The following is a 46,709-nucleotide window of genomic DNA, read 5'->3' on the forward strand; positions in this document are numbered from 1 at the left end:
AAGACAAGCAAGATAAACAAGACAAGCAAGATAAACAAGACAAGCAAGATAAACAAGACAAGCAAGATAAACAGGACAAGCAAGATAAACAGGACGAGGATGAAGACGATAAGCAATTACAATCGGAAAATGTAATAATAGTACCCACAGATTCGCACAGCTTAGATGTATGGGATGAAATTTCGCTAAAAGAAATACAAGCTGGCGAACATACAAGTTTATTTGAAGAAAAAAGCAATTATCAAAACATTAATTTACTCCAAGTAAGCGATATTCGTCTATATTTGGATAAACAGCTACAATTTAGTTCCGTCGATGAGCAAATATATCATGAAGCACTTGTTCACCCGATTATGTCAAAGGTAATAGACCCAAAACGTGTTCTCATATTAGGCGGTGGCGATGGTCTTGCTTTAAGAGAGGTTTTAAAATATGAAACGGTTACCCATGTAGACCTCGTCGACTTAGACGAAGAAATGATTAAGATGGCTCGCAATGTTCCAGAATTAGTTTCTTTAAATCAACAGGCATTTTTTGATGATCGTGCAAATGTACATGTATGTGACGCGAAAGAATTTTTGAAATCTCCTTCCTCTTTATATGATGTAATTATTATTGATTTTCCTGATCCAGCGACAGAAGTATTAAGCACTTTATATACAAGCGAACTCTTTGCCCTTATAGCTACGTTCCTAACAGAGGATGGTGCATTTGTTTGCCAATCTAATTCACCCGCTGATGCACCCCTTGTATATTGGAGTATTGGTAACACAATTGAAAATGCCGGATTAATTGTAAAAAGCTATCATACAATTGTTCCTTCTTTCGGAACTGACTGGGGATTTCATATTGCTGCTAACTCTTCGTATGTACTCGATCAAATTGAACAATTATACGTAGTACCATCCCCTCGAACATTACCTTCTCTTCTTGCTCCTTTATTTCAATTTAAAGAAGAACATTTAGAGCAACGTAACAATGCCGTTTTAAATTCAGAATCGGACCTTACCCTACATCATTGCTATCAACAAGAAATGAAATTTTGATGATATTTTAACAAAGGAGGTACAAGTAGATGGACTATTCTACATTTGGTCGGCATATAATAGTAGATTTATGGGGCGTAGACTTTTCTCTATTAAATGATATTCATTTTTTAGAGCATCATTTAATTGCTGCTGCGAATCGCTCCGGTGCTCATGTTTTAAATGTAAGTAACAAAGAATTCCACCCATATGGAGTGACGGTATTAATTTTATTATCAGAAAGCCATCTCTCTATTCACACTTATCCTGAAAAGGAATTTGCAGCTATTGATTGTTATACTTGTGGCACATCTGTAGATCCTCAAAAAGCTATTGATTCTATAATAAGCGTGTTAAAACCAGACCGTATGCATATAAAAAAATTAATTCGTGGTGTAGGAGAATTCGTTACTATCGATTAGTTATCATCGCTATCCATGAAGAAGGAGGCTTGTTAATGTAAAAATACCATCAGTGGAGCTCCTAACACTCCACTGATGGTACGTACACATACATAGTTTATTCATCTTAATTGATGATTTAATTTTGCTATTTTTCGTTTCCAATATAAAGTCATCATAAACCATATAATGAAGCTCACTTTACCCTTTCATTTTTACATAAACCTGGAAATAACACATGCAATCCTGCGTAAGTGGCCCTCTTATTGTCATAACTGTCTCTTTTAAAAACATAAAAAAACCTTGCATAAGCAAGGTTCATTCAGCTACTGACATCTTCCTATATAATTCTACAAACTCACTCGCCAATTCCTTCACCGTAATTGCGTTCATTAAATGATCTTGTGCATGCACCATCAGCAGGGTAACTTCGGTTTTTCCCCCGGCAGCCTCTTTCTGTATGAGCTCTGTTTGTAAGCGGTGCGCCTCTTGCAATTCATTTAAAGCTTCTTGTAGTTTCGCTTCTGCTTCCTGAAATTCACCGCGCTTTGCGCAATCAATTGCTTCCATTGAACAACTTCTCGCATTACCACCATGCAAAATTAAGTGAAAAGCTTTCGTCTCTATCGTATCCATTTTAGTTCTTTACTCCCCCTTTTCTTCCGCTACTTTTTGTTTATCCCATATCTTTAAGAATGGAAAATAAATAAGAAATGCAAGTGCAAAGTTAACGAGCTGCAAAACAACCCCTGAAATTTTCCCGCCCGATCCTAAATATCCACTAAAAAGAATAGGTGTAGTCCAAGGTACAGCAGCTCCGCTCGGACGTGCAACCCATCCCCATTCCATTGCAAAATAAGAAACAACCGTTAACACGACTGGCACCAATATAAATGGAATAAGTAAAAGTGGGTTCATTACAATCGGCATACCGAAAGTCACCATTTCATTAATATTAAAAATACCTGGCGCAATTGATAATCGTCCGATACTTTTTAATTGCTGACTTCGTGCAAATAATAACATTCCTACAACTAAAGCAAGTGTTGCACCAGAACCGCCCATATAAATCCATAAGTCAAAGAACTGTGCAGTAATCGTATTCGGTACGTCTTGCCCAGCCTGAAAAGCAATTCGATTTTGATCCATTAACGACAACCAAATCGGACTCATTACACCACCAACAATTGCAGCTCCATGAATTCCGCACGCCCAAAGTACATGGACAATGATAACTGCGATTACCGCACCCCAAAGGCTAGCCCCAAGTACACTAAGGGGCTCCTGTAAAAGCTTTCCTATAACATTATGGATGCTACCGAAAGTCGTATGTTCAAAAATTAATCTAATGATCCAAACAACCGTCACAACAATAAAGCCTGGAATAAGCGCAGCAAATGAACGCGTTACTGCTGGCGGAACTGTCTCTGGCATCTTTATAATCATCTTTTTCTGTACAATAAATCGATAAATTTCAGTAGATATAATTGCAATAATCATCGCTACAAACAACCCTTGACTTCCCATTAACGCAGCTGGTATTGCTCCATCTATCAGTATACTTTCTTTCGTACTTGGTACGATATATGCAACTTGAAATGGTGTTGCAAGTAAAAATGTCACAAGTGATAATGCACCAGATGCTAACGAATCTACTTTATAGTATTCACCCAATCTGTAAGCGATTCCAAAAACAGCTATTAAAGACATTATATTAAAAGTAGCCCCCACTGGGTACCCTAATGCTACATTCCAATTCTTTCCGAAGATTCCTGCCATAAAATCATTATACCCGGGTATCGGAAGAGCACTAATGATTAGAAAAAAAGAACCAATAATCAAGAAAGGCATCGTTAAAACAATTCCATCACGAATCGCTTGCAAATGTCTCTGTTCTGCAACCTTTCCTGCCACTGGCATCACATATTTCTCTAAAAACCCTATCATCTATCCCACTCTCCTCATGGTTTCATTGACAAAGCTGCTTGTAAGATAGCTTCTCCATTACAAAGCCCGTAATGGACGGATTGAATTACATCAACAGGTATTCCCTTCTCTTTACATAATTCTTTCATTTTCGGTAATAAATAGCGTACTTGCGGCCCAAGTAAAAGTACATCTGCATCATCAATATGATTTCGTACTTCTGAACCTGATACAGCCCAAATCTTTACCTCTATCCCCCTTGTCTGTGCTGCTTTCTCCATTTTTGTAACTATCAAACTGGAAGACATTCCCGCTGCACAGCAAAGCAAAATATTCATCCCGCTTCCCTCCCCCTTTTTCTACACCTAATTTATAGTGCAGCCCTCGCCACCATTAGGTTACAAATATATATGTCTAGATTTCTAACTGTATGCCGAGCTTAAAAACAAAAATTTCTTGGTTTTCACGCTATTCCATCTATCGCATTTTCCTAGTAAAGACGTCTCTAACTCGCTATAATGATTCAGTATGATTTTTTTATAATCGATAGGAGGGTTTATTTATGAAAGCATATCGCTTTCCACTTATTTTATTATCTTCTATCCTAATTGGTGGTTTCATTGGTTATTTCATGGGTGCCGATGCAGTTGCTTTAAAGCCGCTTGGTGACATTTTCTTAAACTTAATGTTTACGATTGTTGTACCTTTAGTATTCTTTAGCATCGCGTCATCTATTGCTAATATGGATGGATTAAAACGTTTCGGTAAAATTATGTCTAGTATGGCTGGAACTTTCTTATTTACAAGTATTTTAGCTGCTATTTTTATGATTATTATCGTGAAAGTATTCCCGCCAGCACAAGGTGTTGTATTAGAACTAACACAGCCTGATAAAGCTGAAAAAGCAGTTAGTGTTGCTGATCAAATTGTTGGTATCCTAACAGTATCAGACTTTTCAAAGTTACTATCTCGCGAGAACATGTTAGCCCTTATTTTCTTCTCTATCTTAATGGGGATTGCAACCTCAGCAGTTGGTGAAAAAGGGAAACCATTCGCTACATTCTTACAAGCTGGTGCAGAAATTTCAATGAAAGTTGTATCTTTCATTATGTACTACGCTCCAATCGGACTAGCTGCTTACTTCGCAGCATTAGTTGGTGAATTCGGACCGCAACTTCTTGGAACTTACTTCCGAGCAGCAATGGTATACTATCCAGCTTCTCTTATTTACTTCTTTGTATTCTTTACATTCTATGCGTACCTTGCAGGTCGCAAACAAGGTGTACAAGTATTTTGGAAGAACATGGTCTCTCCTACAGTTACATCTCTTGCAACTTGTAGTAGTGCCGCAAGTATTCCAGCTAACTTAGAAGCAACGAAGAAAATGGGTATTTCTTCTGACGTTCGTGAAACAGTTGTCCTTCTTGGGTCTACACTTCATAAAGACGGATCTGTTTTAGGCGGCGTATTAAAAATTGCTTTCTTATTCGGTATTTTCAACATGGAATTCGAAGGACCGAAAACATTGGCAATCGCACTTGTTGTTTCTCTATTAGTAGGAACAGTAATGGGTGCTATTCCGGGCGGAGGTATGATTGGTGAAATGTTAATCGTTTCTCTATACGGATTCCCGCCAGAAGCATTGCCAATTATCGCAGCAATTAGTACAATCATCGATCCTCCTGCAACAGTGTTAAACGTAACAGGAGATAACGCTTGTGCCGTAATGACAGCTCGTCTTGTAGAAGGAAAAAACTGGATTAAAAACAAATTTGCTTAATAAACAGAAAGAGGATGCTCCTAACGAGCATCCTCTTTTTTGTTGTGATACATATATTGGAATAATCGTTGATATATTTGAAGTTGTGATACATATATTTCGAAATAATCCATTCCGCCACAAATTTGTTATAATCTTCACAAATATTCCACATCCATTATCCATTCTCCGTACTATAATCATGTATGGAAAAGGAGATGGACACAATGACTCAAAGCGCACCAGAATTTAAAGTTTTGCAAAGCATTGCATTCCTTGCTGTCGTTTTGCAAAGTTCCTTATTATATACAATGAATCAAGGAAATGTCTTACTCGAGCAATCCCTCGTTATGGGCATGCTATTCAACCTTGCAAAATTTTCAGCACCTGCATTCATATTTATCGTCGGCTTTCACTTAATTCGGCAATATACAAAGCAACTAGCCTACACAGAATATATTTATGAAAAAGCCGCACATTTACTCATTCCTTATTTCTTCTGGTCTATTCTTTACTTATTAACAACAAACGATATGATTACACTACAAAGCGGAATAAAAAGTTTATTACTCGGAACGGCTGCACCTCATCTTTGGTACGTTATTATGATGTTCCAAATTCACTTATTGTTCCCTTTGCTGTGCACACTATTTTATTGGTTTCAAAAACGAACAGAAAATAAAAAAGACATATATAAATATATGACCATCTTTGCCTGTCTATATTTCCTCTTAATGTGGTATTCTTCTCACTACATTTTTAATGGAGAGAAATTGACGAGCTCAACCATTTTACATTATACAGATCGTTCCTTCTTCTTCTACTCATTCTATTTCGTCATGGGAGGAATAGCTGCTGTCGCATTAAAAACTTGGCGTTTATTCGTCATGAAACATATCCCGCTTATAACAATCTTATTCTTTATTTTATTTTTATTTATCAATTATGAGTTATTTAGTTTTTACGGCGTGAGCTCTATTCATTTAACTGTTTCTACTTATTTAAAACCATCTATGTTTCTATATATCGTATGCGAAATTATCATACTATACGTGCTATCTATTACAATTGTACAGCGACGCGGTTTCTTATATAAAGCTTTACGATTTATCGGGAATTACACGTATGGTGCTTATTTAGCTCATTTTTTCTTCTTACAACTATGTACAAAATTTCTTTCTTTATTCACATTGCAAGAAAACACAATAGTATATAGCCTATTACTATTTATACTAACGGCCACAATCTCTATTTCAGCAATGGTCATTTGCAGCATACTACCATTTCATACTTGGATTACAGGGCCTTCCCCTACGACAAATATGAAATGGGCCAAGATTGCCATTCGAAAGAATCATGAAAAAGTATTCAAACCATATCTTTGATATAATAATACCTATATAAGAAAAGAAAGCAGGAGACACCTATGATTAATCAAATCGGACAAATTATGTTATATGTAAATAATCAAAATGAATCAGTACAATTCTGGACAGAAACAGTTGGCTTCCAAATCGTTGCGGAAGAAAATAACGGACAAGGATTTCGCTGGATTGAAATTGCGCCAGCAAAAGAAGCTGGAACAAGCATTGTCCTTCACGATAAAGCGTTAATCGCGAAGATGCAACCTGAATTAAACTTAAATACACCGTCTCTAATGTTCTTCTCTAATAACTTAGATCAACTATATAAAGATCTTTCTGAGAAAAATGTCACAGTTGGACAAGTTGTAGATTTACCTACTGGTAGAGCCTTCAATTTTGCTGATAATGAAAATAATTACTTTGCCGTAATGGAGCGAAAATAAAAAGAAGCTATCCGGAAAAATCGGATAGCTTTTTTCATTTTAAGAAACTTGTTCTGTATTCGTTTCTCTATGCTGTATATGACTCGTAATCCAAGCAATTCCGCCGGCAACAACGAGGTAACATAACAATATTAAAATTTGCATTTGTAATTGCGACCAATCTCCTAAAGAGATAGCATCTTGTAATCCTCTAAGAGAATGAGACATTGGGAGAAACTGTCCGATTTTGCTAAGAACAGCTATGTTTAATTCTCCTGGGAAAGTACCTCCGCTCGTCGCTAATTGCAGGACAAGGAGCGTTACCGCTGCGAACTTCCCAACAAGACCAAATACCGTCACTAACATAAGAATAAATGTCATGAACGTAAAGGAAATAACAATACTTGATAAAACAAAGAGTGGCACACTGGCAACTTCTAATTTCATAATGCCTAGCACAACTACATCTACAAGTAGCGCTTGAATAAGTCCAATTAAATATACCAACCCTAGTTTATTAACAAAATGTACCGTTCCACTTACCTTCATATTTTGTCTACGGCCAAGCGGTAAAATATTCGATGCCATAATTCCGCCAACATAAAATGCAAGTGATAAGAAATATGGTGCAATACCTGAACCGTAGTTAGGAACATCAGAAACTGTTGACTTCACTAATTGAACTGGTTCTGCGAACATCGTATTGCGTGCATCATCATTACGAACATCCGCTATCTTCTCTGCGCCCTCTCCCAATTTCGTGGAAAGTTCTTTCGCACCATCGTCAAGTTTAACAAGTCCGTTCGTTAACTTCTCAGTACCGTTATTTAGCTCCGTTCCACCACTCGCAAGCTGATTTACACCTTCTTGTAGAGAAGTAAATCCATTCCCCCACTTCGCAAATCCATCAGCTAAATTCGAAGTGCCATCTGCTATCTTTTTCGCTCCAGCAGTAGCTTCATTTAACTTAACTCCGAATTTATTCATGCCTTCTTCAACCTTATGCTGACCGTCAGCAAGCTTCTTCGCGCCTTGTGTCAATTGTTGTTGGCTATTATTCAAAGTATTTGTTGCTTTAGCTAATCCATTAGAAGTAGCAACGATTTTTTGAAAAGCAGGATCTTGCTGTGCTTCTGGATGACTTTTCATGTACTCCTCTAATTGCTTCTTCATACTACTTGCCGCATCATCCGCTTTTACTTGTCCCTCAGCAAGTTTCTCACTTCCGTTCACCCATTCATTTGTACCGGCACTTAATTCACTAACTCCTGATTGTAAAGTTTTTTCACCTTGCGTTAGTAACTCCATACCACTATGAAGTGATGTCGCTCCTTGACTTAACTCATTTGCGCCTCCAGTTAAATTAGATTGGCTAGAAGCAAGTTTGTCACTTCCCTCTTTCACTTTCGACGCTCCGTCACTTAAACGATGAATACCATCTGCAAGCTGATTCGCCCCATTTTTTGCATCCATCGTTCCTTTATATAACTTCTCAGCACCATTACTTGCATCACTCAACCCTTGTGCCAAATCTTGAAACTTTGAAAAGACACCTTCTGTATAAGATTTCGTAATACTATTTGAGATTTTTGTTTTCATATTTTCAACAGCTGTCGTTCCAATTTGAGCTGCTACAAAGTTTTTACCTGGATTTACTTTGTACTGCAATTGTGCCGGTTCTGGTTTCTCATCCATAAGTGTACTTACCTTTTTAGAGAAATCTTCCGGAATCGTAACAACCATATAATACTTATCTTCTTTTAACCCTTCATCAGCATTTTTTTCTGATACGAAATGAAAAGCGAGTTCCTTATTCTCTCTTAAATTTTTAACGAAATCGTCTCCTGCATGAATTGTTTTTTCATCCATCGCAGCACCCTTATCTAAATTCACAACCGCAACAGGTAATTTATCTAATCGTCCGTATGGATCCCAATATCCAGCTAAGAAAAATCCTGAATAAATTAAAGGAACGATTAACAAAAAAATTAAAGCGATACGTCCATGTTTATGGTTCCACATCGCCTTCCAATCTTTAAATATAAGTTGAATTCCCTTCATGAAACATACTCCTTCTCCTAATTTAACACCCTTCGAATGGTTTAACAGATTTACTATACACGTCACTTTCCATACTGTATAATACATCTTTAATTATAAATTCATTCCTTTTGGTCTATAGAAAGGAGATTCGAAATGGAACTTCTTCAATTAAAATATTTTCAGACAGTCGCACGATTAGAACATATGACAAAAGCAGCTGAAGAATTGCATATCGCGCAGCCTTCACTCAGCAAAACAATCGCTAGACTAGAAAAGGACTTAGGTGTCCCATTATTTGATCGCCAAGGTCGACAGATTATATTAAACTCTTTCGGAAAAGTATTTTTAAAACGAGTAGAACGTATTTTTCATGAATTAAGTGAAGGGGAACGAGAAATTAAAGATTTAGCTGCATTACAACAAGGCTCTATTACGCTAGCCGTTTCTATTCCGCGAATATTACCAGAACTACTCGGTTCTTTTTTACTAGAACATCCGAATGTTCGATTCCAGCAATTTCTCGCGTCTACTCCTTCTATGAAACGGCAACTAGATAATATGGAAATTGATTTTTGTATCTCTTCTGTACCAATTGAAGGCGAGGAGATCGTTTGGGAACCACTTATTACAGAAGAAATTTTCTTAGTCGTTCCTTCAGGCCATCGGTTATCAAGCCGCGAAAGTATCCATCTGCATGAAGTAAAAGACGAACCGTTCATTAGTATGAACACTGGTTACGGATTTCGGCACTTAACAGATGAATTTTGTAAAGAAGCTGGTTTCACTCCGCATATCGCTTTTGAAGTAGATGAACCAACCGTTATTAGCGATCTTATTAAGCAAGGTCTTGGCATCGCATTTGTCCCAAGTTTAACTTTATTAAAAAACTCCACTTTAGCCTCTAATAAGTTACGTATTATTGAACCTAATTGCGAGCGAACCATCGGCTTAAGTTGGTCGAAGAAACGTTACTTATCAAAAACTGCTCAGCAATTTCGTGAATTCGTGATTGATTACTTCTCCAATATTAGGCCATGAAATTATATCGACGATTTATCAACAAATAAAAGGTGCCATACCCATAGGGTGGCACCTTTTATTTCTTACTCTTATCTAATTCCATTTCAGCTAAAAGTGGTAGTACATTATCGAAAATATGCGTATTGTTATTCTCACCAGTTACATATCCACCATAATATCTACTAAATACATTATCATTTCGGAATGTAGTCATCCGTTCATACAATTCCTTCGCAAACTTTGTATCACCTGTTTGTAATACGTACAAAATTGTTAATCCATAAGATGCTGGTGATTCATAGTTTACAGTTTGTTTTCCCGTTTCTAAGTTATAACGACCGTATAACTTTCCGTCCTCATGGAATTTTTTCTTTATAAATTCCAAATAAGCATCTGATGAAAGACCGCCCAAGCTACGATGATACGCAACGTAGGATTGATCAATAAGACTCACTTCTTTATCGTATGTAAATGTACCATCTTCTTTATACTCTTTCGGAAATGCCCAACCCTCTCTCGGATAATCTGCTAAAAACTGAACAACTTCCTGATACTGCTGTGCAGAAATTTTTCCGTATTTTTTCATATAAGAGAATGCATGAGGATTTATGTAAGATGTTGTTGTAAATTTATTTTGTTTACCTGCATCTGCATCATAATAATCCACGTAATAATTATCTTTTTTATTATAACGAAGTACAGCATTGCTCAATTGATCAGCAAGGTTTTTATAGCGCTCTTCCTTGTACATTTCATAAGCACGATATAATTGTTCAATAATACGAAGATCATCTATAAGTGCATTGGTGGCTGACTGCATTTCTCCCTTTTCAGAGATTTTCCATAAAACGATGTGATCCTTATGTACAAAATTATTTTGAATAACCTTTACTTGTTCATCGAATAGTGACTGATCATCTTTATCGAGCGTATATTGTAACCATAGTCCTGCCGATTCTGATAAAGCTTCACGGCCCTTCGCCTCACCTGTTCCTGCCTTTGTATCTGCTAAACGGTAGGTTGCAAGTGTTCCATTTTCATTTACCATATGCCTTAAAATAAAATGCTCCGTACGGTTTCCTTGTAAAGCCGACCAAAATACAATTCCTCCTAAAGCGATTAAGAGAATAATCCCAATCCCTATATATAAACGTTTCCGCAAACTTTTCACCTCCTTAGTAAGGCTAACCTTAATTTTATCAGAACATACGCGAATATAAAAAAGACAATCCTTTAGATTGTCTTTTTCGCATTACCCCTCACAAACCTCTTTAGAAGGTCTATATAGCGATTCCACAAGTCGATCATATTCACGACGCGTAATTTCTTTATTATATAACTTTAATAATAAATCTCTATGCTCTTTTGAAAATGCCATCTTTTTAATGACTTCAGGATACATAAGACACCCTCCCCATTTCACATAAACTTCTTCAATCACAAAACAGAACTTATGTTCGCATAAAAGATTATAAAATATTCTTCTCTAAAAAACAAACAAAATATTACCTGATATACATTTCTTTATTTTTCGAATATTCAAAACAATATTAACACATTCCCTTTTTTTAATGCATATATATTTTTGGCATTTTATTGAATAAATCTTCCAATTCAATCAGAAAATAATGGCAAAAAAGAAGAGGAGTATACATATGGATACCGTAACATTAGCAAGAGCATTTTTTGGTTCTTCACTAGCATTCCACATTATCTTTGCAACACTTGGAGTCGGACTTTCATTGATGATTTTTATAAGTGAAATACTCTATCACTGGAAGAAAGATTCCGACTATGCCATTATGGCAAAAAGATGGACGAAGGCTTTTGCTATCCTTCTCGGTGTAGCAATTCCAACTGGAACAATTGTTGGTGTACAAATTTCACTTCTTTGGCCTGGTTTCGCCAAAATCGTTGGCCAAGTTATTTCCGTACCGTTTCAAATTGAGATTTTCGCCTTCTTTTTAGAGGCTTTATTCATGTCTATTTATGTATATGCAGCTGATAAATTACCTCCATTTATGAGGTTAATCTCGCTATTTTTCGTTATGATTGGCGCCACTGCATCCGCCGTGCTTATTACATCAGCAAACACATGGATGAATACACCTGCGGGCTTTTCAATGGGGCCAGATGGCTCAGTTTTTAACGTTGATCCGTGGAAAGCTTTCTTTAATCCAAGCTTTGGCACAAGTGCATTCCACGTCGTTATTACAGCTTATGCAGCCGGAGCAGCTGTTATCGCTTCTATCGCTGGATTTAAATTATTAAATAAAAATTTGAGTGCACGTGAAATTGCTTACCATAAAAAAGGATTACTGTTAGGGCTTGTCGTTACATTTATTACAGGTGCTACGATGTGGATTTCAGGACACGAATCTGCTATTGCCTTACATAAACATTCACCCGAAAAGCTAGCATCTGCTGAAGCTTTGTTTGAAACGACATCACACGCTCCTTTATCGATTGGCGGGGTTGTGGATCCTAATACACTTGAACTAAACTATGCACTCGAAATCCCGAACATGCTTAGCTTATTAGTAGGACTAGACCCTAACACTGTTGTAAAAGGTCTAAAGGAATTTCCACAAGAAACATGGCCACCATTTTACACACATACACTGTTCAACTTAATGGTAGGCACCGCTGCCTTTACCTTTGCAGTTGCAGCTATTGCCCTCTTATATTGGTACTTTGTTTACCGAAAAAAAGGAGTAGAGTTACCGAAGTGGCTTCTTTGGGGAGCTGCCGCCTGTGGGCCCGTTATGTTGCTCGGTATTGAATTTGGATGGATTTTTAGTTGTAGTGGTCGTCAGCCATGGACAATTTATGGCATGCAACGCACGGTAGATGCTTCTACACGCGCTGATTTCGTCGGTCCTTTATTTGTTTTATTCATCATTTTATATATTGGACTCGGTATTTTAACAGTCTTTGTACTACGGACATTCTTTAAGAAACATCCGTTAAAGAATGATTTACATCACGAAGGAGGCGATTCTCGTGCATGAGGAAAGCATTGCAATCATCATCTTATGGGCTCTTATTTTCGTATATAGCATACTAGGGTCCATTGATTTTGGAGCTGGTTTTTGGGGCATGGTATATGCTAAACATCCAACGCTCGCTGCCAAGCTTGCTAATCGGTACTTATCACCAACTTGGGAAGTAACAAATACGTTTCTTGTCTTTGTCGTTGTCGCTTTTCTCGGTTTCTTTCCAAAAGCGGCCTTTACCCTTGCAACCGTTATGTTCGTACCCGTTATGTTAATTTTAGTACTCGTTGCGATTCGCAGTACATTTATGGTATTTGCTTACTCCCTGCCAAAGTACCAACACCTTCTTCGGATTATTTCAGGTATTACTGGGCTCTTAATCCCAGCTCTATTAATTACCGTTCTACCCGTTACAGAAGGTGCCTATATTACGATGTCTGAAGGAAAAGAAGTGCTCCTTTACGGAAAGCTTCTTTCTAGTCCTGTTATTTATTGTTATATGCTCTTTGGACTAACTTCGGAACTATTTCTATCATCTCTCTTTCTTGCTGATTTTGCGAGAGAACAAGGTTCAGAAGATGCATATAGAATTTATAGAAGAAATGCCATCATACTTGGTCCGGCAACGCTCGTTACTGCTATTATCGCTCTCGTTGTAATGGACCCTGAAACACACTGGCTTATGCAAGGCTTAATAAAGCAATTCCCATGGTTTACAGTCTCTATCGTTTTATTTGTTATCGGATATTCCTCCCTTTGGTGGACAAATAAGAAGTATGGCACACTAGGATTTCCTCGCATTGCAGTTTTAGCTGTCGTCGCTCAATATGCATTTGCAAGCTACGCTTACGGCGTCGCCCATTTACCATATATCATTTACCCAGATGTAACTGTATTTACGAGCTTTACGACGGTCGAAACATTCTATGCACTTCTTATTCTTTACGCAATCGGAATTGCAATTTTACTACCCGGATTCATTTTCTTCTGGAATTTATTCTTGAAGGATCGAACTTTTTTGAAGGAAAAATAATAAAGTGAAACTTTAATCAGTGGGAGTTTTGTTCATCCCCCACCGATTATTAGCCCGCACCAATCGGGTCTTTACGGGCAGCAGGGCTCCCACCTAACTTCTTTGCTCCAGCCGAATTTTGAGGTGGGAGTCTTACTGCCCGGCAAATAGCGGGATAAACGAGGGGCATTCGTACATAGAATGCCCCTCGTTTATTAGACGTCTATCCTAATAGTTATTACACTACCACTGATACTTGTCCTATAGCTCAAAAAACACATATTCACTCCATTCCATTATATGTCTAGTTCTTCTTATTTCCTGCTGAATATACTACCAATATAAACTTGAGACAAGCTACATTTGTTCAAGGGAAAATAGAAAGGTAGGTTAAATATGAGCATTGAAATATGGATTACTATTATTGTATTCTTCTTAACAATGATTGTTATCTTTTGGCGACCTCGTGGTTTAAATGAGGCGTGGCCGGCAGCAATCGGCGCTGGTATTATCCTCATTACTGGACTTGTATCAAAGCCAGATGTCATGGACATTATAAGTAAAATTGGAGGCGCCTCCATAACGATATTAGCGACCATCGTTATGGCAGTTATATTAGAAAGCTTCGGCTTCTTCCATTGGGCTGCAGCAAAACTCGCAAATTTAGCGAAAGGTTCCGGACATCGCCTATACTGGTATATTCAATTACTATGCTTCCTTATGACTCTTTTATTTAATAATGACGGTAGTATTTTGATTACAACTCCAATTTTAATTCTTCTTCTGAGAAATCTTCAATTAAAGCCTCATCAACAAATTCCTTATTTATTAAGTGGCGCTTTAATCGCTACTGCATCTAGTGCACCAATCGGTGTAAGTAATATCGTAAACTTAATCGCATTAAACATCGTCCATATGACTCTTTATATGCATACTGCTATGATGTTTGTACCTGCAACATTAGGATTATTGTTTATGTCATGGCTCATGTATACAGTTTTAAAGAAAAAACTTCCGAAAAAACTACCTGTTTCTTCATATGATATTGAGGAAATTTTCTTCACGAAAAACTTCCATCCGTTAAAAGGAAAAAATTCTGTTGATACGAAACAAAAACGTACAAAATTCATGTTAAAAGTATTGGGCTTCGTCTTCCTTATGCGCTGTCTTCTATTCGTTGCATCCTTCTTATCGATTCCAATCGAAATTGTTGCCGTACTCGGTTCACTCGTTCTTCTCATCTGGAGATGGTACTACTTACGAACAAACCCTGTCGATATTTTGAAAAAGACACCGTGGCACATTTTAATTTTCGCTTTCTCTATGTATGTAATTATTTACGGGCTTCACAACGCAGGGTTAACAGCGGCACTTGTAAATTGGCTTGAGCCAATTGTAAGTCAACATCTACTCTATGCTAGCTTTGCAATGGGCGGACTCGTTTCCCTCCTCTCTAACGTCTTCAATAATCACCCTGCACTTATGATTGGTACAATCACATTAACAGAAATGGGACTAGACCCAGTTACATTAAAAACTATCTACCTCGCAAACATTATTGGAAGTGACATCGGTTCACTATTATTACCAATCGGTACGCTAGCTTCCCTCATTTGGATGTATATCCTGAAACAAAATAAAATTAAAGTAAAATGGAAAGATTATTTAAGCGTATCTCTCATCGTTATTCCTCTCACTACGGTCGTCACATTATTCCTCTTGTACTATTGGGTACACCTATTCTTCACCTTATAGACAACAGAAGCCCCTTTGCTACCGTCTTAGCAAAGGGGCTTCTTCTATATTTAAGTTAGGTACAGTGTGATCAATCAAGTAAAGAGGTGTAACGTGTTATTGATATAAATGACTACCAGTTTCTTTAAATTCTTCCGCTTTCTCTTTCATTCCTTTTTCAATTGCTTCTGTCGTTTCTAAATCATTTTCTTTCGCATATTCACGAATATCATGTGAAATTCTCATACTACAAAACTTCGGTCCACACATTGAACAGAAATGAGCTGTTTTCGCTCCTTCTGCTGGCAATGTTTCATCATGATACTCCATTGCGCGTTCAGGATCTAAAGATAAATTAAATTGATCGCGCCAACGGAATTCGAAACGCGCTTTTGAAAGTGCATCATCACGCTGATGAGCCGTTTTATGCCCTTTCGCAAGATCAGCCGCATGCGCAGCGATTTTGTACGTAATAACCCCTTCACGAACATCATCTTTATTCGGTAAACCTAAATGTTCTTTCGGAGTTACATAACAAAGCATCGCCGTTCCAAACCAGCCGATCATCGCAGCCCCAATCGCTGATGTAATATGGTCATAACCTGGTGCAATATCTGTCGTTAACGGCCCAAGTGTATAGAACGGCGCGCCCTGACAAATATCAAGTTCTTTCTCCATATTCTCTTTAATTAAATGCATCGGTACATGCCCAGGTCCTTCAATCATAACTTGCACATCATGTTTCCAAGCAATTTTCGTCAATTCACCAAGTGTTTCAAGCTCAGAGAATTGTGCTTCGTCATTTGCATCTGCAATCGAACCTGGACGTAATCCATCTCCAAGAGAGAACGAAACATCGTACTGCTTCATAATTTCACAAATCTCTTCAAAATGAGTATATAAGAAGTTTTCTTTATGATGGAATAAACACCACTGCGCCATAATCGAACCACCACGCGAAACAATACCTGTCATACGCTTTGCAGTAATTGGAATGTAGCGAAGTAATACACCAGCGTGAATCGTAAAGTAATCAACGCCTTGCTCCGCTTGCTCAATTAACGTATCACGATACACTTCCCACGTTAAATCCTCTGCAATTCCGTTTACTTTTTCAAGCGCTTGATAAATGGGCACAGTTCCAACTGGTACAGGAGCATTACGAATAATCCACTCACGTGTTGTATGAATGTTTTTACCTGTAGATAAATCCATAATCGTATCTGCACCCCAGCGAGTCGCCCACGTCATCTTCTCTACTTCTTCTGCAATAGAAGAAGATACGGCAGAGTTTCCGATATTCGCATTTACCTTCACATGGAAATTACGTCCGATAATCATCGGTTCTGCTTCCGGGTGGTTAATATTCGCTGGTAAAATCGCGCGACCTTCCGCGATTTCCTTACGAACAAATTCAGGCTCTACCCCTTCACGAATCGCAACATATTCCATCTCAGACGTAATAACGCCATTACGTGCATAATGCATTTGCGTAACGTTTGCACCTTGCTTTGCTCTAAGCGGCTGGCGATCCATTTGCGGGAAAACAGGTGTATGTTTCGAAGCCACTTTCACGCCGTCATCCTCTGGTTTCACTTCACGTCCTTCGTATGCTTCTACATCTCTGCGCTCAACAATCCAAGAATGACGCGGCGTTGGAATCCCCTTTTCCAGCTCCACTTTATACGCAGGATCCGTATAAGGACCGCTCGTATCATACACACGGATTGGCCGATTTGGGACACCGTTCGTTTCGCTTTGTGCAATCTCGCGCATCGGTACTTTCATACCTTCGCGTGGTCCATCCACATATACTTTCTTACTTCCTGGTAAACTCGATTTCAATTCAATTTGCTCAGCTGAAACAGATTGTTTCATAACTTTTGTTGCCCCCCTGTACGTGACAAAGACGAGATATGGCCAGCGTATGCCAAAATATAAAGAGCCAGGTCCATAAAAAAACAAGGACCTGGCTCATAAAGACATAATTATGTAAAGCCGTTAACTTCCCTACGCTGGTACGAGCCAGATCAGGTCCAAAGGGTTAAGAAGTTCACGCGCTTCTCTCTCAGCCTACGCATACGTTAGGCACCCCTAGTTTATCACTGATTTAATTTTCAATACTTTCCCATCATACACGATAATCTGAAAAATGAAAAGTTTATTTCTTTTGTTGTTTATGGAATCATCCACGTTAAATAATATGCTTGAACATACGTCATAATACCAACAATAATTACGAAGAACAAACTATGCTTCACTGTAAAGCGGAATAAATCGGATTCTTTTCCAGCAAGACCAACTGCCGCACAAGCGATCGCAATCGATTGCGGAGAAATCATTTTACCTGTTACACCGCCCGTTGTATTTGCTGCAACGAGAAGCACTTCAGATACACCGACTTGCTGCGCTGTAATTGCTTGTAAATTCGAGAACAGTGCATTCGCTGACGTATCTGATCCTGTTAAGAATACACCGATCCAGCCTAGGAATGGTGAGAAGAACGGGAATAGTCCACCAGTTCCTGCAAGTGCTAACGCTAATGTAGAAGATAAACCAGAATAATTTGCGATAAATGCGAATCCTAATACGAATCCGATAGATAGAATTGGCATTTTTAGTTCGTTTAACGTTTCTTTAAATGTTACTACTGCATCTTTTGCACTCATTTTCAAAATAAAGATAGAAATGATACAAGCAATTAAAATTGCTGTTCCCGTCGCTGATAAAATATCTAATTTTAAGATTGCTTCATAAGGCGTCGGTTTATTTACAATTGGCTCTGCTTTCATTACTAAATTGTGCAAGCCTGGAACTTCAAATTTAAATACGAGACTTTCTAAAGCGCCGCCCGGAGCGAATAACGCTTTAAAGAAACTCTGGCTCCAGATGACTACCATCACAGTCAAAATAATGAACGGAGACCATGCTTTTACTACTTTTCCTACCGTTAGTTTCGGCATAGATGTCACCGTCTTCGCCGCGGCTACCTCACTATTCGCTTCTTTAGATTGATAAATTTCTTTCGGCTGCCAAACTTTTAAGAATAGAGATAAACTCACTAAACTTACAAGTGCTGACGTAATATCAGGAAGTTCTGGTCCTAAAAATGTCGCTGTAATAAACTGTGTAATTGCAAATGAACTACCCGCTACAAATAGAGCAGGCCATGTTTGTCTTACCCCTTTAAATCCATCCATTAAAAATACGATAAAGAACGGAACAAATAATGATAAGAACGGTAATTGATGTCCAGCCATTTGCCCTATTTTATGCGGATCAATACCAGTTACTTGTCCAGCTACTGTAATTGGAATTCCCATCGCTCCGAATGCTACTGGTGCAGTATTTGCGATTAAACAAAGACCAGCCGCATATAAAGGATTTAAGCCAAGACCTGCAAGAAGCGCTGCCGTAATTGCTACTGGTGCACCAAATCCTGCTGCTCCTTCTAAAAATGCTCCAAATGAAAAACCGATTAAAATAACAAGTAAACGATGGTCATTCGTAATTGATAATACAGATGCACGAATAACATCAAATTGACCTGTTTTCACAGAAATTTTATATAAAAATACTGACATAATAATAATCCATGCAATTGGCCATAATCCGTATAAGAAACCGTATCCCGTCGCTGCCATTGCCATTGTGAATGGCATTTTATATGCAAATAACGCCACCAAAATTGTAAGTACAACTGTAATAAATCCTGCCACATACCCCTTCATGCGGAAAACTGCTAAAGCTAAGAAAAAAAAGATAATCGGAATAAGTGCGACCGCTGCAGAAATCCAAATGTTCCCGAACGGATCATAAACTTGTGTCCATGTGTTCATTGTTCTCTCCCCCTCAATAATCCCCTTTTAAATAAACATAACCCCATCAATAGACTATCAGGTCATCATACCTTTAAGTCTAAAATAAAAAAACGTTCAAGAAAACGTTTTCATTAATTTTATCACAACAATTTTCATTTAAAAAGATTTTTTTGAAAATTTTATTATTTAAAATAGAAATCTTACAAAAGAGTCACATTCTTGTAATGTTAATCGATAGGAAGCTCGCCAAATTTACTGCATACTAAAGGTATAAACAACGGACATTACTTATGAGGTGATATATATGAACGGAAACAAAATATTAGCAGCTTTATCATACTTTAGCGTACTATTCGCGCCTATCTTATTCCCTATTATCGTGTGGATTGTAGGCGATTCTGAAACAAAACCACATGCAAAACGTGCTCTATGGACACATATCATTCCAAGCATCGCTTCATTTATTGGATTAGTTATTTTAGGAATTATGGGCATCGGATCGGATCAGCCAGACGTAACACTTGGAATCGGTGCAATGATTGTCCTATGTATTTGCGGAATCATTAGCTTATACTACTTCATTTGGAATATCGTAAAAGGTATTAAAGTACTGAAATCTTAGTTTTAAACAAACGTTTGATTAAAAAGAAAGAAACCGTCCCAAAATACCTTTTGGGACGGTTTCTTTATCTTCTGCGTTTCTTCTTTTTTCTCATCATTTTCTTTCGGCGTGTATTCACTTTATCCGCTATAATGTGGAGCGTACTCGCCACTACAATTCCCATTATGAACGTTACAATTTCAACCTCATGTTTCTTCGCAATTTCTATTAAATTTCCATCGAGTGCGATTACATTTAATAGGAATAAAAACGGAGAAAATACGATTAACATGTATGCGATACGAATAATATCACCAATTATAATCGTATGTGTGAAGAAGGAACGATGGGGCATTACGCTCCTATATGGATACCAAAAAATGCGGAGGAATCCCCATTTATTATACGCATTACTGTACGTATCTAAATCCGGTGTTAAAAATGAAGTACCTACTAAAAATCCAATTGCAAAAGTTAATAAAAAATCAAAATTTGTTAATCCATACGAAAAGAGCATAAACAAAACAACCGGAAGGGATATTAAGTTTATTTTCGTATGCGTTCTTCCTGATGGCATAATGCACTTCCTCGCTTACGTTCGCCCTGTCACTCTATGACAGTTCTCACCTATTGATCTAATTTCTGATCGATAAATGATGTGTCTATATCCGAACCAAACCATTCTGCCAACTTCACTCGTGCCTTATCTTTCACATCTTCATTAACGTATAACGACGCTTGTAATAATGCAGCCGTTAACGCCCCTAAATCATCCGTATAACCAACTCCAGCAATGAAATCTGGAATGGCATCGATCGGTGCAATGAAATAAGCAAGTGCTCCAATTACAATAATTTTCACTCGTTTTGGAACATCAGGTCTTTGCAAAACGTAAAACAACAATAAACTCGCATAAATTACCGATTGCCCTGCCTGCTTCGCAACATGTTTTATTTTTTTCCAAAACGCTTCAACTGAAAATTTTTGTTTCATTCAAAAGCCTCCCTATTTTTCAAAAAAATAAGCTACAATATGTTATCAGTAAAAGTTCATCAAAATTACACATAATCTATCAATGAAATTTAATTGTAACAAACACAACCAAAAAGAACAAGTGTTCGTTAATTTTTCTGCATTTCCCTTCATATAATAGTTTTCTAGATACCGATTTTAAAGTTTCTATTCCATATTTCTCAACCAAAAAACTTTCAATTCCACTTAACATTCTTTTCTATTTTTGTTATATTTTCTAGTTGACGGGCATATAAACGAATGTTAAAGTTTTCTCTGGTAGTGACAAATCACATACAAAAAATGTAAAATGTTATAGTGTTTCTCAGAAATGAATTTTGTTGTATAATACAGAAATGACGTTATGCTTATGAGCAGCAAAAGAAACCAAAAAAGGGTATGCATAGTTAAAGTCGTATATGGGTGAATATAGAAGCTCTAATTATGGCAAAAGAAACTATGTATTTTTTATTTTAACATTTTTCGCTCCAAAATCGACCAAGCCTGATAGAGAAAGGGTGGAAATGAATGAAAGAAACCTTGAAATCACAATTTCAAAATGTGCGTTTCACTTTATTCGTAGCTTTGGCCGTATGGCTAAAAACCTACATCATTACACGCACTAGCTTTGATTTAAAACTTGAATCTTTCATGCAAGAATTCATTTTATTCATTAGTCCATTAGCAGCATCATTACTGTTTGTGGGACTTGCATTATTTGCAAAAGGAAAAAAACGTAACTATATAGCACTAGGAATTAACTTTATCTTAACGTTCATTCTTGTTGGTAACGTAATGTTCTACGGATTCTACAATGACTTCGTTACTTTACCAGTACTAGGACAAACGTCTAATTTCGGAAGTTTAGGTTCTAGTGTGAAAGAATTATTTAACTACAAAATCATCCTTGCATTTGCGGATATTATCGTATTCTTCGTTCTATTGAAGAAGAAGAAAAATTTTGCACCGACAGAGCGTGTAGCACGTCCGATGCGTTCCCTATACTTCGTGTCAACAATTGCTATTTTCTTCGTAAACCTAGGATTTGCAGAAGCTGAGCGTCCAGAACTATTAACACGTTCATTCGACCGCGTTATGCTTGTTAAAAACTTAGGATTATATGTACACCAAGCATACGATCTTGGCTTACAAGCAAAATCAAGTTCGCAAAAAGCATTTGCCGACGGTAGTAAGTTACAAGAAACAGAAAACTATGTAAAAACAACACAAAGTAAACCAGATCCAAATATGTTCGGTACTGCAAAAGGGAAAAACGTAATTGTTGTCTCTCTTGAGTCATTACAAACATTCTTAATTGGTGCAACAGTTAACGGACAAGAAGTTACACCATTCTTAAACCAATTTACGAAAGAAAGTTATTACTTTGATAACTTCTTCCATCAAACTGGGCAAGGAAAAACATCTGATGCTGAATTCTTAGTAGATACTTCAATGTATCCACTAGACCGTGGTGCTGTATTCTTCACACACGGTAACAACGAATACACAGCAACTCCAGAAATTTTACGTCAGCAAGGGTACCACACATCGGTATTCCACGCAAACAACGCAACATTCTGGAACCGTAATATTATGTATCCAGCACTTGGTTATGATCGTTACTACAACGAACTTGACTACAAAATTACGCCAGAAACAAAACTAAACTGGGGACTAAAAGATATCGAATACTTTGATCAGTCTGTCGATATGTTAAAAGAAGTGAAGCAACCGTTCTATACTCGCTTCCTTACTTTAACAAACCATTACCCATTCACTTATGATGACAGTACGAAATTAATCGATGAATACAATTCTGGTGATGGCGTATTTGACCGTTACATGGTAACTGCTCGCTATTTAGACGAAGCAATGAAACACTTTATTGAGCGTCTAAAAGCTGAAGGCATCTACGACAACTCTGTGATCGTATTCTACGGTGATCACTATGGTATTTCTGAAAACCATAACCGTGCAATGGCACAGTTCTTAGGAAAAGAAGAAATCACTACATTTGACCATATGAACTTACAAAAAACACCGATGTTTATTCACGTTCCAGGTCAAAAAGAAGGTAAAACAATTTCAAAACCAACTGGTGAAATTGACATTAAACCAACAATTCTAAACTTACTTGGTGTAGATTCTACCAATCAAATTCAATTCGGTCATGATGTATTCTCACCTGATAATAAAGGATTCGTTGTTCTTCGTGACGGTAGCTTCGTTACAGATAAGTACATGTACACGAACAGTACATTCTACGACCGTAACACTGGCGAAGTTGTACAATTACCGAAAGAAGAATCTCAACCACTTATTGATCGTGCCCAAAATGAATTGAACATGTCTGACAAAATCATTGAAGGTGACTTACTTCGCTTCTCTGAAAGTAACAAGATCAAAACTGGTGAAGTAAAGACAGCTATTAAAGAAGAAAAGAAGAGCGCTGAGTAATCTCAGCCTCTTTTTTTATTTTCTACTATCCTTCCTCTCCTATTCATTAACTTTAAAATTACATAACCTTCACCGAATATTTACACTACATTAATGAAGTATCTTTATAATAAAATATGTAAACGAGGTTTCACATATTTCTTATCTCTCATCTGTGATAAGATCCCTTAGAGAAATATGTGCACCATTTGTTTTCAACTTTCTTATAATTGTCTTACTAAAACTTTTAATAAGACGATGTCCCTACGAAAGATAGCTACCCTCCTTGTGCAGCATTCAATACGAATGTTGCTTTTTTTATTTCAAAAAGCAGGATTCTTATTTCTCATTTTCGAATTTGTATATACAAAATGCTATAAATCACCACTACTTCTCTATAATTTTCAAATACATATACGTCATATGAAGAGAATTGCTCACATAAAAATAACTAGAGTGCTTTTTATTCATGTACTAACGAAAGGATGGGACGAAAATTGGCATACGAAAAATTTGTACTATGGAATGATGCAGTTATTGATACAACAAAACATAGCGCGTACATAGAACTTGAAGAAAGAGGCTTGCAGTTTGGAGATGGTGTCTATGAGGTTATTCGCCTATATAAAGGGAACTTTCACTTATTAGATCCGCATATCACAAGGTTATATCGCTCCATGGAAGAAATAGAATTATCACTTCCTTTCTCAAAAGCAGAGCTTATTATCCTACTTTACAAACTAATTGAAAGTAATAATTTCCACGAAGATGGTACTATTTATTTGCAAGTATCTCGTGGTGTACAAGCTCGTACCCATGCATTCTCATATGACGCTCCTCCGACAATCTATGCCTATATTACAAAGAAGGAAAGACCAGCTTTATGGATTGAATATGGTGTACGTGCTATATCAGAACCAGATACGCGCTGGCTACGCTGTGATATCAAATCTTTAAATTTATTACCCAATGTATTAGCTGCTACAAAAGCTGAACGCAAAGGTTGTAAAGAAGCTCTTTTCGTACGAAACGGTACTGTAACTGAGGGGAGCTGTTCTAATTTCTTTCTCATAAAAAATGGAACTCTTTACACACATCCAGCCAATCACCTTATTTTAAATGGCATTATTCGTCAATATGTCCTTTCCTTAGCGAAAACCCTTCGTATTCCTGTACAAGAAGAACTGTTCAGCATTCGCGATGTTTATCAAGCAGATGAATGCTTCTTTACGGGAACGACTATTGAAATTTTACCGATGACCCACCTTGATGGAACTGCAATTCAAGATGGTCAAGTTGGCCCTATCACAAAAATGCTACAAAAATCCTTTTCTCAAAGCTTGTTACAATCCAACATGTCATCTTCTTAAACACGAATAATTTCTATTCTCTCTACATCCAACATATGTATTTAAATAAAAATCAAGGTGTAGATTTATACCTTGATTTTTTCTTGTAATCTTTTTGTCATATTCAGATTCCCGCATAAGTCTTGACAGTAATCGACATGCTCTTTAGAATTTTTAACAGTTGGTAAATATTTCTTAACTACATTACAGACAGAAAGGAATCGACAAATTATGAAAAAATACCTTGCCGGTCTTGCGGCAGTGTCTGTAGCAGGAGGAGCAGCACCTACACTTGATAGCGTTCAAGCTGCCCCTGAACAAAACACACAAAAAGCTGCTACACAAACTGTCCAAGCTTCCGCATCAAACAGTTCATCTTATACGGTGAATGCTAGCGTGCTACATGTTCGTGCAGGATCAAGTACTTCTCACGACATCATCTCTCGCGTTTATAATGGTCAAACATTAAACGTAATTGGAGAAGAAAATGGTTGGTTCAAAATTAACCATAATGGGAAAACAGGTTATGTGAGTGGTGAATTTGTATCAAAAAATGGAGAAAAAACAAATAACAATGTAAGTAAAGGTGGAAACAATAAAGTTACTGCTGATGTATTACGTGTACGTACCGCTCCTAACACTTCTAGTTCTGTTTCAGGACGTGTATATGAAGGACAAACATTAAACGTAATTGGTCAAGAAAATGGTTGGGTGAAAATCAACCATAATGGACAAGTTGGCTATGTAAGTGGCGAATTCGTATCTGGTGTTTCTTCTAATGCAGGTTCTTCAAACAACAATACGAATAATACTGTAAAACCAGCAAGCGGAAACTATACAGTAAACGTATCTTCCCTTCGCGTTCGTACAGGTCCTAGCACTTCTCATACAACTATAGGTTCTGTGAAAAAAGGACAAGTAGTACAAGTTGTAGGCGAAGTTCAAGATTGGTTCAAAATCAATTATGCAGGACAAACAGCTTACTTAAGCAAAGACTACGTAACAAAAGGCGGTTCTAACGAAAACGCCACGCAAGGTAACAACCAGGAACAAAACAATAATGTAACTGTTCAAACTGGTGGCACTTACGTCGTTAACGCAACATCACTACGTGTTCGTACGGGCCCTGCTACTTACCATAGCGTAATTGGTGGCGTATTAAATGGTACGAAATTAAACGTAGTTGGATCTGAAGGTAGCTGGTTTAAAGTTAATTATCAGGGAAAAACAGGCTACGTTAGCAGCGAATTCGTAAAATTCGTTAAAGGTGGCACTACTACTCCTGAACAACCTGAGCAACCTAACCAAGGTGCAATTGGCGACTACTACATTAATGCTTCTGCACTAAACGTACGTAGCGGCGAAGGTACAAATTATAGAATCATAGGCGCACTTCCACAAGGACAAAAGGTTCAAGTAATCTCTGAAAACTCTGGATGGAGCAAAATTAACTACAATGGCCAAACTGGTTACATTGGAACACGTTTCCTATCTAAAACACCCGTTGGGGGCGCAGTAGATAATAAGCCTAATGAAAATCAAAATAACAATAACAATAACAATACAAGCAACAATAGTGGTGATACATCTTCTCTACTTGCATATGCAAAATCAATGCAAGGCGTACCATACGTTTGGGGTGGTACTTCTGCTAATGGTGTTGACTGCAGTGGTTACATCTATCACGTATTTAAGAAATTTGGTCATAACATTAGCCGCCAAAGTGTTGCAGGATATTGGAGCAGCTTACCAAAAACTTCAACTCCGCAACCAGGTGACTTAATTTATTTCCAAAATACTTATAAAGCAGGTCCTTCTCACATGGGTATCTACCTTGGCGGCGGATCGTTTATCCAATCTGGAGATAAAGGTGTAGCAATTGTTTCATTAAACAACTCTTATTGGAAAAGCCATTTCTTAGGGTATACAAAAGCACCTTAAGTGATAGTTTCAGAGCCTTCTAGTTTACTAGAAGGCTCTTTTTTAAAGGGCTCAATATAGTAATCCCCTTTCATTCTCTCTACGCAAAAATTATGCGTTCATTTCCCTATTTCATACACTATATTCTATAAAAATTATCCAAAACGTTATCATAATGTATATATTTCCACAAAAAACATAACCTATTTCATGTCAATTCATTTTATATGTGTTTTTTCAAAGAATTTTCTTTTTATTTAAACTTTTCGTTAGACGTTTGACCTCCGATGTCCATTATGATAAGTTACTTAAGATGTTATATTCGCAAAAGTATAGACAACTGGTTTATACACTTTTTTACTATGAGGAAGGAGCATACACTGCATGAATGTTTTATGGGGAATTGGCGGCGTGATTGGAGTATTAGCAATCGCTTTCTTATTATCTTCCAACCGCAAAGCTATTAATTGGCGCACAATTTTAATCGCGCTAGCATTACAAATGTCATTTTCATTTATCGTATTACGATGGGATGCTGGAAAAGCAGTTTTAAAACACGCTGCTGACGGTGTTCAAGGATTAATTAATTTTTCTTACGAGGGAATTAGGTTCGTTGCTGGGGATTTAGTCAACGCAAAAGGACCTTGGGGATTTATCTTCGTTATTCAAGCACTACTTCCAATTGTATTTATTAGTTCATTAGTTGCAATCTTATATCATTTCGGTATTATGCAGAAATTTGTTAGTATTGTTGGTGGCGCATTAAGTAAACTTCTTGGAACTTCGAAAGCAGAAAGTTTAAACTCAGTAACAACTGTATTTTTAGGACAAACTGAGGCACCAATTTTAATTAAACCATACTTAGCACGTTTAACTAACAGTGAATTCTTCACTATTATGGTAAGTGGTATGACAGCTGTTGCCGGATCAGTTCTTGTCGGCTATGCAGCAATGGGAATTCCGTTAGAACACTTATTAGCAGCAGCAATTATGGCAGCTCCATCAAGTTTATTAATTGCAAAACTAATTATGCCAGAAACAGAAAAAGTAGATAATAACGTTGAACTTTCTACAGAACGTGAAGACGCAAACGTTATCGATGCAGCTGCACGTGGTGCATCTGAAGGTATGCAACTTGTTATTAACGTAGCAGCAATGTTAATGGCTTTCATCGCATTAATCGCTTTATTAAATGGCTTATTAGGATGGGTTGGTTCTTGGTTCGATATTAAACTTAGCCTTGATTTAATCTTCGGTTACTTACTATCACCATTTGCAATCTTAATCGGGGTTTCACCGGGTGAAGCTATACAAGCAGCAAGCTTTATCGGTCAAAAACTTGCAATCAACGAATTCGTTGCATACGCAAACTTAGGACCTCACATGGCAGAGTTCTCTGCAAAAACAAATCTGATTTTAACATTCGCAATCTGTGGTTTTGCAAACTTCTCTTCTATCGCAATTCAATTAGGTGTAACAGGAACATTAGCTCCTACTCGCCGTAAACAAATTGCACAATTAGGGATTAAAGCAGTTATCGCTGGTACACTAGCGAACTTCTTAAACGCAGCAGTTGCAGGTATGATGTTCCTATAAATTAATGTAAAGTCTCCTCTTTTAAAGAGGAGACTTTTTTGTATATTATAAATATAATTTTCGTATATGCTAAATAATTAATTTTTAGATGATATGTTACAACAATTAGTATGTCTGTTTATTTTTTCTTGCAACGAAAGGGATACTATTTGATTTCGTAGGTTAAAAAAGAATTCCAGCTACACGGTCCATTTAATAATAATTGTGCATACTACAAATATCCTGCATGAATTATCTTTAAGGAGGAACGTTTCGTGAAAGATAAATCCTATAAAGTCCTTTCTATGTGGATTTTACAAATTTTATTTTATTTTACTACTGTACATGTGACGAAATATGAGCACGCGCTCATATTTACAATTATATATGTCATCATAAATGTACTATTCCTATTTTTAGCTGATAAAACAGCATTTATTTTCTTTATACTGGGAACCATTATTTCAGTATTCTATTTATTTTATGAAGCGTGGCTTCACTTATGGAGTACATCAGATCAATGGGAATATATCATTACCCACTTCCTGATGGTAGCTAACTTCTTCCTTGTTTATATTTCAACCCACTTATTAAAAAAGGTTATCCTTAAAAATAGAGAATTAACTGCACAAGTGCGAGTGTTGGAGCAGTACATCGGAGAATCCAAACTATTAACAAGACAAGAATTCGAAAGACGACAAGCATTATTAAGGACTGCGATGAATCGTCGCAATGAAACAGGCATTATTATTTTCTTTGATTTCACTTCCTTTAGTAAATATACGAAGGAAAGCGTCATGGATCGTGTAGCTTCATTATTAGTTGATACAGTAAGAGCTAACTTTGACCTTGCTGCTGAATACGATAGCAATACACTGGTCATTCTACTGCAAAACACAAATGATGCAGGCGCTAATCTTGTAATGAACCGCCTACAACCAAAAATGGAGCAATGGCTTGCAGTTGAAGCAATCCAAGATATAAAAATTTCACGAGAGCAAATTGGACAAAAAGGACCGACATTATTATGATGACACTCGTTATACTCCTTTTATTCCTTCTGTTCTGCGTACTCGTTTTTTGGATTAGCATCATATTTTCAATTAAATATGTACTTATTTTTACTGCCTTTCTATTTTCTGGCCTACTCGTTTACTACTCTCTCTTAACACTCGCAGGCTTAGTTCATCGGAATAGTAAACGAAAAGATCGTACGCTAAAACATTATCCAAGTGTAGATATTTTAATACCTGCCCATAATGAAGGCGTCGTTATAAAAGATACATTAGAGGCGATGGCAAAGATTGAATACCCAGGCAAACTAAACGTCTATTTATTAAATGATAACTCTCAAGATGAAACACCTGAAATTGGCGATGATTTCGACAAAGCTTATGCTCATATTCATCACATTCGTGTACCACCTGGCGAGCCAAAAGGAAAATCGCGTGTATTAAACTACGGTCTTAGCATTTCAGATGGTGAATATTTCTGTGTTTACGATGCAGATAATCAACCTGAACCACATGCACTGCGAATGCTCGTAGAACATGCTGAAACCATCCAAGATGCTGTTGGAGCAGTTGGACACGTTCGTACAGTAAATGAAAAGAGAAATTGGCTTACACGAATGATTTCATTAGAATTTCAGATTTTCCAGCTCCTTATGCAATCTGGACGCTGGCTATTATTCCAAACAGGCTCACTGACCGGAACAAACATGCTTCTTCGTCGTTCCGCATTAGAAGAACTTGGCGGCTATGATCCTTATGCAATTGCAGAGGATGCCGAATTAACATTGAGAATTACCCAAAAAGGCTATCTCTTACCAATCGTCCCGGAATCGATTACATGGGAACAAGAACCTGAACATTTAAAAATTCTTATTAAACAGCGTACACGTTGGCTTCAAGGAAACTTATATATTTTAGAAAAAATATTTTCTTCGCTAAGCTTCTTTAAAGGAAAACTACTCGTCCATTCCTTACAGCAAGTTTTAGTATATGTCGTATTTTGGCTATTCTTAATCATTTCAAACGTTTGGTTTGTAATTGGACTGCTCGGGATATTCCAAATTCAATACAGCATTCCATTACTATTTATGTGGTATGTCGCATATATTACATATGTTTCTCAATTATTTAGTGCCCAGAGCGTCGAACGAACCTTTACACCAACCAACATTTTCATAAGCGTCATTATGTACTTTACGTACGCACAGCTCTTTACGTATTTGTTTATTCGCAGTCTCATTCTTTACTTACGTGCAAAGAGCAAGAAACAAGTAATTGGCTGGGATAAAACAGTACGATTTAAAAAGGAAAAATAAAGTGAAACTTTAATCAGTGGGGGGTATTCATTTCCCACTGATTATTAGCCCTCACCAATCGGGCTTTTACGGAATAAAAAATAAGCACAGAGCGCCGTAAGCTCTGTGCTTATTTTTTACCGTAATACTATATATCAGACAATACCCCTTAGCTGAAAGTAATTTCACGTCCATCCCCCAACGAACGATCGACCTTCATTTATATACGAAAAAGTGATTGCTATTTTTGTAGAACCAGTTGCTTTTCTTGCTGCTCTTTGCGCGTTTCAGTCTTAGGTTCCGTGCTTTCTTGGACATTGCGATGTGCCACACGTTTCAAACAAATATGCTTCCACTTTCTTTCGTAACGTTTCATTATTCTAGATGTCCCCCTTGAATGCGATTTGAAACTATTTGAAATCGCTTACAGGAAATAATATAGCACATATACATAAAAGTGACAACACATTTCCGACATATTTTTGTCAAAAATATGAACATAATTTACACAATATCGAATATTGTCGAAAAATATCGATTTTCCTTTTCGAACTGCTGATATCACCCTTTTCCTAATAGGTGCATTAAAAAGGAGCTGATATAAAATCAGCCCCTTTCCTTCTATTATTTATGTTGCTTCATACGCCCTTCTTTTTGCAACTCTTTAAATAGCGCTGCAATCATAAAGAAAATAACAAATACAAATGGGAATGCCGCAATAATCGACGCAGTTTGCAGCGCCTCTAATCCGCCGACATACAATAAGATCGAAGCTAATGCCGCTAGAACAATACCCCAAACCATTTTAATGCGATTTGGTGGGTTTAAACTACCATGTGTCGTTAACATCGCTAGAACAAACGTAGCAGAATCTGCTGATGTAATAAAGAATGTTGAAATAAGTAAAATAGCTAGAACACATAATGCCGGCCCCATGCCACCCATATGGTCTAACATAGCGAACAGTCCTACTTCTGTACCCATCTCTTTAATTTGTCCATATATATTTGCACCATCAAATAGCTCCATATGAATACCCGTTCCTCCGAAAACTGAGAACCAGAGTGCACCGATTACTGTTGGTACAAGTAACACACCAACTACAAACTCACGAATTGTACGTCCGCGTGACACACGAGCAATAAACGTTCCTACGAATGGTGACCATGCAATCCACCATGCCCAGTAGAAAATTGTCCATGACTGAATCCATTGATTTCCGCCTTCATTTAATGGACTTAATCTGAAACTCATACTTGGCAATTCTTGAATGTATGAACCAATTGTTGAAGTAAAGTAATTCATAATAAAGTTTGTTGGACCTGCAAATAATACAATTATCATAAGCGCAAATGCTAAAATAATATTCGTATTACTTAAATATTTAATTCCTTTATCGAGCCCTGTTTGTGCAGATAACATATAAAGAACTGTTACAATTCCGATGATTACTAACTGTGTCGTTAATGAGTTAGGAATGGATGTTAAATAACTAACACCACCTGCGATTTGCCTCGCCCCGAGTCCTAATGATGTTGCCACACCAAATACTGTCGCAAATACTGCTAGCACATCAAACATATGGGCAATACGGCCATGTTCACCGCCCTTAAATAGCGGACCCACTGTCGCACTAATTGTACTCGCCCTTCCTTTTCTAAATGTAAAATACGCGATACATAGTGCTACAAGTGCATATAATCCCCACGGATGTAATCCCCAATGGAAAAATGAGAAACGAAGTGCAAGACGTGCACTCTCTTCAGTTGCACTCTCTCCAAACGGAGGTGTGTATAAATGATTCAACGGTTCTGCAACGCCCCAGAAAACCAAACCGATTCCCATGCCGGCACTAAATAACATAGCAAACCATGTCATATAACTATAATCAGGTTCATCATCATCTTTACCTAAACGAATCGAACCGTACTTAGAAACAATTAAGAAAATAGCAATTCCTAAGAAAATAGAAACGGAAATAATATAGAACCATCCAAACTTACTAACTAACGCAGCTTGAATTGCAGTCGTTACATTTCCTAAGCTACCTTTTCCAATAATAGATTCGGGAATAATCCCCCAAAGTGTAAATGCAATACATAATGTTAATGAGACAATAAATGTTTTCGTCAGTTTCCTCATCAAATCCCCCTTCGTATGTTTCACTTCTTGTAAATAACATAAATTCCGATACGTTAAATCGGATAGAAAACCATAGTTTTTTGTGATGATTTTCTTTCGGCTCTCTTAGTTTTGCCTTCACCAATTAGAGTTCTTATGGACAGCCTTACCTTCCGTACAACCTTTTCACTCTGCAAGAGCTACAAGATTGGAATACTACTGTCAAATTGTGTGAGAAAAATGCGGATGGGAAGAGATTTTCCCAAAAAAGGATGTGTTACAGTTTTAAAAAAGGGCAGATTTATTCTTTACAACCCTTTCTTCTTGTAACAATTATGCGGTTTTTTGCTAGTATATAGCGCGTGTTTATAACTTCACAAACGAGATGTTTATGTTTATATAACTATATTACCCATAAAACGGTAAAATACTCAAGGAATGTAACTGTATAGTAAACGTTTTGTAACAATCCTGTAACTTTTTTATTTACGCCGAAAAAATATGTTGTATTAAATATTTTGACTATAACTAGAAACCTACTAATTATATAGAATGAAAAACGCTTTCCTCTAATTCTAGCTATATTACAAAGTGTTAACGACTTATTACGAATGGTTTGTAATTGTGTGTTTTCCCCAAATCCGAAAAAATCTGTTGCTATAATGAGGACACGAAAACAAACGCAATGGAGGCTATCATGAAAAAATTAATTGGTATAGCAACAGCAGCAGTTTTTGGTCTTGGGATTTTCACCGCATCTGCTAATGCAGAAACTGTTGTAACAACAGACGTACTAAACGTACGAGAAAACCCTACTACTGAATCAAAAGTTGTCGGTAAATTACAGAATGGTCATAAATTAGATGTTCTAAATACAGAAAACGGATGGTCACAAATCAAATTAAATGGTAAAGACGCATTCGTAAGTGCAGAGTTTACAAAGAACTCTTACTATGTAACAGCTAACGCATTAAATGTACGTGCTGAAGCGAACACAAACTCAGAAATTCTTGGAACGCTTAAGAAAGATGATATGATCGAAACAACGAACCAAGTACAAAATGAGTGGTTACAATTTGAATATAACGGGAAAACGGCTTATGTTCATGTTCCTTTCTTAACAGGTACAGCACCTGTTATTGAGAAACAAGAAACGCCTGCTCCTGCTAAAGCTGCAGCACCAGCTAAAGCTCAAGCACCTGCACCAGTAAAAACGGCTACTAAGCCTGCTGTGAAAGCTGCTGAAACTAGCGAACCATCTGGTGGTCGTGAGTTAACAGTTGTAGCTACAGCATATACAGCTCATCCGAGCGAAAACGGTGGCACATACGGCGGCCGTGTATTAACTGCAATGGGTCATGACCTAACAGCGAACCCAAACATGAAAATGATCGCTGTTGACCCGAAAGTAATCCCATTAGGATCTAAAGTATGGGTAGAAGGTTATGGAGAAGCTATCGCTGGTGATACTGGCGGTGCAATTAAAGGTAACCGCATCGACATTCTACTTGGATCAGATAGCGCTTCTCAAAAATGGGGACGCAAAACTGTTAAAGTGAAAATTTTAAAATAACCAATGACTGCTAAATTACAGCCGGTTCTCTTTATTGAGAGCTGGCTTTTATTTTTTATATAATACATATAAGGAGGTGACGTCCATGAATTTACAAGCTAAGGTAGACTGGGTCGGTACACCAAAACCGTACATATATAAAGATGATATAACATATGATGCTATCGCAATTGACTTCTCACTCGCAAATGATGACAATCGCTATAAATTAATTGTGCTCAAGTCTGAAGAAAATACACATTACAAAATCGTACAATATGGAATAAAGCCAGGCTCTCAAAAGCCATTTCCTATTGATATTCCATTCGAGCAAGGAATGCTACCACTTATAGAACAAATATTACAGGATCCATATGTACAAGCGATATTAAAGCAAACACAATCCTAATTGTAAAAAAGGATATCACCTAGTAGAATTTTCCGACTAAGTGATATCCTTTTTATTTTTCCTTCGTAAACACGAGTAGAGAAAATTATATCAACGATTTTTCGAATATATCTATCGTAACTCGCAATATATCAACGATTTTCCAATTATATCTATCATAACTTACAATATATCAACGGTTCGACATGAAATATCGATTTACCGAAAAAGATTGAAAATAACGGCGCTACATAAAAAAAAGACTGTTCAAAATTGAACAGTCTCTCTCTTATATTAACGAGTCGGACCAGATACTTCCTCTGACTTCAGCGTATTATTCGCTCCAAGAGAGTGGTACAATATCTTTCCATTTCCATTAACAGTAACGATATGGTCATTATTAAAGCTTTTGAATTTTACAGAGCCATCACCATAACGAATATGATATTCTTCATATGTCGTTACTTTATATTTCGTTTCACTTTGACGCTCTACATTACGAATTTCCATTGTTAATAAATCTTCTGTAATTCCTTTTTTGTGTAGATATTGCAAGTAATCACGGTCTTCCTTATACGATTTCCCGCTCTTATCATAATCATTTTCGATTAAGCTAAAATCATTTAATGCAATTGCACGCACGTTATTATAAATATGATTTTGTACAAAGTCACCAACTGCTGATCTTGAGGCTTCTTTCGGGAACTTTAAATAATATGTGCTTTGGTCTCCAACTTTGATGCTTTCGGATTTAATGACACCAAAATCAGTGTTTTTCTCTAAATGTACTTCTACCGTTTCATCTGTCGGTACAGGACCAAGTTTATAGCTACCGTAACTTAATTTTCCGCGTTTCTTACCATTAACAAAAACAGTTGCGTCGCTTTCATCGGAAGAAATGGTTACATAATTTCCTTCAAGTGACAAATTCACTTCTACTGTCCCATTCTTTTCGTCTGCTAGATCTACTTCTTTTTCTGTCTCTAATTCAGTAAGTTCTGTCTTCGCCTTTGCCTTTACAACATAAGCACCTGGGAAGTATGGACCTAATTCTTTTGAGGTTTTATCACTAGAAAGCTCTGTTTCTTTTTTATCATTTACATATATTTCAGCATTCTTTGCAGTTGTGCTAACACTCATGTAATAAGATTTCATGCTGAATTTATACTTCGGATATATGAACCACTCTTTCCCGTCTTCTATAATTTGCCCATCTTTAAAAGATGCATTATCACTTGCTAACTTTTGATTTACTGTTTCTTTTTGTAAATAAGAAAGTAATGCTTTATTGTACGAAGGATTATCCTTTAAATAACGTATGTAAGCTTTAATATCTTCTGTCTTCACTTTTAAGCTTGGATCGTCTACTTTCAAAAACTCATCGATTGCATTCACATCTTTCTTTTGGAATGCTTCGATCATCGCATTTACTTGCTTTTCCTTCGAAAACTTGCTTGCACCGAATTTATATGTGCCAAACAAAATAGCAACAACAATGACAAAACCTATAAGTAAAAACATGTTTTTCTTACTTTTCACACGCTTTGTTTCTCTACTCATTTCTGAATGAGAAGAAGCTGTTTGATCAGCAATTTCTTCTACTTTACTTCCACACTCAGGACAAAAGTTCAAATGGTCTGCAAGCTGATTTTTACAAGTTCCACAAAACTTCAATATGCTCTCCCCCTATTTCTTAGCTAATTTCATTCCAGCGAACGCCGCTACATATGTCACAATGAAACTAAACAAAGTTAAATATATAAATGAATTTTGCATAGATAGCACCGTGCCACTTGCCTCGAATAAATTCATTACATTTCCAGATACATCAATTCGGAACTTAGAAATTATGTTCATTACAATCATCATAATTGTGTAAGAGCCACTGCATACCGCTAGTGTAATATACATATTAGTAGTCGGTAATTCTGCTAACTTTCTACCTGCGCTAAACATAAGGAATAACGGAATCACAAGTAATAATAAACCATAATGGAATCCATCATTTACTTCATCAACCTCTGCGATATCTGCATTTGCACTTGCATTCCCGTTTTCAATTGAGCAATTTCTTGTGCAATTTGCAACTTCTGCTTTCCTTGTTCTATTCCCTCTTGTAACTTATTCATTCCACTACCTAATTTCGTCTGTAAATCTGACAAGCTAACTCTCTCCCTATAAATATATAGTAATATGCAAAATTAACTTCATATATATTACCATGATTTTCTAATTGTGTAATTAGAATTTCATTTTTTCTGTTTTGAGCATTTTTTGTTTATAATGGTAAAGGAAAGAAATCTGTGTACGGAGGAATATTATGCTGCAACACTCAATTACGAAAGATGAAATTATGATGATTGCGAATGAGTTCGTTCAAGGGCTTGATCCGCAGCAAGTTGCTGATCAGGAGCATGTCGCTACAGCTCGGCACCTATATCGTAGTGGTGTTGTCTATAACGTTGACTTTGATGGCTATACGCTATCAGGAACTGTAGATGCTGAAGGTAATGTATATAGCGTTCACATCCCGATTCGTAATGTCGCTGAAAGCTATTGCGATTGCTTTGCGCCAACGCAATGTGAGCATATGCTTGCTGTGTTACTATCTGCAGCTTCAAGTTTTGGGCAGGTAGGAGACGTATTAACTTTATTTAAAAATAATACGAAACCTTCCCTTCCTCCTATTCGAACTGCAAGACAAGTATTGCAATCATCAGCTTTTGAAGAAATGGACTATAAAAGCTGGCACACATACTTTGAAAATGAATTTGAATCATTTAAAAAGGAACAGGCTCGGCTCACTTATAAACAAATGTATTTTCTTATGAGTCTTTTTACAGACTTCTATACAAAATTAGAACGGAAAGCTCCGCGCGTCATTGCTATTCATGAATTATTTAAATTGCACGCGGCACTTTATTGCTTTCAAAAATTATTAGAAGAAATTCAAGAATTTGAAGCAAACAAACTATATTCTTATCACCAACCAGTTAACGTCGTTCGTCTATTCGTTGATAAAGTTGAATCTATCGTTAGGGACTTAAAAACAGAAGCGCTTCCGGCGGAATCCGAACCGATTTTACAAGAAACAGCTCGACTCACGCATGAAGTATTCTTCTCTACCGATGCCTATACACAAGAGCGATTCTTCATTTATCGTCACATATGGGGTGAATTGTTAAGAACAGAAGAGCAGCTAAAAGAAGAAGAAACACGGATTGATACTAAAATTAATCCACTTTCCAAAGCATTAGCCTCTTCTCACCTGCTCTTTTTAAATAGCGAAGATTTATTGGCAATGGAATTACTCGAAAAACAGCCTGCCTCTGTCGTAAGCCTTTATTTTTATTGGTTAGAAGAGTTATTAAGTGCAATGCAGTGGGATCGCGGGAAAAACTGGCTTTCCTTTACGTATAAACAAGTAAAGAAAACAATACTCGAACAAGAGAATACCGTCTTCATACAAGATATCGTTCGGTTATTTGTAATGATGTATGAAACGTATGCAACACACACGAATGAACAAGCGGGATTAGAAATGATTTTACAAGAACTATTACCGTATAGTTTCGCAAATTACGAACAATACGTACTAGCGAAAAAACAATACCGTGCATGGGCAGAACTTCATCTCTTATATGGATTTGAGGCAATCGAACTTTTGAAAGAACCATTGAAAGATATTGAAAAAGAAGCGCCTGAAGCAGCACTTCCTCTTTATCACCTTGCCGCAACAGAAGCAATTGAAGAACGGAATCGCAAATCATATAGACGTGCCGTTCGTTACTTAAAGAAATTACGTATGCTTTATAAACGACTGAAACGAACTGATGAATGGGATGCCTTCATTATTCACATTGCTAATTTACATTCACGTCTGCGCGCACTACAAGAGGAATTACGGAAAGGAAAATTAATCGATGATCATACAAACTGAAGTAACAATTAGGCTCCAGCACGTTAGTCAAGGTTGGTTCCTTTGGGGAGAAGATGATAGCGGTGCTCCCTTATCCGTAGCAATTTGGAAACAAAATGCATTCACATGGCACTCTACTTCCTTCTACGGCACGTTTCTAAAAGAAGCAACGTATGAAGGTAAACAAGGCGTTATGCTAACGAATGTGCAAGCATTTGAATACATCGCAAATAAACCGATGAACTCCTTTGCAAATATGCAAATGAACGGTCCCATTACAGCACTTACAAAGGATGCAAATGAATTATGGGACGCTTTCGTAAGTGGAAGCTTCGTACCCAATATGGAGCGTTGGTCTCATCAGCCATCTTGGAAAGTTCAGAATACCCCAATTGAAGATGACACGTTAGCATCACTTTTCACTTCAGCTGTGAACGAAAGTATTTTGCAAGATAGTCGCTCAAATGATGGCTGGGAAGATGCAAAGAGACTATATGAACATTACGACTTTACGAAAAGACAATTGGAAGCAGCACTACATGAAGAAGATTGGCTTCGAAAAATTGGTTACATTGAAGATGATCTTCCATTTATAGTTGGATTAAGACTTCAAGAACCACAAGAAGAATTTGAAATGTGGAAGCTCGAAACAATCGTTACGCCAAAACGTGGTGCGCATCGCATATATGTATATGAGAATATCGATTCCTTGCCAAAAAGATGGCACGATTACGAAGAACGTATTCTTGAAACACAAGAAGGATTCAGTAGGCTCATACCGTGGCTAAAAGAGGACGACAAGTTCAGGGAAGAACTCTTTGAAACAGAAGCTTGGAACTTCTTAACCGAAGCAAGTAATGAATTACTCGCAGCAGGTATTACAATTTTACTACCATCATGGTGGCAAAATTTAAAAGCAACAAAACCGAAGTTACGTGTACAGCTGAAGCAAAGTACAGCACAAACACAATCTTTCTTCGGCATGAATACGCTCGTGAATTTCGACTGGCGCATTTCAACGGACGGAATTGATTTATCAGAAAGCGAATTTTTTGAACTTGTTGAGCAGAACAAACGCCTTTTCAATTTAAATGGTCAATGGATGAGACTTGATCCTGCCTTTATTGAAGAAGTAAAAAAACTAATGAACCGTGCAGATAAATATGGACTAGAAATGAAAGACGTGTTGCAGCAACATTTATCTAACACCGCGGAAACAGAAATTGTAGAAGACGATAGTCCGTTTACCGATATTGAAATTGAACTAGATGGATATTATGAAGAGCTTTTCCAAAAACTTCTGCACATTGGAGATATTCCAAAAGTAGATGTACCCTCTTCGCTACAAGCAACACTCCGTCCATACCAACAACACGGTATTGAATGGTTGCTATACTTACGAAAGCTTGGATTTGGAGCATTATTAGCCGATGATATGGGACTTGGAAAAAGTATTCAAACGATAACTTACTTACTATACGCTAAAGAAAATAATCTCCAAACAGGACCTGCATTAATTATTGCACCAACATCAGTCCTTGGAAATTGGCAAAAAGAATTTGAGCGTTTCGCACCAAATTTACGTGTTCAGTTACATTACGGGAGTAATCGAGCTAAGGATGAGTCATTTAAAGACTTCCTTCAATCAGCAGATGTTGTATTAACTTCTTATGCATTAGCACAGCTTGATGAAGAAGAACTTAGTACGTTATGCTGGGATGCTGTTATTTTAGACGAAGCACAAAATATAAAAAACCCGCATACGAAACAGTCGAAAGCAGTGAGAAACCTACAAGCAAATCACAAAATTGCTTTAACTGGTACACCGATGGAAAATCGACTTGCTGAGCTTTGGTCTATTTTCGACTTTATCAATCATGGATATCTTGGAAGCTTAGGACAATTCCAGCGTCGCTTCGTCACACCGATTGAAAAAGAACGTGATGAAGGGAAAATCCAGCAAGTTCAACGATTTATCTCGCCGTTTTTACTGCGTCGTACGAAGAAAGATCAAACAGTCGCATTAAACTTACCAGATAAACAAGAACAGAAAGCTTATTGCCCACTAACCGGTGAACAAGCTTCCTTATATGAACAACTTGTTCAAGACACATTACAAAATGTAGAAGGATTAAGCGGGATTGAAAGACGCGGCTTTATATTACTTATGCTGAACAAGCTAAAACAAATTTGTAACCATCCGGCTCTTTACTTAAAAGAAGAAGAACCACAAAATGTAGTTGAACGCTCTATGAAAACAAAAACGTTAATGGAGCTCATCGAAAATATAAAAGACCAAAATGAAAGTTGCCTAATCTTCACGCAATACATTGGCATGGGGAGCATGCTAAAACGTGTACTAGAAGAAAATTTCGGTCAGCGTGTCCTCTTCTTAAACGGGAGTGTACCGAAGAAAGAACGTGACAAGATGATCGAGCAGTTCCAAAACGGAACGTATGACATCTTCATCTTATCTTTAAAGGCCGGCGGAACAGGATTGAACTTAACCGCTGCCAACCATGTCATTCACTATGACCGCTGGTGGAATCCTGCTGTAGAAAACCAAGCAACAGACCGCGCATATCGTATTGGTCAAAAACGCTTCGTTCACGTTCATAAACTGATTACAACAGGAACACTCGAAGAGAAAATTGATGAAATGTTAGAACGAAAACAATCATTAAACAACGCCGTCATTACAAGCGACAGCTGGATGACCGAACTATCAACAGACGACCTAAAAGAATTACTTGGTGTATAAAGTGAAACTTTAATCAGTGGGGGTTCCATCCCCCACTGATTATTAGCCCTCACCAATCTGTTTTTTAAGGGCAGCAAGGATCCCACAAATAGCGGGATAAACAAAAAAGGAGCAATCTCTAAATGAGATTAGCTCCTTTTTCTATGCCAAAACCAATTACTTATTATAATTCCTGTTAACCCGCCGCACGTATCAAGCAATGAATCCTGCCACATCGGTGTACGGCCTCCTGTTAACCCTTGATGAATTTCATCAAATATTGCATATCCCGCAACGAAAAGAAGTGCATATATAAAGCACCTTTTTCTCGAGTAACCAGATTTATAAAAAGCATAATACGTCAATGAGCCGAGTATAAAGAACACCGTAAAATGAGCACCTTTACGAAGGAAAAACTCGATAAAACCACCTACACCTTTATTTGCGATACTAACAGGTGTACCTCCGCCATAATCGATAGATACCCCTGAAAAATGCTCTTTCACAAACTCAACATTTGCGGATTGCTCAATATCCGAGCGCATATCCTGTTTTTTATATGGCTGTGCTGAGGAATAGAAAATAATCCCCATCCATACTAATACAGGAATCCAAAATAACCATTTACGATTCATTCTTCCGTAAGCCCCTCTCTTGCTCTATTAAGAGTACCAAAAAAAAGAAAAAATTTCACGCCAAAACATGACATTTACTCCCTATTTATAAAGTGAAAGTGGGTGATAAACATGGTAGTTGAAACGATCGTTATGGACTTAACTTTACGTCTCGTATGAAACGGTGGATTAGACAAAAACGGAAAAACAGTTTTTAAGAACAAGCAATTCAAACATGTTAAAACAAATACAGATTTTGGGAAAGTACATGCTGTAGCACGTGCTCTTGCTTCATTACAAGGATCACCACTTCATGCTGTACAACTTGTTAGCACGTCAGATCTATATAACCTATAAATAAAAAAGGAGGGAATAACGCACGCAAGTACTAGAGTTAATTTTCGCGAAAGAAGATGGAAAAACAGTTGTTTTTTTATCGATAATCCCATCACAGCCATAAATGTACAAGTAGTAAATCAAGTAATGGATACAATTCTTTCTTCATCTGTTTTTTTACCTGTATTTCCTTCAATGAATTTCCCAAACCGAATTATTTTTAGCTAAACCATCTTTATGATTTTTTTAAACAATGATACAATAGTTTAAAATTTAATTATGAATTACGAAAGAGGGTATTGGTAAATGCAAAAAAATAACGATATAAAAATTAAAGAAAAGCGTTGTTTAAATTTTTTTGATCTATCGAAAAAAGTGGAACCTAAAAAAATAGAGTTAGAAGAAATTGATATTTCGTTTCCTGTAGTACAAATCGAAAATGGTTTTTATCTTCACAATGTATTAGCAAATGAAATCGAAAAAATGTTATTAATTCTTGATAATCAACGAAAAAAAAATAGGACCTTATACGAAAAAGAAAAAAAGAAAAATGAAGAGTTACAAAATGAGTTAGATGCTTTGAAAGAGCGTTGGAGTAAATTCGAAGAATACCAACAAGAAGGTGTTGGTAGACCTAAGGTTACAGACGAAAAAACATTAGAAATTGCACATAAATATTTAATGGCTAATGCAAAAGAAACAAAAGATAATAAACGCAAAGTTAATTACATGAAAACATTCAGATACATGCAAGAAAATTACGGATATGATGGTTCCCATGTTTCTTTAAGGGATGCATTAAGAGAATATCATGCAAATCTAAAAGCAAAAGGGAAACTAAAGATAGATGATTCAGTTATCATCGGATTAGCAGTCCAAAAAACAATGAGAAACAAAATAAACGAATCCAAAAGCGAATAGTCAGAAGTGATAAATAATGGCTCACACAAGAAATAGTGGTAGTTGGGCAAGGAAACTGAAAAATATTCGAAATCCTGAAGCGTTACCGCCAATTATCATAAGAGCGATATGATCACGTTATGACCGCGAGCAATCGCCACAGAAGATATACGGAATGTTAAAAAAGGAAAGACAGCTTATTGCTAGTTATGAAACTGTAGAAGCCTATATCGAGCAAGTGGTAAAACCTTATTACAAAAAGAAAGGGAGAATTAAACCTCCCACTTTTTGAGACAGTCAGGGCATTGCCATTGCATGATTCTATCAATTGCGATGTGTGTGATTCCTATTTTTCTAGTGAAATGAGTTGCGTTATAGGATTTTTGTGATTCTTTAGGGATCGGATCACCTTGCAAATTAGCGTTGCAATGAGGACAAAATTCTTTGCTATCGTTCATGTAATTCACCTCCTTGTTTTTCGGTGTGAGTGTTGTGTCTGAGTATAAATTTGATAAAAATAAAAAAGACAAGTTCCTCCCAAGAACTTGACTTTAAATAATAACTTGTGATTTAAGTATCTAAATTATATGTAGATTAGATTTATTCAATCCTTTTGGTGCGACCAACACCGAGAGGATTTTTTGATTTTTTTGACGGAATTATTGTACCATAAGTTTAGTTTTTTGTTCAATTCAATGTAGTTATAGTTTTGTTTTATCATAAGGTTTTAATTTTTGTCCACAGTTTAACGAAAATCAGCTCAGTTTAGCGAAGTATCAGTTCATTCTCATAAATTATTAGCTTAGTCTAGCAAAAGCGTAGTTTCGTTTAACGATAGGTCAAATTGTTTTGAGGAAGGGATAGCTCACGTTCTTCCATCATTTCAACTAAATCACGAAAACTGATGCTATACCGTAGGTACCATCTTACGGTTAATAAAATAATATCCAGTTGAGAATGTTTCCACTTAAATAGATTTTTCTCTTCCATACCAATCACATCCTTTTTTAGAGTACTAATATCAGTATGTCCAAGTTTAGGAGGTCATTTACAAGCGTTTTGGAGTGTTAGCACTAGAACCAAAAAAACTTTATCTGAAGTTCACATTACTCCGTAAATCAAAAAGACGAATCTGCATCATTTTGCAGATTCGTCTTTTTTCTTCGGCATTTCAATCGGGATAAAGATCTTTGAAAAACCAACGCAAACATATTTATAATCCTCTCCGCCTAAATCAAACTCGGTCGTATAGGTTGAGAAGAAAATATAATCATTTCGCTTTGTATAATGATCGATTAATAATCCAACTTGTGGCTCAACATACTTATTTGCCAGTTTTTTACCCGCCGATGCTAAGTCGCCAAGTAAACCCTCTTTATTTTCCTTCTCAACCTCGTCTAGCTTCTTACTCACATCATTACGCTTCATAAATTGTTTTGCTGCCCAATCTGTATATTCTCCCTTACCCGGATTACTGTTTGCTAAATAAACTAAGAGAACAACCGCTAGAGCCATAATAATATACTTTTTCTTCATGATATATCACCGCCTACTCTTTTCTCTTTTCATATATATGTACAAGCGCTGCAAATTAGAAAGACTACCATCTATTGATTGTAAACGAACAATAAAAATTTACAATACGCAACAGAAAATTAATAGAGACTTCTCACAATTCGCATATAGTTATATTGGGAATAAAAATTATATACGGAAGGATTTAAATTTATGGATAATGAAAATGATATTTTTATTTCTAGTTCTACAATGATGATCGAACTTTATAAGTACCCTTATTACCGCACAAAAATCATCAACAGTAGTGGAAGCCACCTACACTCATGCCAAACAGCTCTCCAACTCATAAAGAAATCCTGTCTAACACATGTTCATTCTACTTACCAAGGTAGACGTGCTGCAGTCCAAGCAAAATTTAATTTCAAACAAAATGTGCCAATTTCAATTAATCATAGAGAATATATTTGTACTTTTCCAACAGAATCTCCTTCGTCCCCAAACTGTATATGGTTGTTCTACAACCGTATGCAGGATATAGAAACTTTCAAAAAACTAAACAGGCTAAAATTCATTTTTTAAACCGAACTACCGTAACGATACGAATAAGTTCCCATAAGTTAAGACAGCAAGTATTGAAAGCTGGATATGTATTATCACGGATGAACATGCAAGATTCACTACACTTAAAAAACTTTATGCCACATTTACTACCTTAAAATGAATGGAATGGAAGGTAATATTCTTCATACCTTCCATTCTACTTATTATTTTTATCCCTTTATACTATCTCACATTTTCTCAAGCGCCTGTCGATATAACCATCTCGTTTGATAGTACGTCATCCCCATTCCAATGGCTATCTCTCCCATCTTTTCACCTGCAAAAAATCGTTCTGAAATAATGTGCCTCTCCCTCTCATTTAACACACTCATAAAGTCCTTCGCTCTCGTTCCCGCATCTTCAGGCTCAAATCGTTCATCATACTCTCCGGCACATACATACCTCTCTTGTACTACACGTTCTGTCCCCAACCTTTCCAATATATGACCACGCACCGTTACGACAGCATAAGCAAGAAAACTCTCTTTCTCCTCCTCATACCTTTCATAAGCATACCAAAGACCAATTAAACCACAGTGATAATACTCTTCATAATCTTGATAAATATTTAACCTCTTTATTTGATTTGCAATCATACCTTCTTACAAAACAACCGTATCTACAAAAGCCTCTGGCTTCACACAATACCCGTTTTTAAAAGGTATACCCAAATGCCCTATACGTTTACAAGACTTCTAGGTATACATAACACCCTTTTTTATTTTCCATTCGTATTAAGTTACTTTTATTTTCACGCCATCAATATAAAAAAAGCAACAAAAATATTGATGTATCAATGTTTATTACGCTTTCCCATATAAAAGAGAACACTGCAAACTAACCTCATAGAGGTCACCGTATCTACCGAAACTGTTTTAAGGTAGCACAGACAAGTAGACAAAAGTCTCGTAAAAAGTGTGTACTTTTTTGACACACTTTTTACGAGACTCTATCATTTTTGCATAAAAGGAGTTGATTTATAGCCGTTTTAAAAAAATGAACTTATACATGTCCATAAAATACCTCAAAAATAACGAGACAATAGTCCACCTATTTTACAAACAAAAAACTTTTTCATGATAATCAGTAAATAAAAATAAAGCTCTTATGGTGTAATAAATTCCTCCATCTTTTTAAAAATGACACTTCGTTAGATAAAACTGATATTACCTTAGTCAGAACTAATACTTTGTTAGATAAAGCTGATATCAACTTAGTCAGAACTTACGCTTTGTTAGATAAGGCTGATATCAACTTAGTCAGAACTTACGCTTTGTTAGATAAGGCTGATATCAACT

At 36.8% G+C, this 46,709-nt stretch carries 38 protein-coding genes, 6 pseudogenes and 1 riboswitch; of the genes and pseudogenes, 24 read left to right on the forward strand and 20 right to left on the reverse strand.

Annotated elements, in window-relative coordinates; all coding sequences use genetic code 11:
- On the forward strand, nt 1-1,046 hold a 1,046-nt coding region (locus tag MRBLBA3_RS14140; RefSeq protein WP_363381765.1), incomplete at its 5' end, for a polyamine aminopropyltransferase.
- 29 nt (nt 1,047-1,075) lie between these two features.
- Nucleotides 1,076-1,447 (forward strand): adenosylmethionine decarboxylase, encoded by a 372-nt coding sequence (speD, locus tag MRBLBA3_RS14145; protein ID WP_044738101.1) that lies wholly within the window; start codon nt 1,076-1,078, stop codon nt 1,445-1,447.
- A gap of 297 nt (nt 1,448-1,744) precedes the next feature.
- Here the strand turns inward: speD and MRBLBA3_RS14150 are convergent, their stop codons facing one another.
- The 3 genes from MRBLBA3_RS14150 to MRBLBA3_RS14160 are packed head-to-tail and all read right to left on the reverse strand — an operon-like array spanning nt 1,745 to nt 3,690.
- Nucleotides 1,745-2,062 carry a PTS lactose/cellobiose transporter subunit IIA gene (locus MRBLBA3_RS14150; protein WP_363381767.1) on the reverse strand — a complete coding sequence of 106 codons (318 nt, stop codon included), beginning with the start codon at nt 2,060-2,062 and terminating at the stop codon, nt 1,745-1,747.
- Nucleotides 2,063-2,071: 9 nt separating this feature from the next.
- Nucleotides 2,072-3,373 carry a PTS cellobiose transporter subunit IIC gene (gene celB, locus MRBLBA3_RS14155; RefSeq protein WP_363381769.1) on the reverse strand — a complete coding sequence of 434 codons (1,302 nt, stop codon included), beginning with the start codon at nt 3,371-3,373 and terminating at the stop codon, nt 2,072-2,074.
- A 14-nt stretch (nt 3,374-3,387) separates the two neighbouring features.
- Nucleotides 3,388-3,690, reverse strand: coding sequence for a PTS sugar transporter subunit IIB (locus MRBLBA3_RS14160; RefSeq protein WP_001023562.1), 303 nt, complete (start codon nt 3,688-3,690; stop codon nt 3,388-3,390).
- 224 nt (nt 3,691-3,914) lie between these two features.
- Between MRBLBA3_RS14160 and MRBLBA3_RS14165 the strand changes: the two genes are divergently transcribed.
- From MRBLBA3_RS14165 to MRBLBA3_RS14175, 3 genes are all read left to right on the forward strand, one after another.
- Nucleotides 3,915-5,132: a dicarboxylate/amino acid:cation symporter gene (locus MRBLBA3_RS14165; protein ID WP_000649360.1), complete on the forward strand. Its 1,218-nt coding sequence runs from the start codon at nt 3,915-3,917 to the stop codon at nt 5,130-5,132.
- Between the two features lie 206 nt (nt 5,133-5,338).
- On the forward strand, nt 5,339-6,496 hold the full coding sequence (locus MRBLBA3_RS14170; RefSeq protein ID WP_363381771.1) for an acyltransferase: 1,158 nt from the start codon (nt 5,339-5,341) through the stop codon (nt 6,494-6,496).
- Between the two features lie 41 nt (nt 6,497-6,537).
- Nucleotides 6,538-6,918, forward strand: coding sequence for a VOC family protein (locus MRBLBA3_RS14175; protein WP_363381773.1), 381 nt, complete (start codon nt 6,538-6,540; stop codon nt 6,916-6,918).
- 39 nt (nt 6,919-6,957) lie between these two features.
- Here MRBLBA3_RS14175 and MRBLBA3_RS14180 read toward each other — a convergent pair whose 3' ends face one another.
- Nucleotides 6,958-8,958, reverse strand: a complete 2,001-nt coding sequence (locus tag MRBLBA3_RS14180; protein ID WP_363381775.1) for a YhgE/Pip domain-containing protein — start codon at nt 8,956-8,958, stop codon at nt 6,958-6,960.
- A gap of 135 nt (nt 8,959-9,093) precedes the next feature.
- On the opposite strand from MRBLBA3_RS14180, the gene MRBLBA3_RS14185 reads away from it, so the two are divergent.
- Nucleotides 9,094-9,978: a LysR family transcriptional regulator gene (locus MRBLBA3_RS14185; RefSeq protein ID WP_363381777.1), complete on the forward strand. Its 885-nt coding sequence runs from the start codon at nt 9,094-9,096 to the stop codon at nt 9,976-9,978.
- Between the two features lie 58 nt (nt 9,979-10,036).
- Here the strand turns inward: MRBLBA3_RS14185 and MRBLBA3_RS14190 are convergent, their stop codons facing one another.
- Both MRBLBA3_RS14190 and MRBLBA3_RS14195 read right to left on the reverse strand, forming a co-directional pair.
- Nucleotides 10,037-11,122, reverse strand: coding sequence for a transcriptional regulator (locus MRBLBA3_RS14190; protein WP_363381779.1), 1,086 nt, complete (start codon nt 11,120-11,122; stop codon nt 10,037-10,039).
- 90 nt (nt 11,123-11,212) lie between these two features.
- Nucleotides 11,213-11,362 (reverse strand): hypothetical protein, encoded by a 150-nt coding sequence (locus MRBLBA3_RS14195; protein ID WP_000283176.1) that lies wholly within the window; start codon nt 11,360-11,362, stop codon nt 11,213-11,215.
- 253 nt (nt 11,363-11,615) lie between these two features.
- On the opposite strand from MRBLBA3_RS14195, the gene cydA reads away from it, so the two are divergent.
- The 3 genes from cydA to MRBLBA3_RS14210 all read left to right on the forward strand — a co-directional run bounded on the left by cydA (nt 11,616) and on the right by MRBLBA3_RS14210 (nt 15,723).
- Nucleotides 11,616-12,971 carry a cytochrome ubiquinol oxidase subunit I gene (gene cydA, locus MRBLBA3_RS14200; RefSeq protein ID WP_000381948.1) on the forward strand — a complete coding sequence of 452 codons (1,356 nt, stop codon included), beginning with the start codon at nt 11,616-11,618 and terminating at the stop codon, nt 12,969-12,971.
- Entirely contained in the window at nt 12,964-13,989 is a 1,026-nt protein-coding gene (locus MRBLBA3_RS14205) for a cytochrome d ubiquinol oxidase subunit II (protein WP_000544179.1), read from the forward strand. The genes cydA and MRBLBA3_RS14205 overlap by 8 nt, the downstream gene beginning before the upstream one ends.
- Nucleotides 13,990-14,364: 375 nt before the next feature.
- Nucleotides 14,365-15,723 (forward strand): arsenic transporter, encoded by a 1,359-nt coding sequence (locus tag MRBLBA3_RS14210; RefSeq protein WP_242399483.1) that lies wholly within the window; start codon nt 14,365-14,367, stop codon nt 15,721-15,723.
- Nucleotides 15,724-15,819: 96 nt separating this feature from the next.
- On the opposite strand, the gene thiC is transcribed toward MRBLBA3_RS14210, so the two are convergent.
- Together thiC and lldP are read right to left on the reverse strand one after the other, a co-directional pair.
- Entirely contained in the window at nt 15,820-17,580 is a 1,761-nt protein-coding gene (gene thiC, locus MRBLBA3_RS14215) for a phosphomethylpyrimidine synthase ThiC (protein ID WP_363381781.1), read from the reverse strand.
- A gap of 112 nt (nt 17,581-17,692) precedes the next feature.
- A riboswitch (TPP riboswitch) is annotated at nt 17,693-17,808 on the reverse strand.
- A 71-nt stretch (nt 17,809-17,879) separates the two neighbouring features.
- On the reverse strand, nt 17,880-19,541 hold the full coding sequence (gene lldP / locus MRBLBA3_RS14220) for an L-lactate permease (RefSeq protein WP_363381783.1): 1,662 nt from the start codon (nt 19,539-19,541) through the stop codon (nt 17,880-17,882).
- Between the two features lie 286 nt (nt 19,542-19,827).
- Here lldP and MRBLBA3_RS14225 point away from each other — a divergent pair, with 286 nt between their 5' ends.
- Nucleotides 19,828-20,145, forward strand: coding sequence for a DUF4870 domain-containing protein (locus tag MRBLBA3_RS14225; RefSeq protein WP_001014108.1), 318 nt, complete (start codon nt 19,828-19,830; stop codon nt 20,143-20,145).
- A 64-nt stretch (nt 20,146-20,209) separates the two neighbouring features.
- Here the strand turns inward: MRBLBA3_RS14225 and MRBLBA3_RS14230 are convergent, their stop codons facing one another.
- Together MRBLBA3_RS14230 and MRBLBA3_RS14235 are read right to left on the reverse strand one after the other, a co-directional pair.
- Nucleotides 20,210-20,701, reverse strand: coding sequence for a metal-binding protein (locus tag MRBLBA3_RS14230; protein ID WP_001139081.1), 492 nt, complete (start codon nt 20,699-20,701; stop codon nt 20,210-20,212).
- A 50-nt stretch (nt 20,702-20,751) separates the two neighbouring features.
- Nucleotides 20,752-21,117, reverse strand: coding sequence for a YkvA family protein (locus tag MRBLBA3_RS14235; RefSeq protein ID WP_000810366.1), 366 nt, complete (start codon nt 21,115-21,117; stop codon nt 20,752-20,754).
- A gap of 546 nt (nt 21,118-21,663) precedes the next feature.
- On the opposite strand from MRBLBA3_RS14235, the gene MRBLBA3_RS14240 reads away from it, so the two are divergent.
- From MRBLBA3_RS14240 to MRBLBA3_RS14265, 6 genes are all read left to right on the forward strand, one after another.
- Nucleotides 21,664-23,592, forward strand: a complete 1,929-nt coding sequence (locus tag MRBLBA3_RS14240; protein WP_000665338.1) for an LTA synthase family protein — start codon at nt 21,664-21,666, stop codon at nt 23,590-23,592.
- Nucleotides 23,593-24,056: 464 nt separating this feature from the next.
- Complete coding sequence (locus tag MRBLBA3_RS14245; protein WP_363381786.1) at nt 24,057-24,941, forward strand: D-amino-acid transaminase; 885 nt, start codon at nt 24,057-24,059, stop codon at nt 24,939-24,941.
- 210 nt (nt 24,942-25,151) lie between these two features.
- Nucleotides 25,152-26,861 carry an SH3 domain-containing protein gene (locus MRBLBA3_RS14250; protein ID WP_363381788.1) on the forward strand — a complete coding sequence of 570 codons (1,710 nt, stop codon included), beginning with the start codon at nt 25,152-25,154 and terminating at the stop codon, nt 26,859-26,861.
- Between the two features lie 363 nt (nt 26,862-27,224).
- The gene (locus MRBLBA3_RS14255) at nt 27,225-28,436 is read left to right on the forward strand and encodes a NupC/NupG family nucleoside CNT transporter (protein WP_001101995.1); all 1,212 of its coding nucleotides are present in this window, start codon (nt 27,225-27,227) and stop codon (nt 28,434-28,436) included.
- A 254-nt stretch (nt 28,437-28,690) separates the two neighbouring features.
- Nucleotides 28,691-29,446, forward strand: coding sequence for a dGTP triphosphohydrolase (locus MRBLBA3_RS14260; RefSeq protein ID WP_242399487.1), 756 nt, complete (start codon nt 28,691-28,693; stop codon nt 29,444-29,446).
- On the forward strand, nt 29,443-30,744 hold the full coding sequence (locus tag MRBLBA3_RS14265; protein WP_363381791.1) for a glycosyltransferase family 2 protein: 1,302 nt from the start codon (nt 29,443-29,445) through the stop codon (nt 30,742-30,744). Before MRBLBA3_RS14260 ends, MRBLBA3_RS14265 begins: the two co-directional genes overlap by 4 nt.
- A gap of 220 nt (nt 30,745-30,964) precedes the next feature.
- Here MRBLBA3_RS14265 and MRBLBA3_RS14270 read toward each other — a convergent pair whose 3' ends face one another.
- Both MRBLBA3_RS14270 and opuD read right to left on the reverse strand, forming a co-directional pair.
- Nucleotides 30,965-31,099 (reverse strand): hypothetical protein, encoded by a 135-nt coding sequence (locus MRBLBA3_RS14270; protein WP_000833065.1) that lies wholly within the window; start codon nt 31,097-31,099, stop codon nt 30,965-30,967.
- A 248-nt stretch (nt 31,100-31,347) separates the two neighbouring features.
- Complete coding sequence (gene opuD / locus MRBLBA3_RS14275) at nt 31,348-32,865, reverse strand: glycine betaine transporter OpuD (protein WP_212088560.1); 1,518 nt, start codon at nt 32,863-32,865, stop codon at nt 31,348-31,350.
- 676 nt (nt 32,866-33,541) lie between these two features.
- Here opuD and MRBLBA3_RS14280 point away from each other — a divergent pair.
- Both MRBLBA3_RS14280 and MRBLBA3_RS14285 read left to right on the forward strand, forming a co-directional pair.
- Nucleotides 33,542-34,417: a cell wall-binding protein EntA gene (locus MRBLBA3_RS14280; protein ID WP_044738118.1), complete on the forward strand. Its 876-nt coding sequence runs from the start codon at nt 33,542-33,544 to the stop codon at nt 34,415-34,417.
- A gap of 85 nt (nt 34,418-34,502) precedes the next feature.
- Nucleotides 34,503-34,805: a DUF3910 family protein gene (locus MRBLBA3_RS14285; RefSeq protein ID WP_097808667.1), complete on the forward strand. Its 303-nt coding sequence runs from the start codon at nt 34,503-34,505 to the stop codon at nt 34,803-34,805.
- Nucleotides 34,806-35,078: 273 nt separating this feature from the next.
- On the opposite strand, the gene MRBLBA3_RS14290 is transcribed toward MRBLBA3_RS14285, so the two are convergent.
- From MRBLBA3_RS14290 to MRBLBA3_RS14300, 3 genes and pseudogenes are all read right to left on the reverse strand, one after another.
- Nucleotides 35,079-36,458 (reverse strand): zinc ribbon domain-containing protein, encoded by a 1,380-nt coding sequence (locus tag MRBLBA3_RS14290; protein WP_363381794.1) that lies wholly within the window; start codon nt 36,456-36,458, stop codon nt 35,079-35,081.
- A gap of 12 nt (nt 36,459-36,470) precedes the next feature.
- A pseudogene (locus MRBLBA3_RS14295) lies at nt 36,471-36,812 on the reverse strand (zinc ribbon domain-containing protein); the annotation flags it as partial.
- A gap of 2 nt (nt 36,813-36,814) precedes the next feature.
- Nucleotides 36,815-36,946, reverse strand: a pseudogene (locus tag MRBLBA3_RS14300) (zinc ribbon domain-containing protein); the annotation flags it as partial.
- A 158-nt stretch (nt 36,947-37,104) separates the two neighbouring features.
- On the opposite strand from MRBLBA3_RS14300, the gene MRBLBA3_RS14305 reads away from it, so the two are divergent.
- Nucleotides 37,105-38,724: an SWIM zinc finger family protein gene (locus MRBLBA3_RS14305; protein WP_097881916.1), complete on the forward strand. Its 1,620-nt coding sequence runs from the start codon at nt 37,105-37,107 to the stop codon at nt 38,722-38,724.
- Nucleotides 38,708-41,464: a DEAD/DEAH box helicase gene (locus MRBLBA3_RS14310; protein WP_363381796.1), complete on the forward strand. Its 2,757-nt coding sequence runs from the start codon at nt 38,708-38,710 to the stop codon at nt 41,462-41,464. The genes MRBLBA3_RS14305 and MRBLBA3_RS14310 overlap by 17 nt, the downstream gene beginning before the upstream one ends.
- Nucleotides 41,465-41,592: 128 nt before the next feature.
- On the opposite strand, the gene MRBLBA3_RS14315 is transcribed toward MRBLBA3_RS14310, so the two are convergent.
- Complete coding sequence (locus tag MRBLBA3_RS14315; protein ID WP_001080721.1) at nt 41,593-42,078, reverse strand: VanZ family protein; 486 nt, start codon at nt 42,076-42,078, stop codon at nt 41,593-41,595.
- 111 nt (nt 42,079-42,189) lie between these two features.
- On the opposite strand from MRBLBA3_RS14315, the pseudogene MRBLBA3_RS14320 reads away from it, so the two are divergent.
- The 3 genes and pseudogenes from MRBLBA3_RS14320 (at nt 42,190) to MRBLBA3_RS14330 (ending at nt 43,314) form a co-directional block, all read left to right on the forward strand.
- Nucleotides 42,190-42,414 (forward strand): annotated as a pseudogene (locus MRBLBA3_RS14320) (DUF1659 domain-containing protein).
- 40 nt (nt 42,415-42,454) lie between these two features.
- Nucleotides 42,455-42,621 (forward strand): annotated as a pseudogene (locus MRBLBA3_RS14325) (DUF2922 family protein).
- Between the two features lie 78 nt (nt 42,622-42,699).
- Nucleotides 42,700-43,314 (forward strand): hypothetical protein, encoded by a 615-nt coding sequence (locus MRBLBA3_RS14330; protein ID WP_363381798.1) that lies wholly within the window; start codon nt 42,700-42,702, stop codon nt 43,312-43,314.
- Nucleotides 43,315-43,565: 251 nt separating this feature from the next.
- On the opposite strand, the gene MRBLBA3_RS14335 is transcribed toward MRBLBA3_RS14330, so the two are convergent.
- The 3 genes and pseudogenes from MRBLBA3_RS14335 to MRBLBA3_RS14345 form a co-directional block, all read right to left on the reverse strand.
- Entirely contained in the window at nt 43,566-43,751 is a 186-nt protein-coding gene (locus MRBLBA3_RS14335) for a hypothetical protein (RefSeq protein WP_001000011.1), read from the reverse strand.
- A 382-nt stretch (nt 43,752-44,133) separates the two neighbouring features.
- Nucleotides 44,134-44,283, reverse strand: a pseudogene (locus MRBLBA3_RS14340) (IS6 family transposase); the annotation flags it as partial.
- A 147-nt stretch (nt 44,284-44,430) separates the two neighbouring features.
- A complete protein-coding gene (locus tag MRBLBA3_RS14345; RefSeq protein ID WP_098565039.1) occupies nt 44,431-44,829 on the reverse strand; it encodes a DUF4359 domain-containing protein in 399 nt (132 codons plus the stop codon).
- Between the two features lie 192 nt (nt 44,830-45,021).
- On the opposite strand from MRBLBA3_RS14345, the pseudogene MRBLBA3_RS14350 reads away from it, so the two are divergent.
- A pseudogene (locus tag MRBLBA3_RS14350) lies at nt 45,022-45,527 on the forward strand (competence protein ComK).
- Nucleotides 45,528-45,599: 72 nt separating this feature from the next.
- Here MRBLBA3_RS14350 and MRBLBA3_RS14355 read toward each other — a convergent pair.
- Complete coding sequence (locus tag MRBLBA3_RS14355; protein ID WP_363381800.1) at nt 45,600-46,007, reverse strand: sigma-70 family RNA polymerase sigma factor; 408 nt, start codon at nt 46,005-46,007, stop codon at nt 45,600-45,602.
- Between the last annotated feature and the right edge of the window lie 702 nt (nt 46,008-46,709).

The sequence above is a fragment of the Bacillus sp. LBA3-1-1.1 genome, assembly GCF_040676495.1.
In the GTDB taxonomy this organism is placed as follows: domain Bacteria; phylum Bacillota; class Bacilli; order Bacillales; family Bacillaceae_G; genus Bacillus_A; species Bacillus_A nitratireducens.

What these genes read in the sequence shown, in the direction of transcription:
- MRBLBA3_RS14210 (WP_242399483.1), top strand. Translation starts at nt 14,365, where the DNA reads ATGAGCATTGAAATATGGATTACTATTATTGTATTCTTCTTAACAATG.
- MRBLBA3_RS14245 (WP_363381786.1), top strand. Translation starts at nt 24,057, where the DNA reads ATGGGACGAAAATTGGCATACGAAAAATTTGTACTATGGAATGATGCA.
- MRBLBA3_RS14335 (WP_001000011.1), bottom strand. Translation starts at nt 43,751, where the DNA reads ATGAACGATAGCAAAGAATTTTGTCCTCATTGCAACGCTAATTTGCAA.
- MRBLBA3_RS14195 (WP_000283176.1), bottom strand. Translation starts at nt 11,362, where the DNA reads ATGTATCCTGAAGTCATTAAAAAGATGGCATTTTCAAAAGAGCATAGA.
- MRBLBA3_RS14250 (WP_363381788.1), top strand. Translation starts at nt 25,152, where the DNA reads ATGAAAAAATACCTTGCCGGTCTTGCGGCAGTGTCTGTAGCAGGAGGA.
- MRBLBA3_RS14185 (WP_363381777.1), top strand. Translation starts at nt 9,094, where the DNA reads ATGGAACTTCTTCAATTAAAATATTTTCAGACAGTCGCACGATTAGAA.
- MRBLBA3_RS14180 (WP_363381775.1), bottom strand. Translation starts at nt 8,958, where the DNA reads ATGAAGGGAATTCAACTTATATTTAAAGATTGGAAGGCGATGTGGAAC.
- MRBLBA3_RS14235 (WP_000810366.1), bottom strand. Translation starts at nt 21,117, where the DNA reads ATGAAACAAAAATTTTCAGTTGAAGCGTTTTGGAAAAAAATAAAACAT.
- thiC (WP_363381781.1), bottom strand. Translation starts at nt 17,580, where the DNA reads ATGAAACAATCTGTTTCAGCTGAGCAAATTGAATTGAAATCGAGTTTA.
- MRBLBA3_RS14270 (WP_000833065.1), bottom strand. Translation starts at nt 31,099, where the DNA reads ATGAAACGTTACGAAAGAAAGTGGAAGCATATTTGTTTGAAACGTGTG.
- MRBLBA3_RS14265 (WP_363381791.1), top strand. Translation starts at nt 29,443, where the DNA reads ATGATGACACTCGTTATACTCCTTTTATTCCTTCTGTTCTGCGTACTC.
- MRBLBA3_RS14230 (WP_001139081.1), bottom strand. Translation starts at nt 20,701, where the DNA reads ATGCCATCAGGAAGAACGCATACGAAAATAAACTTAATATCCCTTCCG.
- MRBLBA3_RS14165 (WP_000649360.1), top strand. Translation starts at nt 3,915, where the DNA reads ATGAAAGCATATCGCTTTCCACTTATTTTATTATCTTCTATCCTAATT.
- MRBLBA3_RS14345 (WP_098565039.1), bottom strand. Translation starts at nt 44,829, where the DNA reads ATGAAGAAAAAGTATATTATTATGGCTCTAGCGGTTGTTCTCTTAGTT.
- MRBLBA3_RS14170 (WP_363381771.1), top strand. Translation starts at nt 5,339, where the DNA reads ATGACTCAAAGCGCACCAGAATTTAAAGTTTTGCAAAGCATTGCATTC.
- lldP (WP_363381783.1), bottom strand. Translation starts at nt 19,541, where the DNA reads ATGAACACATGGACACAAGTTTATGATCCGTTCGGGAACATTTGGATT.
- MRBLBA3_RS14280 (WP_044738118.1), top strand. Translation starts at nt 33,542, where the DNA reads ATGAAAAAATTAATTGGTATAGCAACAGCAGCAGTTTTTGGTCTTGGG.
- MRBLBA3_RS14240 (WP_000665338.1), top strand. Translation starts at nt 21,664, where the DNA reads ATGAAAGAAACCTTGAAATCACAATTTCAAAATGTGCGTTTCACTTTA.
- MRBLBA3_RS14255 (WP_001101995.1), top strand. Translation starts at nt 27,225, where the DNA reads ATGAATGTTTTATGGGGAATTGGCGGCGTGATTGGAGTATTAGCAATC.
- MRBLBA3_RS14285 (WP_097808667.1), top strand. Translation starts at nt 34,503, where the DNA reads ATGAATTTACAAGCTAAGGTAGACTGGGTCGGTACACCAAAACCGTAC.
- MRBLBA3_RS14310 (WP_363381796.1), top strand. Translation starts at nt 38,708, where the DNA reads ATGATCATACAAACTGAAGTAACAATTAGGCTCCAGCACGTTAGTCAA.
- MRBLBA3_RS14315 (WP_001080721.1), bottom strand. Translation starts at nt 42,078, where the DNA reads ATGAATCGTAAATGGTTATTTTGGATTCCTGTATTAGTATGGATGGGG.
- MRBLBA3_RS14175 (WP_363381773.1), top strand. Translation starts at nt 6,538, where the DNA reads ATGATTAATCAAATCGGACAAATTATGTTATATGTAAATAATCAAAAT.
- opuD (WP_212088560.1), bottom strand. Translation starts at nt 32,865, where the DNA reads ATGAGGAAACTGACGAAAACATTTATTGTCTCATTAACATTATGTATT.
- MRBLBA3_RS14225 (WP_001014108.1), top strand. Translation starts at nt 19,828, where the DNA reads ATGAACGGAAACAAAATATTAGCAGCTTTATCATACTTTAGCGTACTA.
- celB (WP_363381769.1), bottom strand. Translation starts at nt 3,373, where the DNA reads ATGATAGGGTTTTTAGAGAAATATGTGATGCCAGTGGCAGGAAAGGTT.
- cydA (WP_000381948.1), top strand. Translation starts at nt 11,616, where the DNA reads ATGGATACCGTAACATTAGCAAGAGCATTTTTTGGTTCTTCACTAGCA.
- MRBLBA3_RS14160 (WP_001023562.1), bottom strand. Translation starts at nt 3,690, where the DNA reads ATGAATATTTTGCTTTGCTGTGCAGCGGGAATGTCTTCCAGTTTGATA.
- MRBLBA3_RS14330 (WP_363381798.1), top strand. Translation starts at nt 42,700, where the DNA reads ATGCAAAAAAATAACGATATAAAAATTAAAGAAAAGCGTTGTTTAAAT.
- MRBLBA3_RS14305 (WP_097881916.1), top strand. Translation starts at nt 37,105, where the DNA reads ATGCTGCAACACTCAATTACGAAAGATGAAATTATGATGATTGCGAAT.
- MRBLBA3_RS14150 (WP_363381767.1), bottom strand. Translation starts at nt 2,062, where the DNA reads ATGGATACGATAGAGACGAAAGCTTTTCACTTAATTTTGCATGGTGGT.
- MRBLBA3_RS14355 (WP_363381800.1), bottom strand. Translation starts at nt 46,007, where the DNA reads ATGATTGCAAATCAAATAAAGAGGTTAAATATTTATCAAGATTATGAA.
- speD (WP_044738101.1), top strand. Translation starts at nt 1,076, where the DNA reads ATGGACTATTCTACATTTGGTCGGCATATAATAGTAGATTTATGGGGC.